This window comes from Paraburkholderia sp. A1RI-2L, from assembly GCF_048957375.1.
GTDB lineage: Bacteria > Pseudomonadota > Gammaproteobacteria > Burkholderiales > Burkholderiaceae > Paraburkholderia.
Window position 1 is genome coordinate 398794 of the sequence record NZ_JARBTA010000003.1, and the last position, 56697, is coordinate 455490.

Here is a 56697-nt window from a genome sequence, read left to right on the forward strand (position 1 = left end):
GTCTGCGTCGTGCGAGCGCAGCAGTGTCTTGCCCGTTCCGTCGCGCACGACGTAAGTGAGCAGTTCGACGTGCGGGCGCACCGCAGCGGTGCGGTGGTTCTCGTCGCCATCGGAGTCGCGCCCGAGAATATCCACGACCGCGAGCGGCAGCAGACGTTGTGCGGTTTCCTGCAGAGCGCTGTCCGACATGCGGTCGATTTCCTTGCTCAGCACGTGAAACGCAGCGCCCGCAGCGGCAAGCGACAACCCGACGAGCCCCGCCACGAGCGCGCAGGCGAGGCGGCCCTGAAGGCTTTTCAGCATCGCTATTCCTGCTTGAGGCGATAACCGAGGCCGCGCACGGTCTCGATCAATTCGGCGCCGAGCTTCTTGCGCAAGCGGCTCATATGTACCTCGATCGTGTTGCTTCCGATTTCGTCGTTGAATGAATACAGACTTCCTTCGAGCTGCGATTTCGACACGATCACGCCACGACGCTGGATCAGTGCTTCCAGTATTGCCCATTCGCTCGCGGTCAGGTCGATGCGCACGCCTTCACGCATCACGTTGCGTGTAGCCGTATCGATGCGCAGGTCGCCGAGTTTCACCAGCGGATTCGGATTGCCCGCGTATCGGCGCGCGACCGCATTCACCCGAGCCGACAGCTCGGCAAGATCGAAGGGCTTCACGAGATAGTCGTCCGCGCCGGCGTTAAGCCCGGCGATCCGATTCGCCACCTGGTCGAGCGCAGTGAGGATGATGACCGACACCGTTGAGCCCGCCGCCCGCAGCTCGCGCAGAAAATCAAGCCCACGGCCGTCCGGAAGCAGTAAATCGAGCAGGACCAGGTCGTAGTTCGCGGCCACCAGATGGCGGCGTGCGTCGGCCAGCGTGCCGACGAAATCGGTCGGGTGACCATCCTTTTCGATCTGGTCGCGTACTGCTTCTCCGAGCCACCGGTCATCCTCGACAAGCAGAACTCTCATGGAATAGCCCTGGTAAACGTCCTCGACGATTTTGCCACGTCAACCTGAAGCGAACATGACGGAAATTCTGCATGTCTGCAAGCTTCACTTCAGGTTCAGCAGGCATCGTAGAGCGCAACTACCCGAACGAGAGAGGTCATGCAATGAATCGTTCCCGATTTGCGAAACGCTGCGCCCTGGCATTTTTCGTACTTGGCAGCGCGGCCGGCATTGGCGCTGCTTCGGCAGGCGAAAGTTGCAGCAAGTTGCTTGCCGACTGGAGGCCGGTCGATGCCGTCTACGCAATGGCAGGGCAAAAACGCTGGCACATCGACAAGCTGAAGGTCGACGACGGCTGCTACCAGATCAAAGGCTCCGACGCCGACGGTCGACGATTCAAGGCGAAGCTCGACCCCGTCACGCTTGACGTGGTTCGCATCAAGCGCGAAGGCGATCACGACGACGAGGGCAAAGGGCATGACGACGACAAACATCGTCAGCGCCGCGAGACACCCGACAGTGCAGCCAGTGCCGTTGCAGCGCCGCCGTCGGCTGGTGCGCCAAGCGGCGGATTGTTGACGCCCGGATCGAAACCCGACGTGCAAATTCGTTAAGCCAGGACAGGCTGCGGAAAGACGTTTACTCATGTCAACCGCCGCCATAACCAGGAGGTCACCAATGAAACAGACATTGCCGATTGCTGCGCTCGCAGGCGCGCTGGCCGCACCGTTGCCGGCGTTCGCGCGCCAGGTCACGTTCGAAACCCAACTCACCAACTACGGCGGCGACGGTGCGTATGTCGTGATGTACGTCACCGACCAGGCGGGCCGCTATCAGGGAACGCTCTGGATGGCGGGCCGCGAAGCCAAATACTACAAGCATCTCGGCGATTGGCATCGCGCCACGGGAGGGACAGCGCGCCTCGACGGGATCACGGGCGCCAGCGTCGGCTCGGGCAAGACGCTGCGCGCGACACTCGACCTGTCCGACGCACTGCTCGATGCCGGCTATCAGATTCGCATTGACACGGCGGTCGAGGATATGAATGCCAACCCGTCCGAAATCATCGTGCCGCTGACCAGATCGGGGGCGGGCACGGCAACGAAAGGGCGTGGCTACGTGAAGACGTTCCGCTATTCGCTCTGATGGAGAGAGAAGGTGCTGCGCAAACTTCATTCGATTCCCGGTCTGATCGCGGCGCTGCTGTTCACGGTGATCACGTTGACGGGCGCGGCACTGTCGGTGATTCCCGCGCTCGAGCGTGCCAACGTCGCCGGCACGGCACATGCGCCAATGGATGTGGCGACACTCGCCGAGCGAACAAGCTCGCACGTGAAGGGGCTCACCAGGCTCGTGCGGCGGCCGTCGGGAGAATTCGTCGCCTATCACGAACTCGACGGCGAGCCGCAAGCGTCGGTCATCGACCCGTCGACGGGCCGCGCCATCGGCCCCTACCAGCCGTCGCCCGCAGTCCGCTGGCTCACGAACCTGCATCGCAAGCTATTGCTCGGTGACGCCGGCCGGATTGCCACGGGCGTAGCATCCGCCGCGATGCTGTTCGTCGGGTTGTCTGGCCTCGCCCTGCTGGCGCGCCGGATGGGCGGATGGAAACATCTGGGTGGACGGATTCGCGGCGATGCTTTGCAGCGCCTGCACAACGAAACGGCGCGAGTCGCCCTTGCGGGATTGACGCTTTCGTCCCTGACCGGGCTCGTGCTGTCGTTGACTACGTTTGGTGTGATCCCCGAGGGGGGCTCGACGAGTCCCGGGCTCGTCGCGCCGGCGCATATCGTAGGCACACAGCCGCAGCCGCCGTCGCTCGGGCGGCTCGCAGCGCTCAAGGCCATCGACGTGTCCACGCTGCGCGAACTGACGCTTGCTGCGCCAGCCGAACCGGATGACGCCATCGCAGTCGCGACGGCGCGAGGGGCCGGCCAGGTCGATCGATTTTCGGGTAAATGGCTCGTCTGGCACGCTGCGGATGGGTGGCAACGCCTGCACGGGCTGGTGCGGATGCTGCATACGGGGCAGGGATTGTGGTGGCTCGGGCTCATTCTCGGCGCGTCGTCGCTGTCTGTACCCCTGCTTGCGGTGACCGGCGTCATGCTCTGGGCGCGCCGGCGGCGTGCGATGCCCCGGTTTGCCGGAGCCGTGTCGGCTCGGGAGGCGGACACCGTGCTGCTGGTCGGAAGCGAAGGCAACAGCACATGGCGCTTTGCGCTGGCTTTGCATCGAGCATTGACACAAGCAGGATTGCGCGTGCACGTTTCGGCGATGAACGACGTGTCGAATACTTATCGCGCTGCAAAGCGCCTTCTCGTGCTCACGGCCACCTACGGCGATGGCGGTGCGCCAGCGAGTGCCGCGCAGTTTCTGTCAAAATTTTCGCCGTTCTACGGGACACACGATATTTCGTTTGCAGTGCTTGGATTTGGCGATCGACAGTTTCCCCAATTCTGCGGATATGCGCGGACGGTTCAGGACGCATTCGCTGCGAAGGGCCTCGATGAACTGCTCGAGATGGGCACGGTGGACCGGCAATCCGAGTCCGAGTTTCGCTCGTGGTGTGCGCGTCTCGGTGACGCGCTCGCTGTCGACCTCGATATCCACTACACACCTTCGCTGCCGCGCACGATACCGCTCGAACTGATTGCTCGCGAGGATTACGGCATGGACCCGCAAACGGCGACATCGGTGCTGCGCTTTGTGCGCCCGGCATGCACCTCGATGCCGCGGGCGATGCTCGGGAAGCCCAGGCTACCGACATTCGAAACGGGCGATCTTCTTGGCATCGTGCCGCCGGGCGAAGCGGCGCCGCGCTACTACTCGCTTGCGAGCGCATCGTCGGACGCCGTCGTTGAGATCTGCGTGCGACGCCATCCCCACGGCGTGTGCTCGAACTATCTGACCGGTCTGAGCCCGGGGCAGACGATCGAAGCATTTTTCCGCCCGCACCCGCAGTTTCGGCCAGGCGAGGGCAGCACGCCCGTGATCCTTATCGGCGCCGGTACCGGCATTGGCCCCCTGATCGGCTTTGCCCGCCACAACGCCCGTTGCCGTCCGATGTACCTGTACTTCGGCGCACGCGACGACGACGACGGCTTCCTCTATCGTGACGAATTCCCCGGTCTCATTCGCGACCGGCGGCTGTACGCGTTGAAGACAGCCTTCTCGCGCGCGGAACGGCGGGCATACGTGCAGGACCGCCTCATCGACGACGCGCAGCATCTCCTTGATCTCATCGCCCAGGGCGCGCAGATCATGGTGTGCGGCGGGCGCGCGATGGCCCAGGGCGTCGCACACGCGTGGGAACGAATTCTGGACGGTTCCGATTTGTCCGTTTCACAACTGAGAGAGCAGGGACGCTATGTCGAAGATGTCTATTGAATGGTCGCCGGGCTCGCTGCTGAACCGATGCCGCGTCAGCGGAGCGACGATGGGGACTCGCTATGATGTGCAGTTCTACGCGCCCTTGCACACGGACCTGAAAACGCTCGCGGCAGAACTCGATGCGGCAGTCAGCGCAGTGGACGAGCAGATGTCGAACTGGAAGACGGACTCGAATCTGTCGCGGCTGAATCGGGCAGAGCCGGGCTGCTGGGTGCCCGTTTCGGCCAATCTCGCCGCAGTGCTGGTTCGTGCGCTGGAAATCGGTCGTGAAACGGATAACGCATTCAACATCGGCATAGGCGAACTGGTCCATGCATGGGGCTTTGGTCCGGCGTCGCCGCTTCACGCCGACCATGGAGATGCCCGTGGCGCAGCGCCACTGCTTCCCGTCGGCGATCTGCTCGAGGTCGATGTGCAGCACGGGCATGCCCGAAAGCGTGCGAGCGTCGCGTTCGATCTGTGTGGCATCGCGAAGGGTTTCGGCGTGGACGAGCTCGCACGCGTGCTCGATCGGCATCGTATCGGCGCCTGGCTCGTCGGTATAGATGGCGAGATGCGCTCCCGCGGCCGGAAGGCCGACGGGTCTGCGTGGGCAATCGCCGTGGAGGCGCCCGATGACGAGCGGCGCGATATATTCAGCGTGATCGAGCTGGGCGATGCGGCCGTGGCGACGTCAGGCGACTATCGGCATTGGAGAAACGTCGGTGGCACGCGTGTCTCGCATACGATGGACCCGCGCGCCGGCTTGCCGCTGTGCGGCGAGATCGCGTCGGTCACCGTCATCGCGCCTACTTGCATGGATGCGGACGCTTATGCGACGGCGTTGATGGTCCTGGGCATAGAGGCTGGAAGCGATTTTGCCCGGCGGCACAACCTCGACGCGTTCTTCATCGTGCGCGACGGCGACGCGTTTCGCGGAATCGGCACCGGCTGCTTTCTGGAAATGCAGCCAGCCGCCTGATTGACGGCGCGGATGTCATGCCGGCGTCGAAAGTTTCAGGCGCGCGTCCGGTCCTGATTGCGTACGACGTGCCGTTAGCGGACGGGGGCGATGTTCCACATGCAACGCCGAAGTCCGGATTTTTATCGCCCCGCCATCGCATACCACATCGCGCCATCGTCGCGCAGCTCTCTCGTCACCTCCCCGCGGTGCATCAAGTAGTTCAGGCAAGCAAAACTCTCACCCGTTGCCAGCCCCATCTCGCCGATCTGCGCTTCGCCAATCGGCCGCGCGAACAGCGTCGGGAAGACATCCACCGCGCGCCTGGGCTCCGTCAGGCTGCGCCGCAACCGTTCGAGACTGCGTTGCTGCCCACGCTCCAGCCGATCGAGCCGCGCATGCAAGCCGCGAAAGCAGTCGTTATGCGCCGGCAGCACCAGCACATCGTCAGGCACGTGCGCCTTGAACTTTTCGATCGACGCAAACCAGTCGGCCATCGGGTCGGCGTCCGGCTCGATGGGATATACCGAAACGTTCGATGAAATGCGCGGCAACACCTGGTCGCCCGAAATCAGGAGCTTGAGTTCGGGGCAGTAAAAACACGCATGTTCGGGCGAGTGCCCCGAGCCCGTGATCACGCGCCAGACATGCACGCCGATTCTGATTTCCTCACCGTCGCGAAGGCGCCGAAAGCTCGCCGGCAGCGCGTGAACATGCTGGCCGAAGCGGCCAAAGCGCGCCCGATAGAGATCGATCGCGCTATTGCTCCATCCCGCTTGCCGATAAAAGCGGATCGCGTCGTCGGGCGCTTCGAGGCCTGTGTCGGCCATCGTCACTCTGCAGTTGTAGTACTCGCCGCGCGTCATCCAGAGGCGGCAGTCGTTCGTGCGCGTGAGCCACCCGGCCATGCCCACGTGGTCAGGATGCATGTGCGTGACGAACACACGCGTCACACGGCGTCGCTCGCCGCCGCGCTGGAGCCACTCGTTCCAGATGGCAGCGGCGGGGTCGGTGCGCAAGCCGGTGTCGACCACGGCCCACCCGCCATCCTCCGCGATCGCCCAGACATTGATGTGATCGAGTTCGTAAGGCATCGGCATGCGGATCCAGTGCACGCCGGGCGCGACTTCGCGCGTGCCGCCCGGCGCGGGCGGAGCGTCGAACGGATAGACGAGGGCGCCGGGCGCCGTGGGCGAAGCGGCATCGTCGTTCATCGCATGGTCATGATGGTTGTACGAGCATCGATCTGGAGCGTCCTGCGACAAGCCGGCAGACATCATGAGAACGGCCCGTGCAAGAACGCGGGAGCATCCTTGCACGGGCCGGTTCACCGCCACGGGTCGCGAACCGCGTCGCGCCAGAAGGCGTGGAAGCGCGCCGAAACTTTACTGCACGTTGCCGGCCACGGCAATCGTCTGTGCGTGGAGGGCGTTCGACTCGGTCGTGCCTCCGCGGCAGGGCCACGCCATCGTGAGCCCGTGCGCAATCATGCCGGGCATGTTGAGGGCCGCCTAGGCCAGCAGCTGCTGCGCGGCGGCTGCGCCCATCGCGTCGCTGGTTTCGCTGGCGCCCGGCTTCCTGAACGGAATCATCCCGCCGGCAACGAAAACATTCCGGCCCATGCGCTGCCTACTTGATCAGTTATGCAGACATTTTGAATCAGAGCTTGCGTGAGATGAGGTCGCGCATCACTTCGCTCGTGCCGCCATAGATGCGCGTGACGCGGGCGTCGGCGAACGCGCGGGCCACGTGATATTCGAGCATGTAGCCGTAGCCGCCGTGCAACTGCACCATCTCGTCGAGCGCCTTGCCGAGCGTTTCCGTGGCAAAGAGCTTGGCCACGGCTGCTTCTTCGAGGGTGAGGCGGCGGCTCATGTGCTCGGCCAGATAGTGATCGACCATGAGGCGCACGGCGATGGCCTGGGCCTTGATGTCGGCCAGCTTGAATTTGGTGTTCTGGAAGTCCCACACGGTCTGGTTGAACGCGCGACGGTCCTTCACGTAGTGGATCGTGTGCCCGAGGCTCGCTTCGAGGCGCGCGGCCGCGCCGATCGCAATCGACAGACGCTCCTGCGGCAGCTCGCCCATCAGGTAGGCGAAGCCCATACCTTCTTCGCCGAGACGGTTCGAGACTGGCACGCGCACGTCATCGAAGAAGAGCTCGGCCGTGTCCTGCGCATGCTGGCCTACCTTTTCGAGCTTGCGTCCACGGCGGAAGCCCGCGCGGTTCCCTTCCACCACGATCAGGCTCACACCTTTCGCGCCGGCGTTGGGATCGGTCTTGCAAACGACGATGATCAGGTCGGCGTTCAGGCCGTTGCTGATGAAGGTCTTGCTGCCGTTGATGACGTATTCGTCGCCATCGCGGATCGCGGTGGTGCGGACCGCTTTCAGGTCACTGCCAGTGCCGGGCTCGGTCATGGCGATCGCGAGAATGGTTTCGCCGCTGCAACAGCCGGGAAGCCACTTCTGCTTCTGCTCCTCGTTGCCGATGCGCGCGATGTACGGGGCGATGATGTCCGAGTGCACGCCAAAGCCGAGCCCGGAGAGGTTGAGCCGGTTGACTTCCTCGTTCATGACTGCGGCATGGCCGTAGTCGCCGCCGCCACCGCCGTACTCGGTGGGCAGCGTCAGGCACAGCAGGCCCTCGCGGCCGGCCTTCAGCCACGTTTCGCGGTCGACCTTGCCGGCCTTGTCCCATTCAGCCTGTTTCGGCAGGCATTCCTTTTCCAGAAAGCGACGCGCAGTGGTGCGCAGCATTTCATGATCGTCACGAAAAACGGTACGGGTAATGTGCATTGCAGATGTCCTGAAGATTGGGCCAGCGTTCGTTCGCGCGGGGGCGCAGCCGCCTGCCTGCCCGGCTCGAACCCCGTGAGCCAAGAATAGAGACTCTCAATCGGGCCACGCACCACCCGCGCAAGGGGGGAGTGCGCGCCCGAGAAGGGTGCGGGGCCCTTCGTATCAAGCACACACGCGGTTTCGCACGCGTTTATCGGGGTATTCCCGTCCCACTCCGGGTGGGGAGGTGTATCGCTGCCCGTCACCGGCACCATGAGGAAATCGACCAATTCATTCGGACAGGCCGACGAGCCGTGGGAGGGGGCTGCACTGGCCAGGTTTGACATTCCGCGTCCACTGGATGCGGCAAACATAATGAGGAGACGTGCATGCGGTTTGTAACCAGGAGCATTTACGGCGCTGCGCTGATACTGGCGGCGGGCAGCGCATCGGCACAGTCGAGCGTGACGCTGTACGGCGTCGTCGATGCGTTCGTGCAGTACTCGATGAACGGCCCCGGCACCAAAGGCGGCCCCGGCACGGCCTATGTGCCGGGCAGTCATACATACTCGGAGCGAAGCGGCGGCCAGAACCTGTCGATGTTCGGGCTCAAAGGCACCGAAGATCTCGGCGGCGGCCTGAAAGCCATCTTCGATGTGGAAAACGGCTTCAACGTCAACAACGGGACGTTCTTTGCCGACTCGACAGCGCTGTTCTATCGTCAGTCGTGGATCGGGCTCAAGGACGACGCCTGGGGGCAGCTTACGTTCGGCCGGCAATATCAGCCGAGCTTTATCGCGATCTATCCGTCTGATCCGTTCCGCGCCAACGAGCTCATTTCGCCGATCTCGGCCGTCGTCCTCGCCGGCGCGCGCGACCGGGCGACGCTCGCCACGCAATACGTGACGGGCCGCACCAGCAATTCGATCGTCTATCAGTCGCCGGATTGGCGCGGGTTGCGCTTCTACGGCATGTACGGGCTTGCCACCACGGTGACGCAGCCGATTGTGATGCGAACCGGCAACATGCTCGACCTCGCGGCCACGTATTCCGGATACGGGCTCTTCGTCGGCCTTGGCTACCAGTTCCAGCACGGCGGCCAGGAAACCGCTTCGCTCGGGACGTTCCCGGCCGGCACGCCGCTGGCCGGCCAGCCGCTGCCCGCGAGCACCTTCGATCTCGTCTCGACCGCGCACTATTCCGCAGCCATTGCGTATCGCATCGGCATCGTGAACCTGCAGTTCAACTACAGCTACAACAGCCCGAGCGATCCGCCGGCCGGCTCCCGCGTCACCGCGCCAGGCGTGGGCACGATCGCGCCGCTTGCCGCGCTGGTCCATCCGTACAGCATCATGGAGGCGGGCGCGACCATTCAGGCCACGCCGGTCGACGTGATCGAGATCGCCGGCGTTTACCGCAACGTGCGAGGCGTGGACGACAACACGCCCGGCTTCGAGATCGGCGCGGAACACTTCTTGTCCAAGCGCACGAGCGTGTACATGCGCGCCGGATACATAAAGAACAACGGCATCGCGAATGTGAGCTGGCCCACGATCGCGGCCGCGAGCGGCTCGAAGCAGGTGCTCGCCTTGATGGGCATGACACACCGGTTCTGATACGGCGGCTGACGCGCGCGGCATTGCTTCACGTGATGCCGCGCGCCACCTGCCGAGATGCGCGTTGCCGGACCCAACGACAATGGAGGACAACAATGAAGACAAATCACATGAAATATCTGGTTGCGGGATTTTTAATCGCGCTGACGTCGATTGGCGCCAATGCGCAAGACGGCGACACCGCGTCCCCGGCGACGGGGCCCGCTTCGGGAGCAGGGGCCGTCAGCGATGCCAAGGCCGCAAAGGCTGCCGACCGCGCGTTGCAGAAGGCCGTGATGCGCGCGCTGAGCAAGACCAAGGGCCTGCGTGTATCCACGATTTCGGTGCGCGCGCGCAACGGCGTCGTGACGCTCGAAGGCCAGGTGCCCGAGCAATCGCAGGCCGAGCTGGCGACCAAGGTGGCCGAAGGCGTGCAGGGCGTCAAGCAGGTGAAGAATGCGCTTACGCTCTCGTCGATATAAGGGCGTTTCAGCGGTGGTGAGGTGAACTGAATGGAGGGATGGACGGGAACGTTCATCCCTCCATTTCTATGGGGCGATGAGTTGATGCGTGGCGCTCGGGTTGTGGCTCAAGCCGTAACAGCCGCCGCGGCGTCCTTCAATGCGTGTTGCGCACGCGCCGGGTGTAGCCACCTGAGCGCGCAGAGCGAAACGCCGATCATCAAGGCCGCGCCTACGACGAAACCGATCTCATAGGCGTGACTGGTCCCGCTGCCATACGCCTGCACGATGCGTCCCATGACACCGGGGCTGATGGCTGCACCAAGGCTCGCAACGGCGGTGTTGATGGCCACCATCGAAGCCCGTTGAGCCGTGGGCACCATTTCCGCGAGTAGGGCCGGCGTAACCGAGAGGCAGACGGCGGGCAGCGCGCCGGCCACGGCATACAGCACCACCTTCGCCGCCGCGGAAAGATCGACGAGCATGAGAGCGATCAGGAGCAGTGCGGCGACAATCATCGCTACGCAGATCAGTTGCACGCGCGCCTGACGCGAGGTCGCGCCGCCATTGAGCATCCGTTGCGAAAGCCAGCTCAAGCCGATATTGCCCATGGCAATGGCGAGGATCACCAGCGCGAAGCAGCGGCCAGCCGTAACGCCACTGAAGCCGAGCCCATTTTCGAACCACGTGGGAAGCCACGTGATGGTCTGGCCCAGCAGCCAGTAGGCCGCAAAGCAGAGCAGAAAGACGCACAGCACGGAACGATCGGTGAGCATCCTGAGATAGGGCTGTCGTTGCGCGTCAGGCACGCCGGCCGCTTCGGCTTCGGCTTTGGTTTTGACTTTTGTGGCGGCTGCGGCGCCTGGCGCGCGCGGCGCGTCGTCGAGCGTGCCTTCGCGCCCGAAGCAAAGCCATAGCACACTCCACACCACGCCGATGGCGGTGAGCAGGAAGAAGTTCATGCGCCAGCCCCAGTGTTTCGTGATGAGCGGAATGGCCAGGCCCGCGAGGATCATGCCCATGGCCGCGCCCTGGTTGATGATCGCCACGGGCAGGTTGCGGTGCCGGTCCGGGAACCACTTGAAGATCGCATGCACCGAGGTCGGAAACGACGGCCCCTCGGCAGCGCCCAGCACCACACGGCAGACAAGCAACGCCACGGCGCTGCTTGCGAATGCCTGGGGCAATTGCAGCACGGCCCAGCTAACGCCCATGGCAAGCAGAATCCAGCGCGTGGGAAAACGGTTGGCGAGAAAGCCGACCAGGATAGCCGATACGGAGAACAACCAGAAGAAGCTGCCGGCCACCAAACCGAATTCCGCCGGAGACAAATGCAATTCGGCGATCAATGGCACGGCGACCATGCCAATCACGATCTTGTCGAGGAAGTTGATCATGGCGAGGGCGGTCAGCAGCGCGGTCATGATCCATGCGGACTTCGGATTGTAGCGAGTGTGAGTGGTCATCGAGAGCCTCGGTGGCATCGGATGTTATAGCGCGGAAAACGCCGGGATTGCCGCTCAGACGGCCGGATGCGATCACGGTACGGTGGCGGGAAACGGCGGGTACCACCCACACGGGGTGGGCAGGGAAATCCTGAAGCCAGAGAGCGTTTCCGTGAGCTGCGCTGCACTTGTTCGTGGCAGATCGGCTGAACACGCGCGAAAGTTAATAATCCAACGTAATATGTAAATTTTAATACTAATTACCCACTAACACACGACATTAGTACTATAATGTCGTGTGTTGTCAGCCAAATTAGCAGCCTGCGCATACCCAGCCGGAGCCTTCCAGCCGTGAAAAACACCGATCTCGCCACCATTCAGCCTGTCGAATCGCTCATTGTGCCGTCCGCGCTCGATGGCCGCGACGGCAGCAACCGTGGCGTTGCCGGAAACAGCCAGCTTGCGGCGGACAACGATCTGGATGCCTTGCGCGCGTGGCTCTCGAACTATGCGGATACCAAAACCACGTTCGACAACTATCGCAAGGAAGGCGAGCGTTTGCTGCTTTGGGCCGTCGTGCAGCTGGGCAAGCCGTTTTCCTCGCTCACGCACGAGGATCTGCTGCTATACAAGACGTTCCTCGCCGACCCGCAGCCGGCCAGCCGCTGGGTTTCTGCGAACGGCGGCAAATATGCGCGCAACGACGAACGCTGGCGTCCGTTCAACGGCCCGCTTTCGCCGGCCAGCCAGCGTCAGGCGCTCATCATCCTCAACGCGATGTTCACCTGGCTCGTCAACGCGGGCTACCTGCGCGGCAATCCCATGGCGCTGCTGCGGCAGCGCGCGAAGCGTTCGGCGCCACGCGTGACGCGTTATCTGTCCACATCGCTGTGGGACGAAGTCAAGGTGTGGGTCGAGCAACTGCCGCTGGAGTCCGAAGCCGAACGCAAATATCACGCGCGCTGCCGCTGGCTCACTACGCTGTTCTATCTCCAGGGCATGCGCATTTCGGAAGTCGCGGGTGGCCGGATGGGCGACTTCTTCCGGCGCCTCGGCGCCGACGGCCAGGAGCAGTGGTGGCTGGAAACCGTGGGCAAAGGCGACAAGGCGCGCATCGTCCCCGCTTCGCCCGAGTTGATTGCCGAGCTGCGTCGGTACCGGGTCGCGAATGGGCTGTCTGTCCTGCCCACGCGCGCCGAGGAACTGCCGCTCATTCTTCCGTTCAAGGGGACGGCTCGCTGCCTGTCGCGCTCGGCGGTTCACGACGCCATCAAGGGCATTTTCGGGGGCGCTGCCGGGTGGCTGCGCGACAAGGGCCCGGAATTCTCCGATCGCGCCGACGAACTCGACCGCGCCTCGGCGCACTGGCTCAGACACACCGCCGGTTCGCACCAGGCGGACGGCGGCGTGGACCTGCGCACGATCCGCGACAATCTCGGCCATGTATCGCTCAACACCACCAGCCTTTATCTGCATGCCGAAGACGATGAACGCCATCGCGAGACTGTGGAGCGACATCGGATGAACTGGAACGAGCGTGACAAGAAGTGAGAACGGCGCAATAGCCGGCGCTATGAGCTTTTGACTGTTCAGTCGTAAAAGGCCGTTTAATTCCGCAATGCGACTCCAGCCGCTATTGGAACGGCTGACAAATATCGTTAAATCAATTCCCCTCCAGCTTTTTAATGGCCGGACTTCTTTCCAGATCCTTTCTAATTTGGCACTCGATAGCGGTTATTTTTAAATATTGTCAAATCGCCGATTATTTATTGAGAGTTGTGCTTCGGTCAACTATAAAACCGCAACATGAGCGCTCGATAAAAATACGTAAATCGAATCGCGGCAATTGCCATGTTTGCCGCGCTAAACAACAGCGCACAGATCGGGCCATACCTATCGGAGAGGAGGACACACCATGGACCAGAAGCGCATTGCACAAGCCGCCCGCTTGACGGCCATAGCCGCGACCACCGCCGCTCTGCTGTCGCTGAGCGCATGCGGCGGCTCGGGCTCGCTCAGCAGCGGAACCGGCAGCGGCGGCGCCTTGCAGACGACGGGTGGCGCGGGCGGAGGCACCAACGGCGGCGGGTCGGAGGGAGGCACTTCAGCGGGCACCTCGTCAGGCAGCGGTGGCACGACCACCGGGGACAATGGCGGCGTGGGCGGCAACGGCAATAGCGCCAGCAACAATGGTGGAAACAACGGCGGCCAGGCCGTCGCTGCCAATGCCGTGGGCCAGCTCGTGCAGCCAGCGGGCAACGTCGTTAGCGACGCCGGCTCGACTGTCTCGGGCGTCGGCAGCACCATCGCTGCGCAAACGCTGCCCGGCACGAACCCGCAAACCACTCAGGCCGCAGGCGGTGTCGTTCAGAACGTGGGCGGCGCGATCTCCACACTCGGCGACGGCATATCCCAGGGGCTTGGCCAGATCGGTGCGAGCAGCAACCCGGCAGGCACCACGCTCGCTAGCACCGGCGGTGTCGTGAGCGATGCAGGCAAGGCCGTCACCAGCACAGGCCAGCTCGTTACGAGCGTCGGCAGCGGCCCGCTTGCGCCCCTCGCGCCCCTCGCCGCCGTTACCACGCCCGTCGGCGGCACGGTCGGTACGGTTGGCACCACCGTCACCGGCGCGGGCAACTCGCTCACGAACACATTCATGCAGGGCCCGGTGCAGCAATCCGGCGCAGGCAACCTCGTCGCCGACACGGGCAAGACCGTCGCCAGCGCCGGGAATCTGCTGTCCGGCGGCAGCACGAACGGCGCAGGTTCACCGCTCGCAGCGGTCACGGGCATCCTGAGCGGCGCGACAGGTGGAACGGGCGGAACCAATGGCGGCAGCACGGCCGTCGGCGCTGGAGCAGGCGTGGGTGTCGGCGCCGGCGTCAGGACCGCGAGCACTTCCGGCACATCGAGCACAGGTGGCGCCGCGCCGGGCCTTTCACTCATTTCGTTGACGGACGACAGCTCCGGCAGCAATACGGCCGCCCCGCTCAATAGCCTCACGTCACTTACAGGCAGCCTGCTCGGCGCGAAAAAATAATCTTCCCCGCCGGCTTCATATTGTCATTTGCATGCCGTAATAAAAAATACAGGCAATCAGGGAGCCGCATAAAGATCGCCACAAAGGCGGCATAAAGAGACGGACACGCTGGAGGACCGAGGCAACCGGCGTGCGCCGCCCGACAAGTCGAGGGTAGTTCAATGAAAGGCGCACCATGGGCCGTGCTCGCCACGGCGGGGATCATCGCGAGCGCGGGCTTGACGGGAGTCGCGCTCGCACAGCAGAACCGGCCGGTATCGACGGGTGGTTTGCAGGGCGGCAATCCCCTGGATGCCCTGCCCCAAATCAACGCGCCAAAGAAGGCGCCCAGCGTGACGGTGCAGGTGCGGCAGCAAGCGCCCGCGCTCGAGCAGCTGCTCGCCACGCACATCACGCCCACCACCTTCAAGGTCGAGGGCGTGAAATCGATTCCGTTCGACGAGGTCGCCCGCCGCTTCGCGCCGCTCGCGAATCACGACATCACGATCGGCCAGCTCATCGAAACCGCCAATGGCGTGACGAAGCTCTATCAGGACCGGGGCTATGCGCTCTCGTTCGCATTCGTGCCCGCGCAGGACTTCGCGGGCGGCGTGGTGCGCATCACGGTCGTGGAAGGCTACGTGAAAGACGTGAAGATCACAGGCAAGCCCGGCGCGCTCGAGGGCAGGATGCGCGCGATCGATGCGCACATCGCCGAAGACCGGCCGCTGCGCACCGCCACGTTCCAGCGCTACATCAACGTGCTCGGCATGCTGCCGGGCCTCAAGGTGAGGGCGAACGTGCCACCGCCCACGACCACCGACGGCGCCACCACGCTCGAACTCGACGCCACGCAAAAGCCCTGGGACGTGAGCACCGGCATCGACTTCAATCACCCCGGTGTGCAGGGTCTCCTCACGCTCACCGAAAACGGCCTCACGCCGCTTGGCGAGCAGTTGAGCTTCTCTGCACTGTTGCCCAAAGGACGCGACAACGTCACGTACCTCGCCGCGCACGCGGCCGTGCCGATCGCGAGCGACGGCCTCACCGCGAAGCTCGACGCCTCGCACTATCGCGGCAACCCGGTCGACAACCCGGGCCTGCCGGCTTACGTGGAGCGCACCGTCATCAGCGACAAGCTCACGGGCTCGCTCTCGTATCCGCTGCTGCTGGGCAATACACGCAGCCTCATCGGCACCGCGAGCGCCTACGCAGCACACGACGAGGACCGCTACCGCAACACCCTCAACGGACTGCAATACGACCTGAGTTCACAGGTGCGCGTGCTGCAGCTACAAGCCGATTACACCGAGGTAAAGCCAGGCCAGGTGCGCAAGGCGAGCCTCGTGGTGGCGAAGGCCTTCGACATTCTCGGCGCGTCGAAGTCGGCGCAAACGAATATTCCCGGTCTCGCGCTGCAAAATCCGGTGTCGCTGAATTTCGTGCGCACCGATGCCTCGTATTCGCAGAGCAACGACTGGCCGATGGGCTTTGGCACGTCCGTCGCCGCAACCGGGCAATACAGCCCGAACACGCTGCCGACTTCCGAGCAGATCTCGTTCGGCGCGCAGCGCTTCGCGGCGGGCTATCAGCCCGGCGAGGCATCGGGTGATTCGGGGCTGGGCCTTCGTGCTCGAGCTCAATCATCCATTCAGGCTGGGCAAGGTGTGGCTGCAGTCGATCACGCCGTATGTTTCGTTCGACATGGCGCGCGTGTACCTGCATGCGGGCACGCTCGCCTTCGCGGCTTTCCTCGGCTCCAGCGTGGTGCCGTTTGTCTTCGTGGTGTAGCGCGCGGAACCGGTCCGGTCGTTCAGCACGATCATCACGCCACGGCCACGTGCCTCCGGCGAGGCGGCAACCGTGACTGCCTGCAGGAGGTTGCTCGGGCCATCAGCACTGATCGCCGTTGACGGTCGCATCGAACCCGTGACTACCACCGTGCTTGTCGCTCTTGACAACAAGATCAAGAAAATATGCGGTTTCCTCAAGGGTATCGGTGCCGTGAGTAACCACGACACCCGCGATATCCGGTTGAACCAGAAGCTGATTCACGCGCTTGGCCAGTTTCAGGAGGATATCGTTGGTGATGTTCTCGCTTCCGACGTTCGAAAGCTGTTCACCGGACACCTGTGCAATCTTGCCTAGTGACGGCACTGATTTGAGAAGCGCGTATCGCTGGAGACGAGTGTAGTGACACATTCAAGAAATCAAATCAGGCCTGCGGCATCATTAGAGAAACTGATAGTGTGGTGTACAGAAGATGAAGGTGCGCGTATTCATGGCGCCCGCAGGTGGAAAGACCGCTTCGGGTCGCAAGTACGCATCCGACCGCGGTGAAAGCCATCGCAACATGAAAGCTTGGCAAACCGGGGGCGTCATGCATGACAAAGCCGACCGCGCCTATCCTGATCCCCGAGCCTCTGATTCACCTCGCGCCAACGTTTCCCGCCAGCGCCACTATTCCCCTTCAACCCACGGAAACACCGGCACGACCACCGGCTTCGCCCCCGCGTCATCGAAACGCCTTTGCCGCTGGTTCTCCAGCAGCTTGCCAAATTGCCGCTCAGCCTGCGCCTGTAACGCACTCATATCGGCACCGGCCACCGTGAAGTCCTCCATCACGCGCCGCCCCGCGATATAGCTCGCCCGACAGTCCGTACCTCGACCAGCAAGAAACAAATTCTTCAACGGATCGAAAATCGGACCAAGATGCGGCGCATTGAGGTCGAATATCACGATATCGGCCTGCGCGCCCGGCGCCAGCCGGCCCAGGTCGTCGCGGCCCAGCGCGCGCGCTCCGCCGAGCGTAGCGGCATTGAACAGATCGGCCATCGTGACGGCCGTAGGGCTCTTGCCCATCAGGCGGCCCACGTACACGCCAAGCTGCATGTTGTGCAGCAGGTCCGGCGGCCAGGTGTCGGTCCCCAGACCCAGGTTGATGCCGGCAGACTGATACTTGCCGAACGAATCCAGCGCTTCGCCATTGCGCACGAACACCGCAGGACAGTGAGCGATGGTCGCGCCCGAAGCCGTCAGGCGGTCCAGTCTTCGGTGCCCTGCACCGACACAGCCGGGTGGCCGCTCAGGTAGATCCCGTGCGGCAGGATCGATAGCGGCGTCAGCAAGCCCAGCGATTCCAGCCAGCCAAGCGGCGTGCGTTGTCGCAACTGCTTGACGATCTCGAATTCATAAGCCGACTGGCAGCAGTGCAGCCGCACCGGCGCGTTTAGCTCGGCGCTAGCCGCTGCGGTGCGCCGCCACCAGTTCGGGCGTGCAGGTTTCGATGCGATCGGGCGCGAACATCCCGCGAACGAGGCCGCCCTCGGCGCCATCGAAGTCCCTGAAGAAGCGCAGCGCATCTTCGAAGCCGGCGAGACCCCGGGCTTCGTCCCACCACTGGCTCATCGAGCGATCGGCGCGTACATAGGTCGTGCCGCTCATGTAGCAGGGCCCGAGATAGACCCGCAGACCCAGTTCGCCCGCAAGCGCCGACACGCCGGCGAACTCGTCGTAACCCTCGGCCCACGCGCGGTAGTACATCGACGTAATCGGCAACGCTGTCGTGATGCCATTGCGGATCAGATGGGTGAACGCGTAGCGGTACTTGAATATCTCTTCTTCGAGGGTGCAGGCATCCCGGGGACCGCGGCGGATGTAGTCGGCCGACCAGAGGCGGCCGTTGTTCAGCTTGCTGCCGTTGTCTACTGTCAGGACCCCGGAGTCGATATCGCCGAGCGCGTCCAGGTCGATCAGGCCGGGACTGATCACCGCCTGGCCGTAATCGACGGTGTGGTCCACAGGGCCGGCGAAACCGCGCCCGACGAACTCGATACGCTCGCCCGAAAAGACGACTTCACCGTCTCGCCAGAACACATGGGACCGGCCATCGAAACCGATCACGCACGATGCCTTCAACAAGGTCCGCATGGTGTTGTTTTCCCATCGTCATTGCTCCAGCCGAAGCGCAACGCGGGCAGCATCGCAGAAAACCTGCCGCCGTCCAGCAGGACGTCGACAGCGCGGCCGCCTGGCTGGCGTACGATGCGGATCACGTTGTCTGGCATGGCGGTCAGTCGATCTCGTCGATGGGGTTGGACGCAGGCGTGCTGTCGGCATCCATCGAAAAGCGGTCGCGGGTGCGCACGTAGTAGCTGGCGCCGAAGCGGCCCACCGGAAAATAGTTCTGCAGACGCACGCGGTAGCGCTCAAGGTCGATCAGGTCTTCACGTGCATGCAGGCACAGCACTGTACCGATGAAGATATGTCGGCTGGAGGTCTCCAGCGTTTCCGACAACTGGCACTCGAACGCGACGGGCGCCTCGGCGATGCGCGGCGGCTTCACGGCCACCGACGGCGCGGCGGTCAGGCCGACCAGTTGGAGCTCGCTCAGCGTGGACGGTACGTTTTCGCCGCAGCGGTGCATCTGCTCGGCCATCGGCTCGTCGGCGATGTGTACCACGAACTGACCGTTGGACAGGAGGTTGGCCGCCGTGTCCTTGAGCAGATCGTCCTGCAGCTTGTTGATGCTGATCATCAGGATCGGTGGATCTTCGCCCAGCATGTTGAACATGCTGAAGGGCGCGGCATTGACCACGCCGTCGGCATTCTGCGTGCAGACCAGCGCGATCGGCCGCGGCACGATCAGGCTGGCCATCAGTTTGTAGCGCTGGTAGGCGGTGAGGGTCGTGAAATCGATATGCATGGTTTTTTTTAATTTTGTATAACGAAGCAAGTTAGTTTCGGTCATGTGACGCGCGCGAAAGCGCATTGTGCGCGTCGGCTAGTGATTGCGGGCTCGTGAGTTCGGTCGGCGGATTTCTCCACACAGAAGTCGTGTTTCCATGCATGGCCGGAAGCGTTCGGCGCGCATGAACCCGCACCGGGATGCGGCGCTCCTGCTCCGATGGATGCGACCTGCGAGCCGCCGGGCTGGGTGACCAGCTCGGGCTTCACGCTCTGGCGGCGTACATTGGCATGCGCGCAGCTCGGGTGAAACGTGATAGCGCCATCAGTTGAAGTTTCATCGAATCACTTGATCCGGGAAAGAAGAGGTTGGTGTGCGGCGCGTTACAGCTGAAGGCAGCACCGAACCGGATGTGCTGCAGCATTGCACCGCGGCCAGGCTGCGGTGCAATGCTCAGTGACGCGTTCGAGGCTCTCGGTTCGCGCTGCTCGGTGTGCTCAAGAATGTCGCGGTGCGCTGAAGCTCGCTACTTTCGCCACGGCATTGGCCGAAACCATCACGAGGACGTTCACTGCCAGGCAGAGCAGTCCGAGGTTGAAGCCGCCCAGATCGACCTGCCGGACATACAAGATAATCGCCAGCACCTGGCCCACGAGAATGCCCAGCGCTACCGCCCCGGCCCGTACCCTGAGCGACAGCAGGACAATCAGCACACCCGGGAAGAACTGCGTGACACCATAAAGTGTCGTATTCACGAGCGTCAGCATCAGATTCGGCGTAGACAGCGTCATCACGATGGACACCAGCAAATAGATTGCGATGACGATCTTGGCGGTGCGTTTTTGCCGACTCTCGGGCAGGTTCGGCAGCAGGTTGCGGGTGACGATCGGGCCAATGGAGAGGCTCAGCCCTGCCAGCACCAGCAGACCCGAGAGCGACGCCGCGGCCGCGACCAGCCCCAATAGCCAGTCGGGCAGCAATCGCGTGGCCGCGGCGAAGAACGCTTCGTTGGGCGAGGCCAGATGCAGGCTCTGGCTCAGCGCATAGTACGACGCCAGCACCAGGAACGGATACATCAGCATGTACAGGGGCATGGCCATCTGCGTGCGCCGAATGGTATTGCCACTATTCGCCGTGAAGAAGAACTGCACCCCGACAGGCAGCATGTAGAACCCGAGCGCCTGGAACAACATGGTGCTCATCGAGAACGTCAGTTGCCGTGCGTTCATCACGTTGCTGACATGCTCGCTCGCGGCATGAAAGACATGGGAGACGCCCGCTTGCGAGGCGACCGCAACGCCGGTGACGATGATCGCCACCACCATCAGGATATCCTTGAGAATCGCGATGTAAGCGGTCGAGCGCACACCGGAGATCGTAATGTAGGTGAACGCAAGCAGTGCCGCGATAAGAACCAGATAGATCGGTTCGAGGTTCCAGCCCAAGCCTTTGAAAGCGGCGATCAAGCCGAGGAATTGCAATTCACCCCAAGGCAACAGGAAGAGAATTGCCGTAGCGGCGACCAGCACCTCCAGCAAGCGGCTGTGGTAGTGGCCCTTGAATAGATCGGGCAGGGTGATCGCGTTGTGGCGCTTGCCTGCTTCCCAAATCTTCGGCCCGATGAAATAGCCGAGCGGATAGGCGAGCAGGATGTAACCGAGGAACCAGATGCCGTAGGTCGGTCCTTTTGCATAGATGCCGCCCGGGAAGCCGACCATGGTGCCGATGCTATAGATCTCGCCCGCGGTCAGGAAGAACACAAGGCACGCACCGAACTGTCCCGAAGCCACGAAAAAATCGTGGACGTCCTTCTTGCTGGCTCCCTTCTTCGAACGTATCGCGAGATAGAGCGAGAAAATGATGAATCCGAGAAAAACTGCCGTGGCCATGTGTGTCTCCTCACCGTGTTGGCGATGCCGATTGCGCGGCATCGCAGTCGAACAGACGCCAGCACGCGAACAGGCAGCCGGAAGTCAGAATGAACCAGGTAAATATCCAGACGTATATGATTGGCACTCCGAATACGAACCTGTCGATCGACGCAATCCATGGCAACAGTCCGATGACCTCGACATACGGTATCCCTATACCAATTAAGAACTTCAACATTCTGTCTCCATCTTTGTAGTCATCCTGCGCAAAGCACAACGCGTACGCAGATATCCATTAATTTGCATCACTAATATTAGTGTCGCTAGTGCCAGACGGATCTTGTCTATGGGTCCATTCGACCGGTCGAGCAGCCCGAGTAAACAGTCGCGATACCCGTGGGATTCGCGATTCTTTCGACTTGAGTGCGACCTCCATCTCCGTCGGCCCGCAACGGCCATCATCGCGGCGCGCGTTGTGGGCCGATGAAGAGAGTTCGGCAACGGGCACACAACCACGATTGCTTCAGCCTGATCCTTTTACGACACCGGCCATGCTGCGCTTGTAGCTATCGGGCGAGAACACCGCCGTCAATGCCATCAGCATGACGGTCAAAGCGAGATGCACGTCCCATCCAGTCGTAAAGCTGCCGCCGTTATCGCGCAACCACCCGATCAGTAATGGACCGGACGCGACGATCAAAAAGCCGATTCCTTGCATGAAGGCGGCAAGGGCGCCGGCTGCTTGCGAGCCAGGCAGATGATCGAGGCAAACGACCAGACTCACGATCAGGCTCGTCGCGCTGCCAGCCCATGCACGTGAGGCACAGACGAGAGTGAGCAATACCAGCGCGCCGGCCACCGCGCGTCTTTCGCCGAGATACATCACCAGGGCCATGCCAAAAAATGCCAACGTGCCCATCAGGATGAAGGGCAAGGTCGTCAACGCTCCGGCTGCCCGAAATCCGATGCCGGTGTCGACGCGCACGAAGTCCAGCACGGGGCCGATGGAAGTGAGGAAGGGGCGCAGGTTCAGGCCCATCAGGACGGTCAAGGCCAAAGCCGTTGCCGATGCGCTGACTGTATGTTTTACCCGGAAACTGCCCTCTGCGACTCTCGAGTTAGCCACGGATACCCCCTTCGTATAAGGAACTGAAACGTGGACTGAGTGGGACGTACAGGCTCGACTGCATGTGTATCGGTTGACCGGGCACGAATGGGTGCGGCGCACATAGCAGATCGCGACCCGCCGGATTAGCGCCAGTTCCCAAGTCCATACCGGCACAGCAACGTTCAACGATATCGCGCGAAGAGGGACGACGGCCGTGCCGGCGAATGTCGGCGCTGCGCTGCTCTCGAGTTCGGCAGCGGAATAAGTATGCGCCTCATACACTAGCGTTTCGTCTGTCATGGCATCAGAGATGGTCGTCGGGGGACTCGTGCAATCAGAACGGCGTCGGCTTCCTAAAGACTACGCACCCGCGCTATCATTTGGAAATAAAGCATTTCACTCCCCATCAGTGGGAAACGTAATGGTCTCGGCACTTATCGACCCGGTATTGCTCAAAAGCTTCGTCGCGGTCATCGAAAGCGGCAGCTTCACGCGTGCAGGTGAGCGAGTACATCTGACCCAGTCAACCATCAGCCAGCAGATCAAGCGGCTCGAGGAGCAACTCGGCTGTGTGCTGCTCGACCGCAGCGGTCCCTATATCGTTGCAACTGAAGAAGGCGAGCAGTTGCTCGGTTACGCGCAGCGCGTGCTCTGTCTGATGGAAGAGGCGGTGGAAAAGCTGAGCGAGGGCCGTTCGCAGGGTGAGATCCGGATCGGAATTCCGGAGGACTTCGCGACCGACCCGCTCACCGCGACCCTCGCGCAATTCGTGCGCGCGCACGTCGGAATCCGGCTCGAAGTCACGGTCGGACTCAGCAACACATTGTGGCAGCAGTTCTGCGCCGGCGAATACGATCTGGTGCTCGTCAAGCAGCGCCCCGGACAGGTGCCCGGTCGGGCCGCATGGCCCGAGCCGCTGTCCTGGATCGACAGCCTCGAGGCACCCGCGCGCATGCAAGACCCGCTGCCTCTGGTGGTGTTTCCGGTCGGTGGCCTATATCGGAACGAGATGATCCATGCGCTCGAAAGCACAGGGCGTCGCTGGCGCATCAGCTATACGAGCGCCAGCTTGGCGAGCGTGCGCTCCGCAGTGGCGCGAGGCATCGGGTTGAGCGTGCTGCCTGCCCGGCTCGCGCAGCCAGGCCACCAGCGCCTGGGGTGTGCGGAAGGATTCAGCGAACCTCCGGCAATGGAACTTGCCATGCACGTAAGGAACAATTCCCCTCATCGCGTGCTGGAGTTGGCTGACCAACTGGAAGCCCAATGTGCGAAGGTCGTGGCGGTCAACGCCTGACTACGCCTCGTGCATGGGCTCGCTCCTGCGCGCTCGATAGTCCCTGCGTCGCCACAGCGACGATGGGGTTCCAGCGAATGGCACAAGCCAGTCGGGTGCCGCGCCGTCCGATCCGATCGCGACATTTATGCCCGCATCGATGCGCTCCGGCACCGGGCATCGTCCGATGAGCGACATGATCGAGCTCGGGTTGTGCACGATCGACGTGCCTGTCTCGACGCAAGCCGCGATATCTTTGTTCGTCGGATCGATTGCATGCGACATGAACGACGTCGCGCTCAACTGCCCCACTTCGCGATGCGCAAAGACCAGTGTGCCGGCGCGATGGCCGTCCTGCGTGCAGGCAAGCCCGCGTTCGCGGGCGAGCGCCGAGTATCGCCCGGCCTGTTCTCGGAGGGTGCGCTCGTGCGCCGCCAGTTCCGGATCGTGCCGCAGCGCGCAGACAGGCAGAGTCGGCGCAATGCGGCTCCGTTCGTTCGCGTCGACGCGCGTGACGCCGGATCGAGAGTGATCACGCAGCCGGGCTCGATCAGGATGTCGACTGCTCTTGATTACCCATAGGCGCACCGTCGGCGTGGATCGTCACGCGGCCTGAAGCAGCGCGCCGTTGCGCGCGACGATCTTCCCGTTTGCGACCACCAGCTTGCGCACCGGCCGCGCAACCACCGCATGCGCGACCGTCTGCGCATCGACGAGCACGAGGTCGGCGCGCGCGCCGACCCGCAGTCCGTAGTCGCGAAAGCCACAGCCGCGCGCCGCCGCGTCGCTTACGCAATCGAATGCGATGGCGAGCTCGTCGTCGCGACGCATGTCAAAGCGCATGCCGATCAGCATAGCCCGCTCAAGCATGTCTGGCACGCCATACGGCGACCAGGTGTCGCGGATGCCGTCATTTCCGCCGAAGATCGTCACTCCCTTGTCGCGGCATGTCCTGAGCGGGGGAACCGTGCGTGACGGCGGCGCCGAGGTCAATAGCGCCACGCGTAGATTCGCGATGCGCTCGAGCAGCGCGTCGCGTTCACGTTCCGGCAACGCGCCGAGGCAGAACGCATGACTGACGACCAGCTGTCCTTGCATGCCGAGCGCGGCAACGCGATCGAGCAGCAGCTTCAACGTGAATGCGCCCACCTCGCCCGGCTCGTGAAGATGAATGTCGATCGGCTTGCGGTGGCGTTCCGCTAATTCGAACGTCGCGTCGAGCGACGCGACAGGATCGCCGTCGATCAGCGCGGGATCGAGCGCGCCGAGCACGTCCGCGCCTTCGGCGAGCGCGCTGCCGAGCAGTTCGACCGTGCCGGGGCGCTTCAGCATGCCCGACTGCGGGAATGCGACGATCTGCATGTCCAGCACGTCACGCAATGTTTGGCGCGTGCCGAGCACGCCTTCGAGGTGGCGCAGCCCTGCTTCGGTATCGATGTCGACGTGCGTGCGCAGGCGCGTGGTGCCCGCCTGCAGGAACGCGCGCGAGAGTGCGAGCGACTGCGTGGCCGCGTCGTGACCAGAGGTCTTGCGCCAGTTGCGCTCGTTGTTGATCCGATCCATCAGGGTCGGGCCGACTTCGTTGGGATACCACTCCCGGCCCCAGTTGCTTTTGTCGATGTGCGTGTGCCCTTCGACGAATCCGGGCAGCAGCAGTGCGCCGCCGCCGTTTTCGGCCGAAGCGCCCGGTTGCGGCACGACGTTCGGCCCCAGGTCAGCGATGCGCCCGTCGGCGATCGAGACGGCGACCGGACTACCATCCGGCAGCCGGACATTGGAGATGACGAAAGAGGAGGGGGAAGATTTCATGCTGATTCGATTGAAGTCGCGCGGCGGATCTGCAAGGAGCGCTGTGCGGCGCTGATCGCGGTGAAAACCGTCGCATTTGCGAGCAACGCGATGAGACCCGGATTGATGGAAGTAAAGGCGACCGGTGCGGTCGGGAACAGCGACGCCAGCGTCAGGCCGCCCCAGTTCGCGATCGCAAGCACGACAGCCCCGGTGAGAATGCCGCCGAACGCGGCTTCCCGGGTGCCGAACGGGCGCTTCAGGAAGCTCGACGCGAGCATCGGGACCAATTGCGTGAGCAGGCTCGACGAGAAGATGGCGAGCGACACGAACGTCGCGCCGCCGCGCAGGACGAAGTAGACGACGACCAGCGTAAACAACGGCAACGCGATCCGGGCGACGCGTGCGACTTCGCGCTCGCTGGCGTTCGGCGCGAAGCCTTCCCGGTAGATGTTGCGGGCGATCGTCGTCGACGCGTTGAGCATGATGAGCGACCCAGGCACCAGCGCCGTCAGCAGGCCGGCACCGCCGACGATGCCGACGAACCACGGCGAGAAGGTCTGCTTGACGAGCCGCAGCAGCGCGAGATCCGTCTGGGAGCCTTCGAGCCCATGCACGGTCAGCACCGCGGCAAACCCGACGAGAAACAGGAATGCGATCAGAACTTGATAGAGCGGCATCAGCACCGTGTTCTTGCGCAGCGCCGCGGCGTCGCGCGCAACGTAGACCGCGGTGAAACCGTGTGGATACAGATAGTAGCCAAGCGAAGTCAGGAGCAGCGTCGAGTTGTACCAGCTCAGATTGAAACCGTGCTCCGGCATGCGCAGCAGTTCGGGATGTACCGCCTCGATGCGCGCGAACATTTCGCTGTAGCCGCCGAAGTAGTGCTGCGGCAGATACGTGCCGAGGAAGATCGCGAGACCGAGGATGAGCACGTCCTTGAAGATCGCGATGCTGGCCGAGCCGTGGATGCCGGATACGATCATGTACAACACCATCAACGTAGCGCTGATCCAGATAGCGAGGTCCTGAGAGATCAGGCCGTATGACATCTCCGAAACAATGATGCCGAGCCCGCGCAACTGAATGATCAGCAGCGACACCATTGCAAACACGGCGACCACTGACACCAGGACGCCGATCGCGCGGCTTTCATACTTGGCCGCGAAGTAGTCGGCGAACGACACAAGTTTGCGGTCCTTCGCGAAGCGCCAGATAGCGGGCAGCATCCAGTAGCCCATCAGGTACGCCAGGCAGCCGTAGGACAGGATGTAGAACGCCGGCACACCCTTGCTGTAGGTCCATCCGCTCGCGCCAAGAAAGGAAAACGTCGAGAAGGCCTCGCCGGCCATCAGGAGAAACGTGAGCAACGAGCCGAAGCCGCGTCCTCCCACCGCCCATTGCTCGAAGCTGAGCTGCTTGCCGCGGCGCGCGTACAAGCCGACCGCGAGGGCGAAGACCGCGAACAGTGCGATGATGATCAAGGCGGCGTTCATTGCTTCCCCCCGTTCTGCATGCGCGCGCTCACGGCTTCCGCGCGGCTGTCGAGACAGTAGATGATGGCGAGAACGGTAGCCGTCCCGGCCATCCAGATCAGGTTCCAGGCGAACAGAAACGGCATGCCGAACAAGAACGGCCGGATTGCGGCGAGCGTACCGCCCGAATACATTGCGATGAACGGCAGCGCGACCAACAGCAGGCGAAGTTTCACGTGATTCCTCCCAATGAAGCGTATGCGTGCGCTTAGAACTTGTGACGCATGCCGACGACGAACGCCAACTGGGATGTCGTGGACGATGGTGCCGCGAGTCCATCGATCCATGCCTGGCCGATGCTGGATGAGGCCTTTTGATAGAAGCCGTTCAAGTAGACGTCCGTGCGTTTGGACAGCTGGTATTGCACACCCGCGGAGACTTGATGATAGTGTCCACTCGTCTCGCCTTGTGCCACGGCTGTGTACGCATAGGCGAGCGCTGCGGTCAGCGCGGGCGACAATGAATAGCGCACGTTGCCTTCGTAGTTGTTGAAGCGCAGCGCGCCGTTTGCAGCCATGCTGAAGTTCGAGCCGGTGTACACCAGCCCGAGCGTCGCCGGCCCGAACGCGTAGGTTCCGCTTACGCCCCAGAGTTGCTGTTCCGTCGCGTTGGCGAGGTGGACTCCGAAGACCTGGGCGGAAGTGGGATAGTAGTTGCTGGATGCGACGGCGCCCGCCGTAGTGCTCCCGGGATGGTTCATGCGCGCGTATGCTGCACCCAGATTGAGCGGTCCGTGGGCGTAGGAAAGGCCCGCGCTCCAGCTATTGTTGACGGCAAAGTCGGCTGTATTCGAAAAGCCGTACATGAGGGTCGCCTGCAAGCCGGCGATGCTTGGTGACACGTACTTGGCGGAGTTGTTGGTGCGGAACGTGTTGTTGAGGTCGTCGTTATCGAACGGATGCGTCGAATATTGGGCCAGCGTGCTGCTGATCTGCATCGACGAGATGATGTCCTGGATCGGGTTGTACTGACGACCGAAAGTCAGCGCACCCCAATTGGCCGCGCCCAAGCCGACCCAGGCCTGCCGGCCGAACATCCGGCCGCCCTGGCCGAGCGTCCCGTTTTCGATGTTGAAGCCGTTTTCCAGCCGGAAATTCGCCTTGAGGCCTTCGCCCAGATCCTCGGTACCGATGAGGCCCCAGCGTGGCCCGGACTCGTTGCCGCTGGTTGCCTGCCATGCCGAATGTCCTTGCTGGTTGTTGGTGTAGGCTAGCCCCGAGTCTACGATCCCATACAGCGTGACGCTGGATTGTGCACAGGCCGCACCCGCCGTCAGCATGCCTGCGCCGATGCAGAGTAGGGTCCTCGTCACGCTTCCTTTCAATTGCCTTTGCTTCATTGCTGTCTCCATTTATTGATTTAAATATGGGGCTCTTCACCTGCTTTCACTGCGGCGTCGACTTGTTGGTCACGTCGATTCAGGGGCTTTGTCAGACCTGGAAACGGTGCAGCGAGTGGCTTCGCATCGCCACCGCAGGATGTTATCCATGCGCCCCTGTATTCAAAAATTAAACGTTAGAATGGGGATCAGTTGCCAATCGAATGAGCTGAATGAGCGGTGCCGTGACCCGCCGACCCTCTCGAGCACTTCGACGGGTGCTAGCGTGACGATGGTGTGGACGAGCACGGGTTAATGCGACTTGACCGAAGGTTGCAACTGGTTGCGAGTTTCGACGTTGATGATGCCCAGAGAATTCGGGTTCCGTCGCGTTAAGGAAGTCCAGACGGAATGAGACGATATAGATAGGATGACTTACATTATGAGGAAATAGAACTGCTCGACAGCGGAGCGCTTCGGTCCAGCGCCATCGATCATCTGGCCTTTCGCGATCATGTGCATGGTCTCGATTCCACCCAGCAGGATCCGGGCGCAGCGAAACGTCTTGAATCCCAACATGGGTCGCGTACGGCGCTTGATTGCCCGATGATCTTGTTCCACGATGTTGTTGCGGTACTTGACCTGGCGGATCTTGATAGGCGTCTCCCGCTCGGCGCTCATGGCGTCCAGCCCGGCCAGATTGGCACCACTCTTGTCGATGGTTACGGTTTCGGGCGCGCCATTCTGATCGATGGCTTTCTCGAAGTACTGTCGGGCCGCTTCCTTGTCCCGCTTGACTTGAGGCATGCGTCGAGCGGATGATGAATTCCCGCCGATCGCGTTTGCCATTCCCCGGAAACACGATGAAGCCGCGGAACACCAATGTCAATGGTCCCACGGCTTCAGGCCCGCACCGCATGAGCATGGCGGGGGCCCTTCAACGAACGCGCCCAATGCAAGCGCATTTTCCCCGCCCCATCACGATGCGTGAGCGACACCGTACTGCGACGACAGATAGCGCCGGATATCGTCAGGTGCATTGATGAAGCGTAGTCCGTTGTGCTCAAGCACGTCGACGGACGTGTCCTTTACCGCCTGGCCGCTACCAATCACGATCACTGGTGCCGACTGGTTGGTTTCGCCGATCAGTTTGACGATTGCCTTGCGCGGACGCGGGGCATCGATGTATTCGACGTCGACGTTGTTGCGCAGTTGCGGGAAAAAGCTCAGCAGCCCCTCCACGGCAACCGAGTCGCCGCAGTAGAGCGGGCCTTCTTCACCGCTAAAGAATCCAGGACGCAGAATGAACAGTTTGTCTTTCATGATTGTCTCGCTGTGGTTGGAAATTCAGAGTTGAGGTTCTACGTACGTCGATTCACGATTCCATCGGCACGAGGGTCGCGGCTCTCAGTCGCGAGAAACCGGCTTCGAGGTCGGCGATCATGTCGTCGGGATGTTCGAGGCCTGCGTGGATCCGCAGCAGTGGGCCGTCCCACGGCCATTGTTTCGCCGTGCGGTAGCTCCCCGGACTGGAGCGCAGAATGAGACTTTCGAAGCCGCCCCAGCTATAGCCCATGCCGAAGCAGGACATGCCGTCGAGCAACGCGCGCATCGCCTCCTCGGATTGCGGGTGCAACACAACCCCAAACAGACCACTCGCGCCTGTGAAGTCGCGTTGCCACAATGCGTGTCCCGGTGAACCAGGCCGAGCCGGATAAAGAATTTCGGCTACTTCCGCTTGCTGCGCGAACCAGTTTGTCAAGGCATGCGCATTGCGCTGGTGCCGCTCGAGCCGAACCGCGAGTGTTCGCAAGCCGCGCAGCGCGAGATAGGCATCGTCGCCGCTCACCGTCATGCCTAATTGCCGATAAAAACGGTTGATCTTCGGATATAGCGACTCCGTCGTGAGGATCACGCCCATCAGCAGATCGGAGTGCCCCGAGATGTACTTCGTTGCGGCATGAATCGATACGTCGACGCCATGCTCGAACGAGCGGAAATAGAGCGGCGTGGCCCACGTGTTATCCATCAGCACGATTGCACCGTGACGATGCGCGATCCGGCTGATCGCCGGGATGTCCTGCACTTCGAACGTCAGCGATCCGGGCGACTCGACGAAAACTGCGCGTGTGTTCGGCCGCATCAGCGACGCGATGCCGGCGCCAATCGCTGGATCGTAGTAGGTCGTTTCGATGCCGAGGCGCATGATCGTTTCATTGCAGAACGTGCGCGTCGGGTCGTAGACGGAATCGGTCATCAGCAGATGATCGCCGGGATTCAGCACGGCGAGCAGCGTGGTCGTGATCGCACTGAGTCCGCTCGGTGTGAGCATCGCGTGTTGCGCGCCTTCGAGTCGCGCGAGCGCGTTTTCGAGCGCGCGCGTGGTCGGGCTGCCGCCGCGCCCGTACGCGTTTGGCGTGCCGCTCGCGGTCCTCAGCGCTTCGAGATTTTCAAACAGCAGCGTCGATTGACGATAAACCGGCGGATTCACCGGCGCGCCGAGCTGGTCGTGCTTGCGGCCCTCGTGGGCCAGAACGGTGTCGGTCGAATGCATTGCGTTCAAGGTGTGTTCCTCTCTGTCGTCGGTTCAATCGGGGTGTATCGAGCACCGCCGCGATATCACTACCTGTGCTGTGTGTGAAGACATATTAATTTCGCGGACGCGAAAAATGTTTTTAAAGAATCGCGCAGATCCCGCTAAGATTGGGAAAAGTTTCTAACCCGGAGGAGATATGGATAAACGTGATGCGCAGATACTCAAACTGCTTCAGGCGGATGCCACAATCGGACTGAATGAACTGGCCAAGGCGGTCAATCTTTCGCCGACGCCGTGCTGGAGGCGCCTGCAGAAGCTGCGGGACGATGGGGTGATCTGCCGGCAGGTCGTGCTTTGTGATCCTAACAAGCTAAATCTTGGACTTACGGCATTCGTGACAGTGCGCTCGAACCAGCACGGTGATGCGTGGACAACGAGATTCATCGCCGCCGTGCGGGCGATCCCGGAGATCATCGAGATCCATCGGATGAGCGGCGATGTCGACTACCTGCTCAAGGTCGTCGTGCCGGATATCGCCGGCTACGACAGCGTCTACAAGCGGTTGATCAAAAGTGTCGAACTGATGGACGTGAGCTCGGCGTTCGCGATGGAGGTGATCAAGCGAACAACAGCGCTTCACTCGATTACGTGGTGAGTGAATAACGAAAACGCGCGACCTGCCGACAATTCAATTGTCGGCAGGTCGCGCGTTTATTGGCATTGCATGCCTGGCCTATGATGCTCCGAAGTGGCTCAGTCGCTGTGAAACGCCTCGCGATAAGCGAACAGCGCGGGTACGCCGCCGGTGTGTACGAAGAGCACTGGCCCCTTTCCGTCGAACCGACCGCAGGCGATTCCATCGAGCAGGCCGGCCATCGCCTTGCCCGTATAGACGGGATCGAGCAGCAATCCTTCGGTCCGCGCGAGCAGGCGAATTGCGTCGAGTCCGGCGGTATTGGGCTCACCGTAACGTGGTGCAAAGTAAGCGTCCCATAGATCGACGCGCATCGCCGGATCCGGTTCGAGTTCGAGCAGCTCGCTTGTCTGGTCGACGAGGCTTTGTACCTTCGGACGCTGCGCTGCCGAAGTGCGCGACACCGTCACGCCAATCACGGGCGTCGATGGCATCTCATGAGCAAACGCGAGCGCGAGACCTGCGTGCGTGCCCGCACTGCCGGACGCGAGCACGACGGCCGAAAATTCTAACCCCGCCCCGCGAATCTGCTGGTCGAGCTCGAGGCCCGCACGCACATAGCCAAGCGCGCCAAGCGCATTCGATCCGCCGACCGGAATCACATACGGCCGTCGCCCTTCGTTCCGAAGTTGCTGCGCGACGGTCTCGAGCTGCCGGTCTGCGTCGTCCAGATTGGCGACCTCATGGACCCTCACACGGAACAGATCGAGGAGCAAGCGGTTGGCGTTGCGCAGATAATCGTCGCGCGTGGTGCCGATCGGATTCTCCAGCAGCGCGACGCAGCCGAGTCCCAGTTGTGCCGCGAGCGCCGCGGTCTGCCGAACATGATTCGACTGGAGCGCGCCCGCAGTCACGAGCACGTCGGCGTTCTTGCGTATCGCGTGTGCACCGAGATACTCGAGCTTGCGCAGCTTGTTGCCGCCCATGGCGAGCGAAGTGAAATCGTCGCGCTTCACGTAGATGTCGCGACCGACGTGCTCGGACAGTCTCGGCAGCCGCTGCAGCGGAGTTGGTGCGTCGATGAGATTCAGGCGCGCAACGTTATTCAGTCTTGTGGTAAGCGTTGTCGTTGTCATGCGGATGGCACAGGTGTCGGGTTTGAAGGCGCCACCGCCGGTTAGAGGGCGGTGCGCTGCGGCTCAGTGGAGGATCTTGTCGAGGAAATCGCGTGCACGCTCGGAACGAGGCGTATGAAAAAATGCGTCGCTCGTTGCGTCTTCGACGATCACGCCACGATCCATGAACAGCACGCGATGTGCAACTTTGCGTGCGAAACCCATCTCGTGTGTGACGCAGACCATGGTCATCCCGTCGCGCGCGAGCTCGACCATGACATCGAGGACTTCGTTAATCATCTCCGGATCGAGTGCTGACGTCGGCTCGTCGAACAGCATCGCGATCGGGTTCATCGAGAGCGCACGGGCAATCGCAACGCGCTGTTGCTGCCCGCCGGACAACTGCCCGGGAAACTTCTGGGCGTGCGCTTTGAGCCCGACGCGATCGAGAAGACGCAGCCCGATGTCACGCGCCTCGTCCATGGGCCGGTGCAGCACTTTCGTCTGGGCCAGTGTCAGGTTGGCCAGCACGGTCAGGTGAGGAAACAGCTCGAAGTGCTGGAACACCATGCCAACGCGCGAACGCAGTTTCGCGAGCTTCACCGTTGGATCGTCTAGCCGGGCACCGTCCACCGTGATGCAGCCTTTCTGGAACGGTTCGAGACCGTTGATCGTTTTGATCAAGGTAGATTTTCCGGATCCGGACGGGCCGCAGACGACGACCACTTCGCCTTTCGTGACCGCTGCGCTGCAGTCGGTGAGAACCTGATGCTTGCCGTACCACTTCGAGACGTTGTCAAGGGTAATCATGTTCGGATTGTTCGTGAATGGAGGAACGCAGCCGTCCACGGTCCGGACGGCCGGCGGGTGCTCAGTGCGTCGACGGCAGCGCGCAGCGCGTTTCAATGCGGCCCTGGAGCCACGCGAGCAACGTGCTGAGCGCCCAGTAGATCGCGGCGGCCGCAAGATACAGCGGAAGCGGCTGGAAGGTGGAGGCGATGACTTCCTGAGCCGAGCGCAGCAGCTCGGTGACGGTGATGACGGAAACGAGTGACGTATCCTTGACCAGACTGATGAGCGTGTTCGAAAGGCTCGGCACTGCGAGACGCAGCGCTTGTGGACAGACGACGTAGCGCAGCGTCTGTATGTGCGTGAGACCCAGGCTGTGCGATGCGGCCCACTGGCCGCGGCCGATACCCAGGATCGCGCCGCGCATGCTCTCAGACAAGTACGCGCCGGCGTTCAGGGTCAGTGTGAGAATGCCGGCTGAAGTTGGATCGAGCGAGATACCGACGTCGGGCAGCCCGTAATACACAACGAACATCTGCACGAGGAGCGGCGTGCCGCGCATCAGGCTGACATAGCCTTGCGCGATCGAGGACAGGAACCGGTTGTTGCCGATTCGTACGATCGCGACCAAAAGGCCGACGATCAGTCCCAGCACCATCGATGCGACTGCGAATTTCATTGTGAGCACGGCGCCCGTTGCGAGGACGGGAAGGGTGTGCACGACCAGATCAAATGCGTCCATGAACTCGACTCCAGATCATTGTCGGGCGCGCCGGCGATGCGATCCATGCCGGTGCGCGCGTATCGTTGCTTGATTGGGGAGGGTTAGTGGGAGTTCGAGGCCGCCGAGACGTCGGCACCAAACCATTGCATCGAGATCTTCCTGAGCGTGCCGTCCTCGCGCATCGAGGCGAGCGCGCCGTCGATCGCTTTCTCGAACTTCGGATTGCCCTTGCGGAAAGGGATGCCCATCTTCGTGTCGGCGCCCGGAATCACACCGCTCGCACGCAGCGGCAGATGCGTGGTCTTGATCAGGTAAGGAACCATCAGGCGATCGTTCACTGCGGCATCGAGCCTGCCGGTCGCAAGGTCGCGCAGAATTTCGGACTCGCCGGGATAAATCTGCGCGTTGATCGCGGGCACCGTTTTCACAAGCTCCGCATAGTTGCTACCGAGCACGACGCCCATCTTGAGGTTCTTCAGGTCGTTCAGCGACTTGAACGCGCGAGTATCGTTCTCGCGCTGCAGCAGTTGCGCGGCCGAGTACACGTAGGGCTGGCTGAAGTCGAGCGCCTGCTGGCGCGCTGGCGTGATCGCTACCTGGTTGACGATTACGTCGAACTTGCCAGCCTGAAGGCCGGCGAGAATACCGCTCCATTCGGTCGTGACGAACTGTGGCTTGACTCCGAGCCGCGCGGCGACGGCCTTCGCAACGTCGACGTCGAACCCTTCGAGCTGCCCGTCGCTGTTACGGTAATCGAACGGAGGGTAGGTGCCCTCGAGCGCGACCTTCAGCACGCCGGCCTGCTTGACCGTGTCGAGCAGGTCAGCCGCATGCACGGATGCGCTCGTGACGCCGAGCAGAGCGGCGACCAGTGCTGACGTGAACAGCGGTTTGAACGACTTCATCTTTGTCTCCGTTGGTAACAATAAAAGTGGATGCTTTCTTTTAGATTTGAAGGGCGATTGACGCGCGCGAAGCGCAGTTTTCGCACACGGATCGGGTGCACCGGTCACGGTTACGAATGCGGCTCGACTGATGGCAAGCTTAGTGTTGTCAGAATGGAAAGTGTTTCCAAAAGCGTGCGCACATCGATCGATTCCTGGAAAATATTTCTAGTTCTGACCCAGGTTGCGCAACCGGCCTGCTATTGGTGCGACCGCGGTGTGGTGCGGTCCTACCCGCGTGCGCCGCGGTTGCTCCAACGCCGGTTGCGAGCCAGTGTGCTATGCATGAGGCGCGCTTTTTGCGATGAGGCCGGGCGCGACAGCGATCAGCAAGACGGAGAAGCCGACGTGCACGTGTCGAGTAAAGAGATGATGCGACACGCGCCGTCCCCGGGCATGCCGGGCGCTATCGCGAAGCTGAACGGAATGGTCAGCGCGACGGGCGACAGCGTACGGTCGAGTTCGGTCACCATCGGCAAAGAGGCAACGATGCCGTCTAGCGGTGCGTGTGTTGGGAGGTCGCGGCATTCGTGATGAACCACTTGCGGCCGTTGATCACGTAGTCGCCGCCGTCACGCTCGATGCGGAGCACTGCGTCGTCTACCCGGCCATTGCGATGCAGATCGAGCAACGCGCCCCGCGTTACGCCGACGAGTTCGAGCTCCACGCGCAAGAGTTGCGCACGCTCTTTGATCCCCAAGCCGCCTGTGAGGTGCGCGCCCTTGTTTGCAGTCACGCGAACCTTGTATTCGGCGATCAGGCGATCGAGCGTGGCACGCGGAATAGGCAACCCCTGTGTCGCCATGCCCTTCACCGCGTCGAGCGCCGCGCCGAATGAGTGGGCGCGCCCGGCTGGCGAAAGAGCTGGGTGCGGACATCGTCGTGTCCGACCCGACGCAGGTTGAGGCCGCCGTGCGTGCCGCAACCGATGGCCGTGGCATTGACGTCGCCATCGAAAGCGTCGGGCTGCCCGACCTTTACGAGCAGGCCTTCACACTGATCCGGCCGGGCGGCCGCGTGATTGCGTTTGGGCTTGCCAAACCAGGTCATACGTTCAGGATTGCTGCGCTCGATTTCGTGCTGCGCGAGCAGGGGGTGCAAGGAACCGTCGCGGGAATGGGTGACGACATGCACGAGGCGGCCACCCTGCTTGGCTACCGGCGCGTGGACGTTGCACCTTTTCTCACAACGATCTATCGGCTCGACGACGTGCAGGCGGCGTTCAAACGCCTGGCGGAGGACAGGAGCGTCCTGAAGATTCGGCTGCAGGTCGCGTGAGCGGCTGCAGCGGATCTGTGTAGCCCGAAACGGCCAGCATCAGCCGAACGGCGTATCGCGTAACAGAGGCACTCCATGAATGCTCTGGAAGTGAAGGGAATCAGCAAGACCTACCCGGGCGTGCGGGCCCTGGATCGTATCGAGTTCTCATGCAGCCGCGGATCGGTCCATGCACTGGTTGGTGAGAACGGGGCGGGCAAATCCACCTTGATCAAGATCCTGAGCGGCGCTACCGCGCCTGACGAAGGCGAACTGTTGCTCGATGGCGACCCGTACTCGCCGGGCTCGCCAAGCGAGGCGGTGACGGCCGGAGTTTCGACGATATTCAGGAGTTCAACCTGATCCCGGCCTTGAGCGTCACAGAAAACATTTTTCTGGGTCGCGAGCGGATCACCCGCGGGCTGCTCGATGGTGTGTCGATGCGCAGGGAGGCACAGGCACTGCTCGCGCGCATCGGTGCGCCGATCGACGTGCGCCGGCGTGTCGGTACGCTGTCGGTTGCGGAGCAGCAGCTCGTCGAGATCGCAAAGGCACTGGCCGTTTCGGCGCGGGTGCTGATCATGGACGAGCCGTCCGCCACGCCGTCGGATCACGAGCTGACGCTGCTCTACAACGTCGTTCGCACGCTTTCGCGCGATGGCGTCACGATTCTCTACGTGTCGCACCGCATGGATGAAATCTTCGATCTTTGCGATACCTGCACGATCATGAAAGACGGGCGATCGGTATGCACGCGCAAGGTGGCCGAGCTCGATCGTGCGTCCATGATCCGGTTGATGGTCGGTCGTGAGGTCGATACGCGCTTCCCCGACCGGCGCGACGTTGGCGGGAAAACCGGCATCGTGCTCGACGTGAAGGGGCTGCGGCTCGATCAGCGTGTACAGGACGTCTCGTTCAATGTTCGCGCGGGCGAGATTGTGGGCCTTGCAGGGCTTGTCGGCGCGGGGCGTACGGAGGTGGCCCGCGCGATCTTCGGGCTGGATCCCATCGTGGCGGGCGAGATATCCCTTGCCGGACGCACGCATCGGCCCGCCACACCAGCACAGGCAATCGAGGCGGGTATCGCGCTCGTACCGGAAGACCGCAAGACGCAGGGACTCGTGCCCGGCCTCAGCATCCGCGAGAACGCAATACTGCCCACGCTCACCGGAATTTGCCGTTTCGGCTTCGTCGACCGCCGTCAGGAACGGGACCGGGTGGCGTCCGTGTGCCAGCAACTGGCCGTTTCGGCATCGAGCGCTGAGGTGCCCGTTGGCACGTTGTCCGGCGGCAATCAGCAAAAGGTTGTGTTCGGCAAGTGGATGGCGCACGACTACACGCTGCTGATCCTCGACGAACCGACCCGTGGCGTCGACGTTGGCGCGAAGGTCGAGTTCTACCGGCTGATTGACGAGATTGCCCGCGCAGGCAAGGCGGTACTGCTGATTTCTTCGGAACTGCCGGAACTCCTCGGCATGGTCGACCGTATCGTCGCGCTGCGTGACGGGGTGGTCACCGGAGAAATTTCCGCGCACGACGCGACGGAAGAATCGGTCCTTCAGATGATAGCGAGATAATTCATGGCATTCGCAAAATCCCTTTCAGGTGCGCAGACAGACGGTCGCTTTTCAGGTGGTGCGTGGCGGCGCATTGAACTCATCCAGCGCTTCGGCATTTTCACCATCTTCCTGATCCTGTGTGTGATTGCAGGCGTCTCGTCTCCATATTTTCTCACCGCGGAAAACCTGTTGAATGTCGTGCGCCAGGTGTCCGTCGTCGGCGTGACATCGCTGGGCATGACGTTCGTAATCCTGACGGCAGGCATTGATCTGTCGGTAGGCTCCATTCTCGCGCTGACGACGCTTGCAGTCGCGGGCCTCAAGCCATACGGTCCATTCGTGTCGCTGGCAGGCGGAATGACGGTCGCGCTCGTGTGTGGATGGCTGAACGGGATCATTACTACACGGGGGCGTGTCCAGCCGTTCATTGTCACGCTTGGGATGATGACCGCGCTGGTTGGCATGGGCCTCGCCTATTCCGGCGCAGAACCGGTTATTGGCGTGCCGCGGGCGCTTGCATGGATAGGGCGCGGCCGCCTCGCTGGCGTGCCGGTGCAGGCGCTGCTTTTCATCGTCATGGCGGTTGCGTCGGCGGTGATCCTGCGGATGACGCGTTATGGCCGGCATGTCTATGCGGTGGGCGGTAACGCCGAAGCGGCGCGTCTCTCCGGCGTGCCGGTCGACAGGGTCTGCGTGATCGCCTATTGCCTGTCGGGTCTCTTCGCCGGCCTGGGTGGTCTCGTGATGTCCACGCAGCTCAATATCGGGGAAGCGAATCTTGGCAAGGGGCTCGAACTGGATGCGATTGCCGCGGTAGTGGTCGGTGGCACCAGTCTTTCGGGCGGGGTCGGCGGCATAGGCGGAACGATTGTCGGCGTCCTTCTGATTGGAGTGCTTAACAATCTGCTGAACCTGCTGAACATCCCGGCGTACACGCAGCTGATCGTCAAGGGCGCAATCATCGTGGGCGCGGTGCTGATTCATGCGCAACTCAGTCGTTCAAAAGGCCGCTGACGCGGACAAAAATCAAGGAGACACTTATGTTCAGGTTGAAACTCGTGCACGCCGCCGCGGTGGCGCTCATGCTCGGCAGCGCCGCGAGCGCATTCGCAGTCGAGACGATTGGCCTCTCGCAGGAAAGTCTCGATCATCCGCGGCTCGCCACGCAGCGCAAGCAGATTGAGGACGCGGCGAGCAAGGCTGGCATACGGGTGCTGGCAACCGATGGCCAGGGCAATGTGGCGACGCAGATCGCAGGGATTGAGGATCTCGAATCCAAAGGGATCAAGCTTCTGATGGTACAGGCGGGCAAGGCGGAAGGGTTGCGTCAGGAGCTTGCCTCGCTGAAGGAACAGCGGATTCCCTACATGTTCGTGGGCAAGCCGATCGACAACGCCGGGGCGATCACGATGGTGTCCGGAGATAACCGTGCGCTTGGTGCGGACGCAGGGCGCTTCATTGTCGACACGCTGATGCAGAAGAATGGCAAACCGTCCGGCAACATCGTGATCCTGGAAGGTATTCCGGGTGACGAGACCTCAGTGAACCGGATCGGCGGGCTGACCTCGGTGACCGACAGGTACTCGGGCATCAAGGTAGTGGCGCGACAGCCCGGCGATTATCGACGTCCGAAGGCGTATGCAGTGATGCAGAACATCCTGCAGGCACATCCACCGGGTACGGTAGATCTGGTGTTCGCGGCGAACGGCGAGATGGCGCTGGGGGCTATCCAGGCAATCAAGGAAAGCGGTCGCACGAAGGAGATCAAGGTGCTGGGGATCGATGGCCAGAAGGAAGAGTTCGATGCCATTCGGGCTGGCGACGAATTGGCGACCTGGTTGTATCCCCCCGCTGGTACGGAAGGCATGGAAATCGCGCTCAAGGTCCTGAAGGAGGAGAAGGTACCTCCAAAGGTAGTGTTGCCGACAGTGCGCGTCACGAAGAACAACGTCAATCAGGTCACGCCCGCATTCTGATCGCTCACGGCGCTCGGGGCGTTCGTTTCGCGGACAGACGAACCGGCGTCGGTAGATGTGATACGGGGCCGAAGGCCGTACACGTCTGAAGAACTGTGCCAGAACGGCCGTGAGGTGCAAGTGATCGGGCGGCGAGTGCATCCAAAGCCGTTCATGAGAACCGCCGTCGCGGCGGCAGCGGGCAGGATGAAATATATACAGGGGCGGCTGGTGGATCGATCAAGTTACGGATGGCGCATTTGCGCTCTGCTTTTTTTTTCGCAACGACAATCAATTATCTCGAGAGACAGGTTCTCGGCTTGCTGAAGCCTGATCTCGCGGCGCAATTCAACTGGACGAAAACCGACTATAGCTACATGGTGGCTGTATTCACCGCATGCTACGCGTTGGGGCTGGTTCTCTCCGGAAAACTGGAAGACAGGTATGGGGTCAAGCTCGGTTACGGCATCTGCGTACTCGTCTGGAGCGTTGCTGCGTGCGCGGACACACCCTCGTACGCAACACGCTGGGATTTATTTTCATGCGGGGTCTTCTTGGCGTTGCGGAATCAGGTAACTTCCCGTCGGCAGTCAAGGCGGTATCGGAGTGGTTTCCGAGAAAAGAGCAGGCATTGGCAGTTGGCATCCTTACCTCAGGTACGAGTATCGGAGCGGTAGCTGCACCCGCCGTCGTTCCCTTGCTCGCGGCGTCATACGGCTGGCAGGCGGCTTTTTTGGTCACGGGTATGACGGGCCTGGTGTGGCTGGGCTTTTGGTGTTTGATGTACTACTCGCCGCACAAGAACAAGCGCGCATCCGTAGCGGAATTAAGGTACATCATGGAAGCCCGCGCAGACGTCGAGGAAGGTAATGTGTCGATGAGCTGGCTTTCGCTTCTGCGATTCCGGGCCACGTACGCATTTGTCGTGGGTAAGCTGCTGACCGATCCCATCTGGTGGTTCATGCTGTTCTGGCTCCCGTCGTACTTTTCATCACGCTACCATCTTGATCTCAAGCAATCTCGGGCTGCCGCTCGTGAGCGTTTACATAGCAACATTGATCACAGGTTGCTAAGGAATGCTGGGTAAATTCTCGCGGCTCGGTGTCGAATTGAGCTTCAAATCGGTTTGCCAATGACTCGATTGCTAACTGTCGAACGGGTAGGAGAGGGCCGCCAGCACGCCAGCCATCACACCATCCACACTTGTCCTCTTCGGCCCGGTGGCGCCATACTTCTCGCGGGTTCGGTTCTCGTTTGCAATTGCCCCGAACCAGCGGACAATTGTTGCGTCATCCTGACGCTTACATGAGTCGAAGGACGATCCTCTGGAGCATGGCCGGCAGGTCGCGTCGTGTATCGACCACGAGGTGAATGAAAACGGTGTCGTCCCGCACCTGGTAGATGATCCGGTTCTTGCCGGACAGGGCCTGCCGGAAACGCTCATCGACGAAGCCTTCGAGTTCGGCAGGCATATGGCCACTGTCGGGATACCGGCGAATCTGCGTGATGGTTTCCTGAATCTGCGCCGATGTCTGACGCCAGGTCTCCCATCCGAAGGTGCGGACAATGTAACTTCTCAGTTCGTCCATGCTGATCCGCGCGGTCGGCAGGACGCGGTACTTCAGCAGCGGGGCCGGCATCAGCGAAGTTTTTCCTGGCGGTCGAGTTCATTGAGCTCCGCGAAGAAGTCGTCGCCGTCGACGTGGTCATCGCGCTCGATCTGTTTCTGGCCAATGGCCAGGATCTTCAGCAGCGCAATGGTCTGCTGGGTCGCTTCGTAGGTTCGCACGTCCTGGACCACGAGTTTCGCCTCGCCGTTCTGCGTGATGATGAGCGGCTCTCCCGAGTCGGTGAGGTCCTTGACGATCTGGGCGGCTTCGCTCTTGAGGTAGCTGATCGGCTTGACGTGATCGGCGAGGTGCATGAGGCGCTCCGTTGGGGTCAAACAGGACTGAATATAGACCGTTATCGGTCAGATCGCAACAGGTTAAGACGCTGATGGTCGACGTTATTTTACATAACATAAATTATCAATATTTTATGTGTAGGTCCCAAATAGAAATGGCGTGTTCTGTGTAGGTTGAGTGCCGCCCATGCACCGAAGCGCACTGGTGACATTGAACATGCGAGAACTCGATCGTTTGAAGGTAATCCAGGCTGTCGTGGATTCGGGCCTGAAGCCAGGTCGCGCGGCCGAGCGACTGGGCCTGAGCGTGCGCCAGGTCGAGCGGCTGGTGATCCGGTACCGGGCATCCGGCGCGGCCGGGCTGACTTCGCGCAAACGTGGCCGCACAGGCAATCGTCGGCTGGACGCTGAACTTGCTCAACGGGTGCTGACGATCATTCGCGATCGTTACGCCGATTTTGGGCCGACGCTGGCCTGCGAGAAGCTTCGGGAATGCCATGGTATTCGGCTGGCCAAGGAGACGGTCAGACGGCTCATGACGGATGCCGGCTTGTGGGTGCCGCGCCGGCAGCGACCACCGAAGGTTTATCAGCCGCGGGCCCGGCGGGCGTGCCTGGGCGAACTGATCCAGATCGACGGCAGCGACCATCGCTGGTTCGAGGGTCGAGCGCCGGCCTGCACGCTGCTGGTGTACGTGGACGACACGACGAGCCGGCTGATGCATCTGCACTTCACCGCGACTGAATCGACCTTCAGCTGTTTCGAGGCGACGCGGGCGTACATCGAGCGTCACGGCAAACCTGGCGGGTTCTACAGCGACAAGGCGAGCGTGTTTCGCAGTGCTGCTGCTGGCAAGACGGGTAGCAGCGTGACGCACTTCGGCCGGGCCATGTACGAACTGAACATCGATACGTTTTGCGCGAACAGCAGCCCGGCCAAGGGGCGCGCCGAGCGCGCGCACCTGACGCTGCAGGACCGACTGGTCAAGGAGATGAGGCTGCGCGAGATCAGCACTGTGGCTAAAGCCAATGCCTGGGTACCCTCCTTTATGGCGGCCTACAACGCGCGCTTTGCCAAGCCGCCGAAGAGCAGCTTTGATGCGCATCGGCTGATTCAGAAAACTCCCTCAGAAATTGCTCGTGGCGTGCCGTCATCCGCAGTAGCGTCAGCTCACCGTCGTCCTTGCACTGCTTGCCACTGTCCTTAAGAAGTTTCGACAGTTCACTCACATCGCGGCGCATCAGCGACAGTTCGCCAAGCACTGCCGCGATCAGTTCCTCGCGAATGGAATCGTCAGCCGCTCCCATCGCTGCACCAGCAGTTTGAAGGCAGTGTCGTGTTCCCGCGTGACCCGGGAGGCGAGCCGCTTGATAGCGACCATCTGGCGAATGTGCGCGCGCTCGTGTTCCGGCGTATCGCCCTCCATGGCCCGAGCGGGGTTCCGGATCACGGACGGCAAGTACTACAGCCTCGATCTCTCGGTGGCGAAGGCGCTGGCCGATTCGCCCGTTGAAAGCGCGTCGCGCAGCCCGCGCGTGAATGCGACGTTCTCGTATCAGCTCAATTGAGCGGCGCATATGATTAGCATATCAAATCACTTGGCACAGACGTGCTGCCGACAGTCGGAATGTCATGAGGTGGCGCGGTCTTGAGCACGACCATGAGCGTCACGAGCAGTATGACCGCAATGGTCAGCAGGATTGTCATCGCGAACCGCTTCATCGTTCCATCCCCTTCGAATCGAACTCGTGGCTCACGAGTCTCGTCAATTCGAGATCGTATCAAGGACGGTTCCGGAAGAGAGTCAAAGATAGTCAAGTGTGCTTCAGGGCGCGACGTGATCGGTTCGCGCGGCATAGGTCATCTCGCCCAGAACCGATCGCCGAGATCACCGCCGTATCCTTGAGCAACGAAATGACATTGTTCAGGGTGAGCGCCGCCCCCTAGATTCGACTCTGTTTGCGCTTATCGCTGATCATGACGCCGGAGATGGACGAAATTCATGCCGTCATCGTCGATCGACGCGAAGATGCTGGTGAACTGCGTATTTACAATACGCAGTTCCAAATGCTGCTGCCTGGCGATCACATCGATAATGTCGATGTCTAAGTCAACACCCTGCTTGTCCTTGTTTTCAAACGCGAACGGAGTGTACGTGGCGCTCGATGCCACGACCAGTTCCCGGTCGTTTGGATGGACGGTAGCGGACCAGACGGCGCAAGCGGCCGCCGAGGCGGCCAGGTAAGTATGAATTTTTTTACAGTGGCATTGCCCCGGGAGACTGGTAAAGTCGGAAAAGGATATTCGTTCGTTTATGCCTGCTGGGAGGTCGTCAGCTTTAAATTCGGCCGCAATTCCTGCGTGACGGACTCATGTTGTCCCTTGCGGTGATCCGAAACCTGTTCGATCCCCGTCTTCAAGACCTCCTCGCAAAACGCAATGCGCAAACGATAATATTCGGCCTGCAATTGCGCATCCAATACCCTCTGCTCGGCCTGAAACAGCGCCATGCGCAATTCGCCCAGCGCGCGTTCGGCCTGCTTCTCCGGCGTTGCGGCGTGATGGGCGATCAAGTTTGAAAGCCAGTGCAACATGGATAAGCCCTCCTGTCTTCGATTCGACAATCGCGCATCTCGGGGCGCGGATCAGCCCGAATTGGTCCTGCAGAAAAGGCTAACAGAGTCGAATGAAAGCAGTGAGTGCACTAACGAACATGTTGTATAAACGATGAAAATTATTTAAAGGCACGTCGTTGAACCCGTAATTCGGGCCGCAACGAGCCAGACAGCCCGTGTCGGCCCACAGGGTCACCACCGATAGCCGATACCGCCCAAAATGATGTCGGTGTCGCGGTTATAGCTCGTCACCACGCGATTCCATTCCAGCCGCGCATCCCAGTGCTGGCTGAAACGATACGAGCCGGCAATCGTGACGATCCCAGAGAATGTCCCCGCGCCCGGCCCCGGCGAGCGGCTGTTCTCGTGCTCATCGATCGCATAGTACGCACCTGCGCCCACACCCAGCGTCACGGCGTCGTTGAGGAACGCACGCGTGAGCCAAAGCTGGCTGGCAATGCCGTCGCGGCGGGCGACCGCGCTGCTGCCTTCGTGGATGTAGCCGACCGTCCAGTCCACATACTTTGCGAGGCCCCGCCGATATTCGATGGCTCCGCCAAATGCGCCCGGCGAGCTGGTCGAGTTGACGATGGTTTTGCCGAGGTACACGGCAACTTCGTTATGGGTCGTTTTCTTTGTCGAGCCGACCGCCCAGTCGCGCGGCCCCGGCGTATCGGGCGCGTCGAGCTGATAACCGACACCGAGCATCACGCCGGTGGAGTCCGGGCCGCGCTGCACGTGCACACGGTTCAACTGCAATTGCGTGACCCATCGGTTGGATGCGTACCAGGACCCGCGCAGGCTGTACACCACGCCCCAGCCGTGCACGTCCGAATAGCTGCCGCCCTGGTCGGCGGTAGTCGTATCGAAGTAGCGATACGGCCCAATGCCGGCCTGCACCACGAACTGCGGGCTGCCGACCGGCATCCGTGCCCAGAGCTGAACCAGTTGGCCATCGCGATGGTGATTCGGAATGTGCCCTTCGTTGAGCCACGTGAAGCTTGCCGCGAAGTACTTGCCGAGACCCTCTTGATAGTTGAAGGCCCACGTATAGGTATTGATGTCGCTGGCACGCGAACCGCCGCCAAACAGCGAGAATTCCTGCGCTTGCGCCTGGGTCGGCAGGGCCAGCCAGGCAAGCGCGAGCGCTATCGACGCAGCAGGACACGCCATGCGTGCGCGTTGGTGCATGCGCGGCCGGTTCCCATCGATCGACTCGAAGGGTTTCATCAACGTGGACTCCATGAATTCCTTGCAATAAAAAATGCATCGCCCTGCGGACGGCTTACAAAAATATGCGCGCAGAGTAGCACGGCACACCGGCCAATGGCGTCTACGCTGCCACTCACGCGTGCCGTCGGATCACGTCCAGCAGCCGATCGCAGTTTCGGGCGAGGTTGCGCTCCGGCGATGTCGCAATACCCAGCAGCAGGCCGGATCGCGCACTCGCCGGCGACATATACCAGGGCGACAACGGTGCGGGACCCAATCCGAAGGCCAGCGATTCTCTGAAGATGGACACATCAGGCGCGCCGTCGGGCAGACGCACGAGCACCGCGAGGCCCGCAGCCCGGGTCTCGAAGCCGCGTTCTTCGAGGCATGCGAGCAAGCTATCGCGCTGCGTGCAATAGAGCCGCTTCAGGCGGCGCAGATGGCGCAAGTAGTGGCCCTCGCGCATGTACTGCGCCGTTGCGAGCTGCACCGAGGGCCACGGTGCCGGCGCGAGACAGGCCGCCACCTCCGCGAACCGCGACGCGAGCGGCATGGGCGCGACGACGAATCCCAGCCGCAAGGCCGGGCTGAGCGTCTTGCTGAAGGAGCCGATATGGATGACGTGCTGGCTGCGATCGAGCGACGCGAGCGCGGGCGCCGCGCGCGCATTCAGTTGCAGTTCACTTAGATAGTCATCCTCAACGATCCATGCGCCCTGCTTCGCTGCCCAATCGAGCAGTTGCAGCCGTCTTGCCAGAGACAGCGTGGGGCCGAGCGGCGCCTGCTGCCCAGGTGTCACGACGGCAAGCGCCGCGTCGGATGCATGCCTCATGCCGTAATCGACGTCGATGCCTTCCATGTCCACCGGCACCGGCGCAAGCTCGAGCCTCGCGAGTTCCAGGCCATGCCGCGTGAACGGAAAACCGGGTTCTTCGAACCAGGCTTTATGTCCATCGAGGGCGAGCACGCGCAGCGCCAGCCCGAGACCACCGCTGAACCCGCTCGTGACGATGATCTGCGCGGGCGAACAGGTCATGCCGCGCGCAATGGCCAGATACGCGGCGATTTCCCGCCGCAATTCCGGCTCGCCACGCGGGTCGGGATAGCCAACCGAGGCGCTCGACTCCGCGCGCAGCGCGAACGAGCGTACCTTGGTGAAGAGCCGCGCGGGAAGCGTTTCCTGGGCAGGCACGCCCATCTGGAAGATAGCCGGGCCGGAGGTGAGTTCCCGATACATCTCCATGAACGAGCCCGGATCGCTGCGCTCGTGCACGACTGGCGCGGCGGGCGGCCGGTCCGCCACGCGCGTTCCAGCGGCCCGGGAAGCGACGATCAGTTGAGCGTCGGAGAGCCGATCGTAGGCGAGGCGCACCGTGCCCCGCGCCACGCCCAGCTGCGCGGCAAGATCGAGCCACGAAGGCAGACGGGCGCCGGGCGCGAGCACGCCGCCCTCGATGGCAGCACTGATTGCGGTGCGGATCTGCTCGGCCAAAGGCGTCTTCGCAGACCGGTCGAGTTCGATTTTGAGCGGCTGGGACATGCGCTCATGGTACATAAAGAATGTTCATTTCTGGTGCTTTCTTGTGGCCCAGCATCCCGCCACAATAGCTCTGGTCACAAGGAGAAAACCTGTCATGAAGATTCGAATCGCACTCGGCGCGGCCTGCGCGGCGCTTGCCCTCAGCGTCGCCGCGCCCGCCATCGCGCATGACGGCGGTGCAGCCGTCACGCCCAATTTCGAGCACGCCCTTCCCAACCTGCCCGGCAAGTCGTTGACGGCCGTGGTGGTCGACTATGCCCCTGGCGGCGCCTCGCCGCCGCACGAGCATGCCAGGTCGGCATTTATTTATGCGTATGTCGTTTCGGGCGCGATCGAGTCGCAAGTGGACGACGGCCCCAAGCGAGTCTATCACGCCGGCGAAAGCTTCTTCGAAACACCGGGCGCCATTCACCGCGTCAGCCGCAATGCGAGCACGACCGCCCCAGCGAAGCTGCTTGCAGTGTTCGTCGTCGATACCGGAGACAAGGTTCTGACCACGCCGGTCAAGTAAGCCAGCCCAGCAAACACAGGAGAACACTCATGAGCAAACGTCTCGATTACAACCAGATCGCGCCCGCAGGCGCCAAGGCGCTTGGCGGCGTCTATGGCTACCTCATGCAAAGCGGGCTCTCGCCCGTTCTCGTCGATCTGGTGTACTTGCGCATCTCGCAGATCAACAACTGCGCCTATTGCCTCGACATGCACACACGCGACCTGCTGAAAAAAGGTGTGAAAGTGGAAAAGCTGGCGCTGGTGCAGGCCTGGAGGGAAGCCGGCCATCTATTCGATCCGCGCGAGCGCGCGGCGCTTGCCTGGGCCGAGTCGGTCACGCTCGTCGCCCAGACCGGCGTTCCGGACGCGGCATACGAGGAAGTTCGCGCGGTATTCGAGGAGCGCGAGCTCGTGGACCTCACGATCGCCATCGGCCTGATGAATACCTACAATCGCATGGCGATCAGCTTCCGCAACACGCCTCAAGCCATACAGGAGCAATGAGCGTCCGCAACGCCTGTGCAAGACATGCGCAGCCGCCACGGCCGTCCCGGCAGCGCACATCAACGCGAGTCAACCGGGCGGCCGTTTGTTGCTAGATATATAAATATTTTCCGGAATCTTTGACAGGAATTCGTATTTCATTCATCGAATTAGCCGGAATCAGGTGCCGCAAAAAATCAGAATCATGCAAACACATTACAGGTAGTGATTTAAGTCAAAACCCTCAAGCATCGATTCTCAATCTTGAGGTAAAGGCGTTGAGAGCGCACTCCCGGCAGACGCGCTCGTTTTGAAAAAATGTCTTTTAGAATTAGATGTCTGTGCGCTGCTACGTCAGCCCCTCCGGATGTGCCTATCACCAATATTCATCTCTTTAAATTAGCGCAGAGAAAAAATCATCGACGCTCCGTGGCTGTCATTTCAAGGGATATGTATAGTCCGTTCCCGCACAAACGCGCTATGTGCTTATTTCCCATTCGTCAGTCGTAGTTCAGATAAGAGCGATCCATGAAAAAGACCTATATTCTTGCCGCCACAGTCGCCGCAGCCGCTGGCAGCGCCCATGCTCAAAGCAACGTCACGCTATACGGCCTCATCGATGCAGGTTTGACTTACGTGAGCAACGAGGCGAGCACTTCCTCGCCGATGTCGCCGAACGGCCTGACCGGTGGCAAAGCCGTGTTCGGCATGACTGGCGGCAACGTCCAGCAAAGCCGCTGGGGCCTGCGTGGCGTCGAGGATCTCGGCGGCGGCCTGAAGACGGTCTTCAACCTCGAAAGCGGCTTCAACGTGACGAACGGCAGCACCGTGAACAGCTCGCTGTTCAACCGCCAGGCCTATGTCGGCCTTTCGAGCCAATACGGCACGGTGACACTGGGCCGCCAGTACGATTCCATGGTCGATTACGTCGCGCCGATGTCGGCAACCGGTACGTGGGGCGGCACCTACTTCGCTCACCCGGGCGACGACGACAACCTCAATGGCTCGTTCAGCCTCAGCAATACGATCAAATATCAGAGTGCGAACTACGCTGGCTTCTCGGCGAGCGCCCTGTATGGCTTCTCCAACAGTGCGGGCTTTGCCGACAACCGCGCCTATAGCGCGGGCATGGGTTACGCCAATGGCGGCTTGCGTCTGGGCGCGGCCTACCTGCAGCTTCAGGGCCTCGACTCCAGCAACGCTAACGGCGCGGTGCAGAATCTGCCGGCGTTCACGACGGCCAATCTGCCCGGCGTCCAGAATCAGCGCACCTGGGGTCTCGGCGCGAGCTATGCGTTCGGCCCGATGATCGTCGGCACCGTGTTCACGCAGACCCGCTTGCAGGACAAGCTCGCGGATGCGTCGGTGCGCTACAACAATTATGAAGTCAACGCTCGCTACAACCTGACGTCGGCCTTCTACGTGGGCGCGGCCTATACCTATACGCAAGGTCTGCGCAACACGCCGGGAAGCGGCGCCTCGGACAACCGCTCGGCGCATTGGAACCAGTTCGGCCTTCAGGCTGACTACTCGCTGTCCAAGCGCACGGACCTCTACGCGCAGAGCGTCTTCCAGATCGGCGCCAACAATGCGGAAGGCACGAATGCGGCGCAAATCAACGGTACCGGCGCGCCTTCCACGAGCCGCAGCCAGGTCGTGGTGACCACGGGGATCCGCCATCGCTTCTAAGCGTTGAACCGCCGTTACCTCCAGCCCGACGTGGAGGCGGCAACCCGGCCGCCGCCACGTCTCACACCCCAACGACAATCGGCAGTTGCGCTTGCCCTGCCGCTATTGCGATGCCAGCTCAGGAGCACCCGTTGATGTCACCACGAGCGAGTCGAGTAGTTGAGCCACACCGTGTAAAACCCGCATGCGCCACGGTTGTGGCCGCGATGCTGTCGATCACTGCGCTGATGTGGAATGCGCCTGCGGCCCGTGCGGCCGACGCGCCGGCAACCCAGGCGCAATCCGCCGATCAGCGCGGCTGGCCGCGCATGCTGGAGAACGGCACCGAACGCGTCGAGATGTTCCAGCCGCAAATCGAGCAATGGACCGGTAACCGCATCGCAGGCCGCGCGGCGATCGCCGTTGGCGCGTCGAACGGCACCCCCACCTACGGCATCGCCCACTTCTCGGCGCAGGCCGATATCGACAAGGCCGCCGGTCTCGTGCAGTTGACGCAAATCCACATCGCCTCGGTCGAGGTGCCGACGGACACGAGCCTGGCCGGGCGCGTCAAGGGTGCCCTGGTCGCCCACATTCCCTCCAGCGGCATGACCGTTTCGCTCGACCAGCTGCAAACGAGCTACGCCGCGTCGCAAGGGCTCGATCGCTCCATGCGCATTGCGGTCAAGAACGACGTGCCGCAGATCGTCTTCAAGGACACGCCTACGGTGCTGGTCCTCGTCGATGGCGCACCGGCCTGGCGCCCGATCGCCGGCACCGGCTTCTCGCGCGCGATCAACAGCCGCGCGTTGCTGATGCGCGATGCAAACGGCGCGGTCTACGTGCATGCCGCTGGTTACTGGTACACGGCGCAGGGCCTGAGCGGCCCATGGCGGCAAGTGGCTGGTCCGCAGCAGGCGCTGCTTGCGGCGGCGCAAACGAGCGAAAAACACACGGCCGCCGACGCCATGCTGCCGTCGGACGGCAAGCCGGTCGTGCCGGCGCCGGCCTTGATGCTCGCCACGCAGCCCACCGAGCTGGTCGTGACCCAGGGCGCCGCGCAGATGTCGCCGGTCGCGGGAACCAACCTGCTGACGATCACCAATACCGATCACGCCGTCTTCGTCTATCCGTCCACGAATACGTATTACCTGCTGATTTCGGGCCGCTGGTTCCGCGCGGCCTCCACGAGCGGTCCATGGCGCTGGGTGCCCGGGAGCGACCTGCCACCCGACTTCGCGAAGATATCGACGCACGACCCGAAGGCCAACGTGCTGGTCTCCGTGCCCAACACCCCGGAAGCGAAAGAGGCCGAAATAGCCGCGACGATTCCGCAGACAGCAACGGTATCGCGTTCGCAGGCCAGGCTGACAGTGAATTACGACGGCGCGCCCCGCTTCCAGCCGGTATCGGGCACCTCGCTCAACTACGCCGTCAACACGGCCACGCCCGTGATCGAAGTCGATGCGTCGAACTTCTACGCCGTGTCCAATGGCGTGTGGTTCGTTTCGGGCTCGGCGCTCGGGCCATGGACGGTTGCGACTTCGGTGCCGGGCGTCATCTACACGATACCGGTCAGCAGTCCGATTCATTATGTGACGTACGTGCAGATCTATTCGTACACGCCCGATACGGTCGTGGTGGGCTACACACCCGGTTACATGGGGGTGGTGATCAGCCCGGACGGCACTGTGGTTTACGGCACCGGCTATGTCTATCCGGCGTATGTGGGCGACGTCTACTACGGCTATCCCGCCACCTATGGCTACGGCGCCGGCTTCGCGCTGGGCGCGGCGGAAGGATTCGCATTCGGCTTCGCCGCCGGCGCGATCTGGGGCTGCTCATCGCCTTACTGGGGGCCGTATTGGGGCGGCTACTGGGGCGGCGGGGGCTGGGGCAGCGTCAATATCAACCAGACGAACTTCTACGGCCGCTGGGGGCAAGGCACCGTGACCCATGCGTCGGGATGGAACGGCTGGACCGGCACGCAGTGGCGCGGCGCAGCAGGCGCGGGCTACAACCCGGTAACCGGCGCCCACTATCGGGGTGCCGCGGGCGGCGCGTTCAATCCGTACTCGGGCAATTACGCGGCGGGGCACCAGGGCGCTTACAGCAACCCGGTGACCGGGCGCCAGGCAGCGGGCCGGGGCGGCGTCGTCGGCAATCAGTACAACGGCAACTACGCGGGCGGGCGCGAGGTCGGGGGCTACAACCCGAACACCGGGCGTTCGGGCGCCGCGGAGTTCGGCGTGGCGGGCAATACCCAAACCGGCCAGCATGAGGCAGGAAGCCGGGGTTACGTGACGAACCACAACAACGGCAACTCGGTCGCCTGGAACAACGGCGACGTTTATGCGGGCCACGACGGCAACGTTTACCGGCACACCGCCGACAACGGCTGGCAACAGCACACGTCAAACGGCTGGCAATCGGCACAACCGGGCGGCGACCTGGGCAACGACCTCAATCGCCAGCAAGGCGCGCGCTCGCTCGGCGAGCAGCGCTTCGGCGGCGGTTTCGGCTCGCGCGGGGGATGGAGTGGAGGCGGCATGGGCGGCCGATTCGGCGGCGGCTTTCACGGCGGCTTCCGGCGCTGAGCGGGTCACTTCGTTGACGCGAACCGGCGGGCCGGCGCGCCAATGGCAGCGGCCCGCCCTGGCGCCATCACCGCGACGCGCAGGGTGCCGATGCGCTCGGCGAAAACGCATCGGCCAACTGGTGCAACCCGAGCGGTCACGCGAGCGGAAGCGCGCGCTCCAGAATCGCGTCCACCTCCACGCCGGCGGGCAGCGTGCCGAACACGCGGCCCCACTGGTCGTCGAAGCGGCTGGCGATGAACGCGTCCGCCATCGGAGCGGGCGCGAATTCGCGCAGCAAACGCGCCTGCACCAGCAGAATCAGACGTTGCGCCTCGCGCCGTGCGAGGAATTCGAGCGTATCGCCGTCTTGCCGGAACGCGCGCGCAATGGCTTCGAGGCTCGGGCGCAAACGCGCGTCGCCGCTGCACACCGAGGCCAGATCGCCCATCAGCGCTTCGAGCGCGTCCGGCTCGCGGCCGATCGCACGCAGCATGTCGAGCGCCATCACGTTGCCGGATCCTTCCCAGATCGAGATGACCGGCGCCTCGCGATACAGGCGCCCCATCGGTCCTTCGTCCATATAGCCATTGCCGCCGAACACTTCCATCGCTTCACCGGTCAGCTCGATGCTGCGCTTGGCAATCCAGTACTTGGACGCCGGCGTCACGATCCGCTTGTAGGCGCGCTGAAGCGGCGAGTCTTCCGCGCGCGCGAACGCTTCGGTGAGGCGCATCATCAATTGCGTCGCGGCCTCGCTTTCCAGCGCCAGGTCGGCCAGCACGTTGCGCATCAGCGGCTGGTCGACGAGGTATTTGCCGAAGGCCTGGCGACCGCGTGCATGGTGAATCGACTGCACGAGCGCCTGGCGAATCGTGCCGGTGCTGCCCATGACGCAATTCAGGCGCGTATAGGACGCCATTTCGATGATGGTCGGGATGCCGCGCCCTTCTTCGCCAACCATGCGCCCCCAGGCCCCCAGGAATTCGACCTCGCTGCTGGAGTTCGAGCGGTTGCCGACCTTTTCCTTCAAGCGCTGGATATGAATGGCGTTCTTGCTGCCGTCAGGACGCCAGCGCGGCACGAAGAAGCACGAAAGGCCGTTCTCCGTGCGCGCGAGCACGAGGTGCGCATCGCACATGGGCGCGGAGAAGAACCACTTGTGGCCCGTAATCTCGTACTCCGCGCCGCGCCCCTGGCCGCGCAGCGGCGTGGCGCGCGTGCTATTGGCGCGCAAGTCGGAGCCGCCCTGCTTCTCCGTCATGCCCATGCCGACCAGCATCGACGATTTTTTCTCGAACGGAATATCGCGGGCGTCGTAGCTGCGCGAATAGAGCTTCGGCGCAAGCTGAACGAATAGTTCGGGCTCCTTCTGAAGCACCGGAATGCATGCGAAAGTCATCGAGTTCGGGCATTGCGATCCCGCCTCGATCTGGCCATGCATCGAAAATCCCGCCGCATACGCCGCCCATGCGCCCGGCCGCAAATCGCTGAATGGCCGCGAGACCAGGTCATACTCGCGCGCCATTTTCATGAAGCCGTGCCAGGCGGGGTGGAATTCCACACGGTCGATGCGATTGCCCTGGCGATCGAAGGTATGGAGTTCGGGTTTGAAGTGGTTGGCGTCCTCAGCCATTTGCACCATTTCTTCGCTGCCGAGCAGCGCGCCATGGCGTGTCAATTCCTCTTCATAGGCTGCGCCGCCGCCGCGCTGGACCGCCTCCTGCAGCGCGATATCGGTGCTGTAGAGGTTGTAATTTTTCAGTTCCGGCACGACATTCGTGACTTCGTGGGTTGTCCAGTTCATATCGCAATGTCCCTTTCCTGTTCCATTATCTTGCGCCGATACCCACTGGCACGCGAATTGCGCTGCCAGCGGCCGACGCGGGATGCACATAACAGTGTAGGGAGGAATGCTCGCGGGAGTGTCCGGTTTGAAAAACGTCACGCCCGCCGCCCACGCCTGGCGCAATCGCAACGGCGGCAGGCTACGGCGACGAAGCGCCGCCGGCCCGCCCAATCCCGGGCGCTTGCCACCACCGAAGCCATCCAGCAAGCATTTATCGAGTTGCTGGTCGAGCGCGGCTACTGCGCGGTGTCGATTCGCCAGATCGTGGCGCTGGCGGGCGTGGGCGTGGGATAGCGCACATACGCGCGAGATCGGATGCGTATTCCCGCCCCAGGGTTTGCTGATTACTGCACGCCCTCTGCCCGGCGCGATGGCAGCGCATACTCCGCGGCCTGCCAGGCGAGCAAACCAGGCACATAAAACAGCAGATCGCGCACGCGCCGCGCGCCGGCGAGCGCGAGACACGTGGGCGCGTCGAAACCAAGCAGCCCGCCAATCAGCACGAAGCCGCCCTCCTGCACGCCCAGGCCGCCCGGCACCAGAAACGCAGCACTACTGACAAGCTGAATCAGCGCCTCGATCACGAACGCCTGCGCAAAGCTCGCCTGCGCGCCGAGCACGTGCAGCGCGCCCCAGATCTCAAGTGCGTAGCCCGCGCACTGCAGCGTCTGCCAGATGAGCAGATAGCGGACGACCACACCCGTCTGCCGCCAGATCAGCTTGACCGACTGGTCGACGCGCACCGACTTGCCCACCAGATCGACCACCTTGCCGCTCGTGACCCGGTTGATGACGTGAGCGGCCCGCTCGAATGGCCGCGCATGCTGAACGAGTGCGAACAGCACCAGCACCGGCGCGATTGCGGCGATGCCCCACGCCAGCCGCCCTGCCACGCGCGCGGCATCGGAATTCGAATGTTCGAGCAGATAGCCGGCGGCGATCAGCCCAAAGACGAGCTGGCTGATCAAGGTGAGCTGCATGTCGACGACGAGGCTCGCCGCCGCCGTCGCGGGACGCACGCCGGCGCGCCCGAGCAGGCGGAACGAGACGATTTCCCCGCCGATGCGCGCGACTGGCAATAGATTGTTGATGGATTCGCGAATCCACACGAACCGGAGCATGGTCGCGAACGACGGTCGCTGCGCCCTGCGAATCAGGGTGCGCCAGTCCCAGGCGTTCGCGGCCATCGGCACGATATGCAGCAAGGCGGCCAGCACGAGGCCCATGCCTGCGCCTTGCAGGAGTTGCAGCACGGCTGCGGGATGGTCGCGCCATACGAGCCACACGGCAACCGCGAGACCGCACAGCGCAGCAATACGCCCAAGGTGTTTCATCCGCTGATATCGTTGATCTACTCATTTGTCTTGAACGGGTGACAGCATCCCGTTCGCGTCGACGCGAAAACGCGTCCCGCGCCACACCACGCCCGACGAGCAAAAGCTCGCCGCATAAATCGCGAACTGGGCCGCATCCCAAAGCGGCAGGCACAACAGCCCGCTGCACTTTTTCCCGGTGGCGCGATCGGTCCTCCAGACCAGCAGCGCGCGGGCGCACAACGCAACACCGGCCAGCGCCCAGGCGGGGATCGCGCCGCCCGACATCGCCACCGCAAGCAGCGCGAGCGGCAACGGATGCATGAGCACCGCGCCCAGATGCCCCGAGCGGTCCGCCGCTCGGATGGTGCGGCTCCAGCGCAATTCGTGCGCGAACACCCTGGAAAACGTATTCTCCGCGCAAGCGTGCTCCACCACAATGGGCGGAATGGCGACGGTGGCGCCCGCGCGCCGCACGGCCTCGCCCACCGCGTGGTCCTCCGCAAGGTGATGCGCGAACTGGGCCAGACCGCCAATGCGCGCGAGCATATCGCGAGTCATGGCGATGGACTGGCCGAAACACGGCCGGGCGCGCCCGAGCGCGAGCCCCGTGACCACGCCAGGCAGAAAATGATAATTGGTCAGCGCGGCGGCAAGGCGCGGCCAGAATCCCGTCGCATGGCGGCCGCGATAAACCGTCGTCACGAGCCCCACGCCCGGTTGCTGCAGCGTCCCGACGATATGGCGCAAATAATTCCGCTCGACGCAGACATCGCTATCGGCGAAACACAGCACCTCGTGCTCGGCCTTTTCGAGCATGTTCACGAGATTCGCGATCTTCCGGTTGGGCCCGTACAGGCGCGCATCGGCCACCACGGTGATATGCGCGCCGGGATAGCGAACCCGCAGCCTTTCGACGGCCAGGAGCGCTGCATCGTGCGCATCATGAACGCCAAAAAGATACTGCACCGGCCCCGGATAATCTTGCTCGAAGAAACTGGCGAGATGCGCTTCGAGTTGCCATTCGTCGCCGTGCAGCGGCTTGACGATGGTGACGGCGGGAAAGCGCTGCGGCGCAGCCACGTCGCGCGCAAAAAAGCTGCCGATCAGCCAGCTTGCCACCACCGTATAGACAATGCCGAAGATGGCGCCAAGGCCGCACAGGATCGCAAGGCATTGCGCAACCATGTGAGTAATGGTCAGCAGCGCGACGTGCCCCGGCAGAAGCGCAACCGAAGCGATATCGACAGAAGCGGCGGCCGCTACCATGACGCCTCCCAGGCGCGCCGTCGCCCGGCAGAAAGGCAAAGCTGCAAAAGCCAACGTTGCAAAAGCCAAGGTTGCAAAAACCAGGGTTGCAAAAACATTACATGCC

The 56697-nt window shown here is 62.4% G+C and carries 54 protein-coding genes and 6 pseudogenes (1 of these 60 only partly in view); 25 read left to right on the forward strand and 35 right to left on the reverse strand.

Annotation, left to right across the window (positions count from 1 at the left end; genetic code table 11):
* Both PWP93_RS24960 and PWP93_RS24965 read right to left on the reverse strand, forming a co-directional pair.
* Positions 1–303, reverse strand: partial view of a sensor histidine kinase gene (locus PWP93_RS24960; RefSeq protein ID WP_421046449.1) — the 5' end (the start) only. It extends 1032 nt beyond the left edge of the window; 303 of the gene's 1335 nt are visible here — the first part of the coding sequence; its start codon is at positions 301–303; its stop codon lies beyond the left edge, outside the window.
* A gap of 2 nt (positions 304–305) precedes the next feature.
* Positions 306–965 (reverse strand): response regulator, encoded by a 660-nt coding sequence (locus PWP93_RS24965; protein WP_421027693.1) that lies wholly within the window; start codon positions 963–965, stop codon positions 306–308.
* Positions 966–1108: 143 nt separating this feature from the next.
* On the opposite strand from PWP93_RS24965, the gene PWP93_RS24970 reads away from it, so the two are divergent.
* The 4 genes from PWP93_RS24970 to PWP93_RS24985 all read left to right on the forward strand — a co-directional run bounded on the left by PWP93_RS24970 (position 1109) and on the right by PWP93_RS24985 (position 5295).
* Positions 1109–1558, forward strand: coding sequence for a PepSY domain-containing protein (locus PWP93_RS24970; protein WP_421046989.1), 450 nt, complete (start codon positions 1109–1111; stop codon positions 1556–1558).
* Between the two features lie 64 nt (positions 1559–1622).
* Positions 1623–2090, forward strand: a complete 468-nt coding sequence (locus PWP93_RS24975; protein ID WP_421046450.1) for a DUF2271 domain-containing protein — start codon at positions 1623–1625, stop codon at positions 2088–2090.
* Between the two features lie 12 nt (positions 2091–2102).
* Positions 2103–4331 (forward strand): PepSY domain-containing protein, encoded by a 2229-nt coding sequence (locus PWP93_RS24980; protein ID WP_421046451.1) that lies wholly within the window; start codon positions 2103–2105, stop codon positions 4329–4331.
* Positions 4312–5295 carry an FAD:protein FMN transferase gene (locus PWP93_RS24985; protein WP_421046452.1) on the forward strand — a complete coding sequence of 328 codons (984 nt, stop codon included), beginning with the start codon at positions 4312–4314 and terminating at the stop codon, positions 5293–5295. The genes PWP93_RS24980 and PWP93_RS24985 overlap by 20 nt, the downstream gene beginning before the upstream one ends.
* Positions 5296–5417: 122 nt before the next feature.
* Here PWP93_RS24985 and PWP93_RS24990 read toward each other — a convergent pair whose 3' ends face one another.
* Positions 5418–6488 carry an MBL fold metallo-hydrolase gene (locus PWP93_RS24990; protein WP_421046453.1) on the reverse strand — a complete coding sequence of 357 codons (1071 nt, stop codon included), beginning with the start codon at positions 6486–6488 and terminating at the stop codon, positions 5418–5420.
* A 445-nt stretch (positions 6489–6933) separates the two neighbouring features.
* Complete coding sequence (locus tag PWP93_RS24995) at positions 6934–8073, reverse strand: acyl-CoA dehydrogenase family protein (protein WP_421046454.1); 1140 nt, start codon at positions 8071–8073, stop codon at positions 6934–6936.
* A 371-nt stretch (positions 8074–8444) separates the two neighbouring features.
* On the opposite strand from PWP93_RS24995, the gene PWP93_RS25000 reads away from it, so the two are divergent.
* Both PWP93_RS25000 and PWP93_RS25005 read left to right on the forward strand, forming a co-directional pair.
* On the forward strand, positions 8445–9671 hold the full coding sequence (locus PWP93_RS25000) for a porin (protein ID WP_421046455.1): 1227 nt from the start codon (positions 8445–8447) through the stop codon (positions 9669–9671).
* 95 nt (positions 9672–9766) lie between these two features.
* The gene (locus PWP93_RS25005) at positions 9767–10132 is read left to right on the forward strand and encodes a BON domain-containing protein (RefSeq protein WP_421046456.1); all 366 of its coding nucleotides are present in this window, start codon (positions 9767–9769) and stop codon (positions 10130–10132) included.
* A gap of 107 nt (positions 10133–10239) precedes the next feature.
* Here the strand turns inward: PWP93_RS25005 and PWP93_RS25010 are convergent, their stop codons facing one another.
* Complete coding sequence (locus PWP93_RS25010; RefSeq protein WP_421046457.1) at positions 10240–11577, reverse strand: MFS transporter; 1338 nt, start codon at positions 11575–11577, stop codon at positions 10240–10242.
* 330 nt (positions 11578–11907) lie between these two features.
* Here PWP93_RS25010 and PWP93_RS25015 point away from each other — a divergent pair, with 330 nt between their 5' ends.
* The 3 genes and pseudogenes from PWP93_RS25015 to PWP93_RS25025 all read left to right on the forward strand — a co-directional run.
* Entirely contained in the window at positions 11908–13107 is a 1200-nt protein-coding gene (locus PWP93_RS25015) for a tyrosine-type recombinase/integrase (protein WP_421046458.1), read from the forward strand.
* Between the two features lie 364 nt (positions 13108–13471).
* Positions 13472–14596, forward strand: coding sequence for a collagen-like triple helix repeat-containing protein (locus PWP93_RS25020; protein WP_421046459.1), 1125 nt, complete (start codon positions 13472–13474; stop codon positions 14594–14596).
* 161 nt (positions 14597–14757) lie between these two features.
* A pseudogene (locus PWP93_RS25025) lies at positions 14758–16355 on the forward strand (ShlB/FhaC/HecB family hemolysin secretion/activation protein); the annotation flags it as partial.
* On the opposite strand, the pseudogene PWP93_RS25030 reads toward PWP93_RS25025, so the two are convergent.
* The 8 genes and pseudogenes from PWP93_RS25030 to PWP93_RS25065 form a co-directional block, all read right to left on the reverse strand.
* Positions 16324–16744, reverse strand: a pseudogene (locus PWP93_RS25030) (asparaginase domain-containing protein); the annotation flags it as partial. The pseudogenes PWP93_RS25025 and PWP93_RS25030 sit on opposite strands and share 32 nt — an antisense overlap.
* Before the next feature lie 291 nt (positions 16745–17035).
* On the reverse strand, positions 17036–17689 hold the full coding sequence (locus PWP93_RS25035) for an amidohydrolase family protein (RefSeq protein ID WP_421046990.1): 654 nt from the start codon (positions 17687–17689) through the stop codon (positions 17036–17038).
* Entirely contained in the window at positions 17611–17796 is a 186-nt protein-coding gene (locus PWP93_RS25040; protein WP_421046460.1) for a hypothetical protein, read from the reverse strand. Before PWP93_RS25040 ends, PWP93_RS25035 begins: the two co-directional genes overlap by 79 nt.
* Positions 17797–17815: 19 nt before the next feature.
* Positions 17816–18505, reverse strand: a complete 690-nt coding sequence (locus tag PWP93_RS25045) for a hypothetical protein (protein WP_421046461.1) — start codon at positions 18503–18505, stop codon at positions 17816–17818.
* A gap of 142 nt (positions 18506–18647) precedes the next feature.
* Positions 18648–19280 carry a flavin reductase family protein gene (locus PWP93_RS25050; RefSeq protein ID WP_421046991.1) on the reverse strand — a complete coding sequence of 211 codons (633 nt, stop codon included), beginning with the start codon at positions 19278–19280 and terminating at the stop codon, positions 18648–18650.
* Positions 19281–19759: 479 nt separating this feature from the next.
* Entirely contained in the window at positions 19760–21151 is a 1392-nt protein-coding gene (locus PWP93_RS25055; protein WP_421046462.1) for a sodium:solute symporter family protein, read from the reverse strand.
* A 10-nt stretch (positions 21152–21161) separates the two neighbouring features.
* Positions 21162–21371, reverse strand: a complete 210-nt coding sequence (locus tag PWP93_RS25060) for a DUF3311 domain-containing protein (RefSeq protein WP_421046463.1) — start codon at positions 21369–21371, stop codon at positions 21162–21164.
* 285 nt (positions 21372–21656) lie between these two features.
* Positions 21657–22184 (reverse strand): hypothetical protein, encoded by a 528-nt coding sequence (locus PWP93_RS25065; protein WP_421046464.1) that lies wholly within the window; start codon positions 22182–22184, stop codon positions 21657–21659.
* A 478-nt stretch (positions 22185–22662) separates the two neighbouring features.
* Here PWP93_RS25065 and PWP93_RS25070 point away from each other — a divergent pair, with 478 nt between their 5' ends.
* A complete protein-coding gene (locus PWP93_RS25070) occupies positions 22663–23535 on the forward strand; it encodes a LysR family transcriptional regulator (RefSeq protein ID WP_421046465.1) in 873 nt (290 codons plus the stop codon).
* Positions 23536–23832: 297 nt separating this feature from the next.
* Positions 23833–24096 carry a hypothetical protein gene (locus PWP93_RS25075; protein WP_421046466.1) on the forward strand — a complete coding sequence of 88 codons (264 nt, stop codon included), beginning with the start codon at positions 23833–23835 and terminating at the stop codon, positions 24094–24096.
* Positions 24097–24117: 21 nt separating this feature from the next.
* Here PWP93_RS25075 and PWP93_RS25080 read toward each other — a convergent pair whose 3' ends face one another.
* The 7 genes and pseudogenes from PWP93_RS25080 to metC all read right to left on the reverse strand — a co-directional run bounded on the left by PWP93_RS25080 (position 24118) and on the right by metC (position 30718).
* Positions 24118–25323 carry an amidohydrolase family protein gene (locus PWP93_RS25080; protein ID WP_421046467.1) on the reverse strand — a complete coding sequence of 402 codons (1206 nt, stop codon included), beginning with the start codon at positions 25321–25323 and terminating at the stop codon, positions 24118–24120.
* A complete protein-coding gene (locus PWP93_RS25085; protein WP_421046468.1) occupies positions 25320–26798 on the reverse strand; it encodes a sodium:solute symporter family protein in 1479 nt (492 codons plus the stop codon). Before PWP93_RS25085 ends, PWP93_RS25080 begins: the two co-directional genes overlap by 4 nt.
* A complete protein-coding gene (locus PWP93_RS25090) occupies positions 26795–27013 on the reverse strand; it encodes a DUF3311 domain-containing protein (RefSeq protein WP_421046469.1) in 219 nt (72 codons plus the stop codon). The genes PWP93_RS25085 and PWP93_RS25090 overlap by 4 nt, the downstream gene beginning before the upstream one ends.
* Before the next feature lie 32 nt (positions 27014–27045).
* The gene (locus tag PWP93_RS25095; protein ID WP_421046470.1) at positions 27046–28149 is read right to left on the reverse strand and encodes a porin; all 1104 of its coding nucleotides are present in this window, start codon (positions 28147–28149) and stop codon (positions 27046–27048) included.
* A gap of 441 nt (positions 28150–28590) precedes the next feature.
* Positions 28591–28947 (reverse strand): annotated as a pseudogene (locus tag PWP93_RS25100) (DDE-type integrase/transposase/recombinase); the annotation flags it as partial.
* Positions 28948–29133: 186 nt separating this feature from the next.
* Positions 29134–29478, reverse strand: a complete 345-nt coding sequence (locus PWP93_RS25105; protein ID WP_421046471.1) for a DUF3088 domain-containing protein — start codon at positions 29476–29478, stop codon at positions 29134–29136.
* A 52-nt stretch (positions 29479–29530) separates the two neighbouring features.
* A complete protein-coding gene (metC, locus tag PWP93_RS25110; RefSeq protein WP_421046472.1) occupies positions 29531–30718 on the reverse strand; it encodes a cystathionine beta-lyase in 1188 nt (395 codons plus the stop codon).
* A gap of 169 nt (positions 30719–30887) precedes the next feature.
* On the opposite strand from metC, the gene PWP93_RS25115 reads away from it, so the two are divergent.
* Positions 30888–31346, forward strand: a complete 459-nt coding sequence (locus PWP93_RS25115; RefSeq protein WP_421046473.1) for an Lrp/AsnC family transcriptional regulator — start codon at positions 30888–30890, stop codon at positions 31344–31346.
* Positions 31347–31444: 98 nt separating this feature from the next.
* On the opposite strand, the gene PWP93_RS25120 is transcribed toward PWP93_RS25115, so the two are convergent.
* The 5 genes from PWP93_RS25120 to PWP93_RS25140 form a co-directional block, all read right to left on the reverse strand.
* Complete coding sequence (locus tag PWP93_RS25120; RefSeq protein ID WP_421046474.1) at positions 31445–32461, reverse strand: D-cysteine desulfhydrase; 1017 nt, start codon at positions 32459–32461, stop codon at positions 31445–31447.
* Positions 32462–32524: 63 nt separating this feature from the next.
* The gene (locus PWP93_RS25125; protein ID WP_421046992.1) at positions 32525–33250 is read right to left on the reverse strand and encodes an amino acid ABC transporter ATP-binding protein; all 726 of its coding nucleotides are present in this window, start codon (positions 33248–33250) and stop codon (positions 32525–32527) included.
* A 61-nt stretch (positions 33251–33311) separates the two neighbouring features.
* Entirely contained in the window at positions 33312–33971 is a 660-nt protein-coding gene (locus tag PWP93_RS25130; protein WP_421046475.1) for an amino acid ABC transporter permease, read from the reverse strand.
* 83 nt (positions 33972–34054) lie between these two features.
* Positions 34055–34858 carry a transporter substrate-binding domain-containing protein gene (locus PWP93_RS25135; RefSeq protein WP_421046476.1) on the reverse strand — a complete coding sequence of 268 codons (804 nt, stop codon included), beginning with the start codon at positions 34856–34858 and terminating at the stop codon, positions 34055–34057.
* A 535-nt stretch (positions 34859–35393) separates the two neighbouring features.
* Complete coding sequence (locus tag PWP93_RS25140) at positions 35394–35702, reverse strand: hypothetical protein (RefSeq protein ID WP_421047021.1); 309 nt, start codon at positions 35700–35702, stop codon at positions 35394–35396.
* A 29-nt stretch (positions 35703–35731) separates the two neighbouring features.
* Here PWP93_RS25140 and PWP93_RS25145 point away from each other — a divergent pair, with 29 nt between their 5' ends.
* The 7 genes and pseudogenes from PWP93_RS25145 to PWP93_RS25175 all read left to right on the forward strand — a co-directional run bounded on the left by PWP93_RS25145 (position 35732) and on the right by PWP93_RS25175 (position 40755).
* Complete coding sequence (locus PWP93_RS25145; RefSeq protein ID WP_421046477.1) at positions 35732–36175, forward strand: zinc-binding dehydrogenase; 444 nt, start codon at positions 35732–35734, stop codon at positions 36173–36175.
* 75 nt (positions 36176–36250) lie between these two features.
* Positions 36251–36690, forward strand: a pseudogene (locus PWP93_RS25150) (ATP-binding cassette domain-containing protein); the annotation flags it as partial.
* A gap of 261 nt (positions 36691–36951) precedes the next feature.
* A complete protein-coding gene (locus PWP93_RS25155) occupies positions 36952–37731 on the forward strand; it encodes an ATP-binding cassette domain-containing protein (RefSeq protein WP_421046128.1) in 780 nt (259 codons plus the stop codon).
* Positions 37732–37734: 3 nt separating this feature from the next.
* Positions 37735–38727 (forward strand): ABC transporter permease, encoded by a 993-nt coding sequence (locus PWP93_RS25160; protein ID WP_421045653.1) that lies wholly within the window; start codon positions 37735–37737, stop codon positions 38725–38727.
* Between the two features lie 44 nt (positions 38728–38771).
* Complete coding sequence (locus tag PWP93_RS25165) at positions 38772–39689, forward strand: substrate-binding domain-containing protein (protein ID WP_421045654.1); 918 nt, start codon at positions 38772–38774, stop codon at positions 39687–39689.
* Positions 39690–39919: 230 nt separating this feature from the next.
* A pseudogene (locus PWP93_RS25170) lies at positions 39920–40111 on the forward strand (hypothetical protein); the annotation flags it as partial.
* Positions 40112–40164: 53 nt separating this feature from the next.
* A complete protein-coding gene (locus tag PWP93_RS25175; RefSeq protein ID WP_421046478.1) occupies positions 40165–40755 on the forward strand; it encodes an MFS transporter in 591 nt (196 codons plus the stop codon).
* A 214-nt stretch (positions 40756–40969) separates the two neighbouring features.
* Here the strand turns inward: PWP93_RS25175 and PWP93_RS25180 are convergent, their stop codons facing one another.
* Both PWP93_RS25180 and PWP93_RS25185 read right to left on the reverse strand, forming a co-directional pair.
* A complete protein-coding gene (locus PWP93_RS25180; protein ID WP_421046479.1) occupies positions 40970–41308 on the reverse strand; it encodes a type II toxin-antitoxin system RelE/ParE family toxin in 339 nt (112 codons plus the stop codon).
* Entirely contained in the window at positions 41308–41592 is a 285-nt protein-coding gene (locus PWP93_RS25185; RefSeq protein WP_213309276.1) for a type II toxin-antitoxin system Phd/YefM family antitoxin, read from the reverse strand. Before PWP93_RS25185 ends, PWP93_RS25180 begins: the two co-directional genes overlap by 1 nt.
* Before the next feature lie 169 nt (positions 41593–41761).
* On the opposite strand from PWP93_RS25185, the pseudogene PWP93_RS25190 reads away from it, so the two are divergent.
* Positions 41762–42682 (forward strand): annotated as a pseudogene (locus PWP93_RS25190) (ISNCY family transposase); the annotation flags it as partial.
* A gap of 162 nt (positions 42683–42844) precedes the next feature.
* On the opposite strand, the gene PWP93_RS25195 reads toward PWP93_RS25190, so the two are convergent.
* Entirely contained in the window at positions 42845–43000 is a 156-nt protein-coding gene (locus PWP93_RS25195; RefSeq protein ID WP_421046480.1) for a hypothetical protein, read from the reverse strand.
* Between PWP93_RS25195 and PWP93_RS25200 the strand changes: the two genes are divergently transcribed.
* Entirely contained in the window at positions 42999–43142 is a 144-nt protein-coding gene (locus PWP93_RS25200) for a hypothetical protein (RefSeq protein WP_421047022.1), read from the forward strand. The two genes, PWP93_RS25195 and PWP93_RS25200, sit on opposite strands and share 2 nt — an antisense overlap.
* Before the next feature lie 397 nt (positions 43143–43539).
* Here PWP93_RS25200 and PWP93_RS25205 read toward each other — a convergent pair whose 3' ends face one another.
* The 4 genes from PWP93_RS25205 to PWP93_RS25220 all read right to left on the reverse strand — a co-directional run bounded on the left by PWP93_RS25205 (position 43540) and on the right by PWP93_RS25220 (position 46941).
* A complete protein-coding gene (locus PWP93_RS25205) occupies positions 43540–43746 on the reverse strand; it encodes a transporter substrate-binding domain-containing protein (RefSeq protein WP_421046481.1) in 207 nt (68 codons plus the stop codon).
* Between the two features lie 140 nt (positions 43747–43886).
* The gene (locus PWP93_RS25210; RefSeq protein WP_421027744.1) at positions 43887–44168 is read right to left on the reverse strand and encodes a hypothetical protein; all 282 of its coding nucleotides are present in this window, start codon (positions 44166–44168) and stop codon (positions 43887–43889) included.
* A gap of 213 nt (positions 44169–44381) precedes the next feature.
* Entirely contained in the window at positions 44382–45362 is a 981-nt protein-coding gene (locus PWP93_RS25215; protein ID WP_421046993.1) for a hypothetical protein, read from the reverse strand.
* Positions 45363–45534: 172 nt separating this feature from the next.
* Positions 45535–46941, reverse strand: coding sequence for a PLP-dependent aminotransferase family protein (locus PWP93_RS25220; protein WP_421046482.1), 1407 nt, complete (start codon positions 46939–46941; stop codon positions 45535–45537).
* Positions 46942–47035: 94 nt separating this feature from the next.
* Here PWP93_RS25220 and PWP93_RS25225 point away from each other — a divergent pair, with 94 nt between their 5' ends.
* From PWP93_RS25225 to PWP93_RS25240, 4 genes are all read left to right on the forward strand, one after another.
* Positions 47036–47452, forward strand: a complete 417-nt coding sequence (locus PWP93_RS25225; RefSeq protein WP_421046483.1) for a cupin domain-containing protein — start codon at positions 47036–47038, stop codon at positions 47450–47452.
* Between the two features lie 29 nt (positions 47453–47481).
* Positions 47482–47937: a carboxymuconolactone decarboxylase family protein gene (locus tag PWP93_RS25230; RefSeq protein ID WP_421027747.1), complete on the forward strand. Its 456-nt coding sequence runs from the start codon at positions 47482–47484 to the stop codon at positions 47935–47937.
* A gap of 507 nt (positions 47938–48444) precedes the next feature.
* Positions 48445–49605: a porin gene (locus PWP93_RS25235; protein WP_421046484.1), complete on the forward strand. Its 1161-nt coding sequence runs from the start codon at positions 48445–48447 to the stop codon at positions 49603–49605.
* 206 nt (positions 49606–49811) lie between these two features.
* The gene (locus PWP93_RS25240) at positions 49812–52181 is read left to right on the forward strand and encodes a carbohydrate-binding family V/XII (protein ID WP_421046485.1); all 2370 of its coding nucleotides are present in this window, start codon (positions 49812–49814) and stop codon (positions 52179–52181) included.
* A gap of 136 nt (positions 52182–52317) precedes the next feature.
* Here PWP93_RS25240 and PWP93_RS25245 read toward each other — a convergent pair whose 3' ends face one another.
* From PWP93_RS25245 to hpnI, 3 genes are all read right to left on the reverse strand, one after another.
* Entirely contained in the window at positions 52318–53967 is a 1650-nt protein-coding gene (locus tag PWP93_RS25245; RefSeq protein WP_421046486.1) for an acyl-CoA dehydrogenase family protein, read from the reverse strand.
* Between the two features lie 386 nt (positions 53968–54353).
* A complete protein-coding gene (locus PWP93_RS25250) occupies positions 54354–55343 on the reverse strand; it encodes a lysylphosphatidylglycerol synthase domain-containing protein (protein ID WP_421046487.1) in 990 nt (329 codons plus the stop codon).
* Between the two features lie 21 nt (positions 55344–55364).
* Positions 55365–56591: a bacteriohopanetetrol glucosamine biosynthesis glycosyltransferase HpnI gene (hpnI, locus tag PWP93_RS25255; protein ID WP_421046488.1), complete on the reverse strand. Its 1227-nt coding sequence runs from the start codon at positions 56589–56591 to the stop codon at positions 55365–55367.
* Between the last annotated feature and the right edge of the window lie 106 nt (positions 56592–56697).

What these genes read in the sequence shown, in the direction of transcription:
- PWP93_RS24965 (WP_421027693.1), bottom strand. Translation starts at nt 965, where the DNA reads ATGAGAGTTCTGCTTGTCGAGGATGACCGGTGGCTCGGAGAAGCAGTA.
- PWP93_RS24970 (WP_421046989.1), top strand. Translation starts at nt 1,109, where the DNA reads ATGAATCGTTCCCGATTTGCGAAACGCTGCGCCCTGGCATTTTTCGTA.
- PWP93_RS24975 (WP_421046450.1), top strand. Translation starts at nt 1,623, where the DNA reads ATGAAACAGACATTGCCGATTGCTGCGCTCGCAGGCGCGCTGGCCGCA.
- PWP93_RS24985 (WP_421046452.1), top strand. Translation starts at nt 4,312, where the DNA reads ATGTCGAAGATGTCTATTGAATGGTCGCCGGGCTCGCTGCTGAACCGA.
- PWP93_RS24990 (WP_421046453.1), bottom strand. Translation starts at nt 6,488, where the DNA reads ATGAACGACGATGCCGCTTCGCCCACGGCGCCCGGCGCCCTCGTCTAT.
- PWP93_RS24995 (WP_421046454.1), bottom strand. Translation starts at nt 8,073, where the DNA reads ATGCACATTACCCGTACCGTTTTTCGTGACGATCATGAAATGCTGCGC.
- PWP93_RS25000 (WP_421046455.1), top strand. Translation starts at nt 8,445, where the DNA reads ATGCGGTTTGTAACCAGGAGCATTTACGGCGCTGCGCTGATACTGGCG.
- PWP93_RS25005 (WP_421046456.1), top strand. Translation starts at nt 9,767, where the DNA reads ATGAAGACAAATCACATGAAATATCTGGTTGCGGGATTTTTAATCGCG.
- PWP93_RS25010 (WP_421046457.1), bottom strand. Translation starts at nt 11,577, where the DNA reads ATGACCACTCACACTCGCTACAATCCGAAGTCCGCATGGATCATGACC.
- PWP93_RS25020 (WP_421046459.1), top strand. Translation starts at nt 13,472, where the DNA reads ATGGACCAGAAGCGCATTGCACAAGCCGCCCGCTTGACGGCCATAGCC.
- PWP93_RS25045 (WP_421046461.1), bottom strand. Translation starts at nt 18,505, where the DNA reads ATGCGGACCTTGTTGAAGGCATCGTGCGTGATCGGTTTCGATGGCCGG.
- PWP93_RS25050 (WP_421046991.1), bottom strand. Translation starts at nt 19,280, where the DNA reads ATGCATATCGATTTCACGACCCTCACCGCCTACCAGCGCTACAAACTG.
- PWP93_RS25055 (WP_421046462.1), bottom strand. Translation starts at nt 21,151, where the DNA reads ATGGCCACGGCAGTTTTTCTCGGATTCATCATTTTCTCGCTCTATCTC.
- PWP93_RS25060 (WP_421046463.1), bottom strand. Translation starts at nt 21,371, where the DNA reads ATGTTGAAGTTCTTAATTGGTATAGGGATACCGTATGTCGAGGTCATC.
- PWP93_RS25070 (WP_421046465.1), top strand. Translation starts at nt 22,663, where the DNA reads ATGGTCTCGGCACTTATCGACCCGGTATTGCTCAAAAGCTTCGTCGCG.
- PWP93_RS25075 (WP_421046466.1), top strand. Translation starts at nt 23,833, where the DNA reads ATGCGCAAAGACCAGTGTGCCGGCGCGATGGCCGTCCTGCGTGCAGGC.
- PWP93_RS25080 (WP_421046467.1), bottom strand. Translation starts at nt 25,323, where the DNA reads ATGAAATCTTCCCCCTCCTCTTTCGTCATCTCCAATGTCCGGCTGCCG.
- PWP93_RS25085 (WP_421046468.1), bottom strand. Translation starts at nt 26,798, where the DNA reads ATGAACGCCGCCTTGATCATCATCGCACTGTTCGCGGTCTTCGCCCTC.
- PWP93_RS25105 (WP_421046471.1), bottom strand. Translation starts at nt 29,478, where the DNA reads ATGAAAGACAAACTGTTCATTCTGCGTCCTGGATTCTTTAGCGGTGAA.
- PWP93_RS25115 (WP_421046473.1), top strand. Translation starts at nt 30,888, where the DNA reads ATGGATAAACGTGATGCGCAGATACTCAAACTGCTTCAGGCGGATGCC.
- PWP93_RS25120 (WP_421046474.1), bottom strand. Translation starts at nt 32,461, where the DNA reads ATGACAACGACAACGCTTACCACAAGACTGAATAACGTTGCGCGCCTG.
- PWP93_RS25125 (WP_421046992.1), bottom strand. Translation starts at nt 33,250, where the DNA reads ATGATTACCCTTGACAACGTCTCGAAGTGGTACGGCAAGCATCAGGTT.
- PWP93_RS25130 (WP_421046475.1), bottom strand. Translation starts at nt 33,971, where the DNA reads ATGGACGCATTTGATCTGGTCGTGCACACCCTTCCCGTCCTCGCAACG.
- PWP93_RS25135 (WP_421046476.1), bottom strand. Translation starts at nt 34,858, where the DNA reads ATGAAGTCGTTCAAACCGCTGTTCACGTCAGCACTGGTCGCCGCTCTG.
- PWP93_RS25140 (WP_421047021.1), bottom strand. Translation starts at nt 35,702, where the DNA reads ATGGCGACACAGGGGTTGCCTATTCCGCGTGCCACGCTCGATCGCCTG.
- PWP93_RS25145 (WP_421046477.1), top strand. Translation starts at nt 35,732, where the DNA reads ATGAGTGGGCGCGCCCGGCTGGCGAAAGAGCTGGGTGCGGACATCGTC.
- PWP93_RS25155 (WP_421046128.1), top strand. Translation starts at nt 36,952, where the DNA reads ATGGTCGGTCGTGAGGTCGATACGCGCTTCCCCGACCGGCGCGACGTT.
- PWP93_RS25160 (WP_421045653.1), top strand. Translation starts at nt 37,735, where the DNA reads ATGGCATTCGCAAAATCCCTTTCAGGTGCGCAGACAGACGGTCGCTTT.
- PWP93_RS25180 (WP_421046479.1), bottom strand. Translation starts at nt 41,308, where the DNA reads ATGCCGGCCCCGCTGCTGAAGTACCGCGTCCTGCCGACCGCGCGGATC.
- PWP93_RS25185 (WP_213309276.1), bottom strand. Translation starts at nt 41,592, where the DNA reads ATGCACCTCGCCGATCACGTCAAGCCGATCAGCTACCTCAAGAGCGAA.
- PWP93_RS25200 (WP_421047022.1), top strand. Translation starts at nt 42,999, where the DNA reads ATGGCCCGAGCGGGGTTCCGGATCACGGACGGCAAGTACTACAGCCTC.
- PWP93_RS25195 (WP_421046480.1), bottom strand. Translation starts at nt 43,000, where the DNA reads ATGGAGGGCGATACGCCGGAACACGAGCGCGCGCACATTCGCCAGATG.
- PWP93_RS25210 (WP_421027744.1), bottom strand. Translation starts at nt 44,168, where the DNA reads ATGTTGCACTGGCTTTCAAACTTGATCGCCCATCACGCCGCAACGCCG.
- PWP93_RS25215 (WP_421046993.1), bottom strand. Translation starts at nt 45,362, where the DNA reads ATGGCGTGTCCTGCTGCGTCGATAGCGCTCGCGCTTGCCTGGCTGGCC.
- PWP93_RS25220 (WP_421046482.1), bottom strand. Translation starts at nt 46,941, where the DNA reads ATGTCCCAGCCGCTCAAAATCGAACTCGACCGGTCTGCGAAGACGCCT.
- PWP93_RS25225 (WP_421046483.1), top strand. Translation starts at nt 47,036, where the DNA reads ATGAAGATTCGAATCGCACTCGGCGCGGCCTGCGCGGCGCTTGCCCTC.
- PWP93_RS25230 (WP_421027747.1), top strand. Translation starts at nt 47,482, where the DNA reads ATGAGCAAACGTCTCGATTACAACCAGATCGCGCCCGCAGGCGCCAAG.
- PWP93_RS25235 (WP_421046484.1), top strand. Translation starts at nt 48,445, where the DNA reads ATGAAAAAGACCTATATTCTTGCCGCCACAGTCGCCGCAGCCGCTGGC.
- PWP93_RS25240 (WP_421046485.1), top strand. Translation starts at nt 49,812, where the DNA reads ATGCTGTCGATCACTGCGCTGATGTGGAATGCGCCTGCGGCCCGTGCG.
- PWP93_RS25245 (WP_421046486.1), bottom strand. Translation starts at nt 53,967, where the DNA reads ATGAACTGGACAACCCACGAAGTCACGAATGTCGTGCCGGAACTGAAA.
- PWP93_RS25250 (WP_421046487.1), bottom strand. Translation starts at nt 55,343, where the DNA reads ATGAAACACCTTGGGCGTATTGCTGCGCTGTGCGGTCTCGCGGTTGCC.
- hpnI (WP_421046488.1), bottom strand. Translation starts at nt 56,591, where the DNA reads ATGGTAGCGGCCGCCGCTTCTGTCGATATCGCTTCGGTTGCGCTTCTG.